The 56,513-nt window shown below is 59.1% G+C and carries 56 protein-coding genes (2 of these 56 running past the window's edge); 31 read left to right on the top strand and 25 right to left on the bottom strand.

Features of this window, described 5'->3' with window-relative positions; translation table 11 throughout:
• From BVL55_RS09615 to pobA, 5 genes are all read right to left on the bottom strand, one after another.
• Positions 1 to 250: the beginning of a branched-chain amino acid ABC transporter permease gene (locus tag BVL55_RS09615; RefSeq protein ID WP_244530477.1), read on the bottom strand. 764 nt of this gene lie to the left of the window's left edge; the window shows 250 of its 1,014 coding nt (coding positions 1-250); its start codon is at positions 248 to 250; its stop codon lies off the left edge, out of view.
• Between the two features lie 5 nt (positions 251 to 255).
• A complete protein-coding gene (locus BVL55_RS09610) occupies positions 256 to 960 on the bottom strand; it encodes an ABC transporter ATP-binding protein (RefSeq protein WP_075996706.1) in 705 nt (234 codons plus the stop codon).
• On the bottom strand, positions 957 to 1,793 hold the full coding sequence (locus BVL55_RS09605; RefSeq protein WP_075996705.1) for an ABC transporter ATP-binding protein: 837 nt from the start codon (positions 1,791 to 1,793) through the stop codon (positions 957 to 959). Before BVL55_RS09605 ends, BVL55_RS09610 begins: the two co-directional genes overlap by 4 nt.
• A gap of 109 nt (positions 1,794 to 1,902) precedes the next feature.
• Complete coding sequence (locus BVL55_RS09600) at positions 1,903 to 3,096, bottom strand: ABC transporter substrate-binding protein (RefSeq protein ID WP_075996704.1); 1,194 nt, start codon at positions 3,094 to 3,096, stop codon at positions 1,903 to 1,905.
• 180 nt (positions 3,097 to 3,276) lie between these two features.
• Positions 3,277 to 4,446, bottom strand: coding sequence for a 4-hydroxybenzoate 3-monooxygenase (gene pobA / locus BVL55_RS09595; RefSeq protein WP_075996703.1), 1,170 nt, complete (start codon positions 4,444 to 4,446; stop codon positions 3,277 to 3,279).
• A gap of 264 nt (positions 4,447 to 4,710) precedes the next feature.
• Here pobA and BVL55_RS09590 point away from each other — a divergent pair, with 264 nt between their 5' ends.
• On the top strand, positions 4,711 to 5,595 hold the full coding sequence (locus BVL55_RS09590) for an MBL fold metallo-hydrolase (protein WP_075996702.1): 885 nt from the start codon (positions 4,711 to 4,713) through the stop codon (positions 5,593 to 5,595).
• Positions 5,596 to 5,771: 176 nt separating this feature from the next.
• Positions 5,772 to 7,526 carry a SulP family inorganic anion transporter gene (locus BVL55_RS09585; RefSeq protein WP_075996701.1) on the top strand — a complete coding sequence of 585 codons (1,755 nt, stop codon included), beginning with the start codon at positions 5,772 to 5,774 and terminating at the stop codon, positions 7,524 to 7,526.
• A 1-nt stretch (position 7,527) separates the two neighbouring features.
• Here the strand turns inward: BVL55_RS09585 and ade are convergent, their stop codons facing one another.
• A complete protein-coding gene (gene ade / locus BVL55_RS09580) occupies positions 7,528 to 9,228 on the bottom strand; it encodes an adenine deaminase (protein WP_075996700.1) in 1,701 nt (566 codons plus the stop codon).
• A gap of 141 nt (positions 9,229 to 9,369) precedes the next feature.
• On the opposite strand from ade, the gene kynU reads away from it, so the two are divergent.
• From kynU to BVL55_RS09535, 9 genes are all read left to right on the top strand, one after another.
• Entirely contained in the window at positions 9,370 to 10,563 is a 1,194-nt protein-coding gene (gene kynU, locus BVL55_RS09575) for a kynureninase (protein ID WP_075998052.1), read from the top strand.
• Positions 10,560 to 11,405 (top strand): tryptophan 2,3-dioxygenase, encoded by an 846-nt coding sequence (gene kynA, locus BVL55_RS09570; protein WP_075996699.1) that lies wholly within the window; start codon positions 10,560 to 10,562, stop codon positions 11,403 to 11,405. Before kynU ends, kynA begins: the two co-directional genes overlap by 4 nt.
• 5 nt (positions 11,406 to 11,410) lie before the next feature.
• Complete coding sequence (locus tag BVL55_RS09565) at positions 11,411 to 12,124, top strand: alpha/beta fold hydrolase (protein WP_075996698.1); 714 nt, start codon at positions 11,411 to 11,413, stop codon at positions 12,122 to 12,124.
• 110 nt (positions 12,125 to 12,234) lie between these two features.
• Entirely contained in the window at positions 12,235 to 13,602 is a 1,368-nt protein-coding gene (locus BVL55_RS09560; RefSeq protein ID WP_075996697.1) for a malonyl-CoA decarboxylase, read from the top strand.
• Positions 13,603 to 13,748: 146 nt separating this feature from the next.
• Positions 13,749 to 15,323: a Re/Si-specific NAD(P)(+) transhydrogenase subunit alpha gene (locus tag BVL55_RS09555; RefSeq protein WP_075996696.1), complete on the top strand. Its 1,575-nt coding sequence runs from the start codon at positions 13,749 to 13,751 to the stop codon at positions 15,321 to 15,323.
• Between the two features lie 12 nt (positions 15,324 to 15,335).
• A complete protein-coding gene (locus BVL55_RS09550; protein ID WP_075996695.1) occupies positions 15,336 to 16,769 on the top strand; it encodes an NAD(P)(+) transhydrogenase (Re/Si-specific) subunit beta in 1,434 nt (477 codons plus the stop codon).
• 118 nt (positions 16,770 to 16,887) lie between these two features.
• Positions 16,888 to 17,952, top strand: a complete 1,065-nt coding sequence (gene dusA / locus BVL55_RS09545; RefSeq protein ID WP_244530476.1) for a tRNA dihydrouridine(20/20a) synthase DusA — start codon at positions 16,888 to 16,890, stop codon at positions 17,950 to 17,952.
• 97 nt (positions 17,953 to 18,049) lie between these two features.
• On the top strand, positions 18,050 to 18,643 hold the full coding sequence (locus BVL55_RS09540; protein ID WP_075996694.1) for a L,D-transpeptidase: 594 nt from the start codon (positions 18,050 to 18,052) through the stop codon (positions 18,641 to 18,643).
• Between the two features lie 141 nt (positions 18,644 to 18,784).
• The gene (locus tag BVL55_RS09535) at positions 18,785 to 19,603 is read left to right on the top strand and encodes a sulfite exporter TauE/SafE family protein (RefSeq protein ID WP_075998050.1); all 819 of its coding nucleotides are present in this window, start codon (positions 18,785 to 18,787) and stop codon (positions 19,601 to 19,603) included.
• 22 nt (positions 19,604 to 19,625) lie between these two features.
• On the opposite strand, the gene BVL55_RS09530 is transcribed toward BVL55_RS09535, so the two are convergent.
• Together BVL55_RS09530 and BVL55_RS09525 are read right to left on the bottom strand one after the other, a co-directional pair.
• Positions 19,626 to 20,324 (bottom strand): retropepsin-like aspartic protease family protein, encoded by a 699-nt coding sequence (locus BVL55_RS09530; protein WP_075996693.1) that lies wholly within the window; start codon positions 20,322 to 20,324, stop codon positions 19,626 to 19,628.
• Positions 20,321 to 20,590 carry a DUF1289 domain-containing protein gene (locus BVL55_RS09525; RefSeq protein WP_156892612.1) on the bottom strand — a complete coding sequence of 90 codons (270 nt, stop codon included), beginning with the start codon at positions 20,588 to 20,590 and terminating at the stop codon, positions 20,321 to 20,323. The genes BVL55_RS09530 and BVL55_RS09525 overlap by 4 nt, the downstream gene beginning before the upstream one ends.
• 177 nt (positions 20,591 to 20,767) lie before the next feature.
• Here BVL55_RS09525 and BVL55_RS09520 point away from each other — a divergent pair, with 177 nt between their 5' ends.
• Entirely contained in the window at positions 20,768 to 21,736 is a 969-nt protein-coding gene (locus BVL55_RS09520; protein WP_075996692.1) for a nicotinate-nucleotide--dimethylbenzimidazole phosphoribosyltransferase, read from the top strand.
• Between the two features lie 7 nt (positions 21,737 to 21,743).
• Here BVL55_RS09520 and BVL55_RS09515 read toward each other — a convergent pair whose 3' ends face one another.
• Positions 21,744 to 23,297, bottom strand: a complete 1,554-nt coding sequence (locus tag BVL55_RS09515) for a sensor histidine kinase (protein ID WP_075996691.1) — start codon at positions 23,295 to 23,297, stop codon at positions 21,744 to 21,746.
• Positions 23,298 to 23,703: 406 nt separating this feature from the next.
• Between BVL55_RS09515 and BVL55_RS09510 the strand changes: the two genes are divergently transcribed.
• The 4 genes from BVL55_RS09510 to BVL55_RS09495 all read left to right on the top strand — a co-directional run bounded on the left by BVL55_RS09510 (position 23,704) and on the right by BVL55_RS09495 (position 26,139).
• On the top strand, positions 23,704 to 24,252 hold the full coding sequence (locus BVL55_RS09510) for a thermonuclease family protein (RefSeq protein WP_075996690.1): 549 nt from the start codon (positions 23,704 to 23,706) through the stop codon (positions 24,250 to 24,252).
• A gap of 13 nt (positions 24,253 to 24,265) precedes the next feature.
• A complete protein-coding gene (locus tag BVL55_RS09505) occupies positions 24,266 to 24,880 on the top strand; it encodes a glutathione S-transferase family protein (protein WP_075996689.1) in 615 nt (204 codons plus the stop codon).
• Positions 24,881 to 24,891: 11 nt separating this feature from the next.
• Complete coding sequence (locus BVL55_RS09500; protein ID WP_075996688.1) at positions 24,892 to 25,524, top strand: uracil-DNA glycosylase family protein; 633 nt, start codon at positions 24,892 to 24,894, stop codon at positions 25,522 to 25,524.
• Positions 25,525 to 25,665: 141 nt separating this feature from the next.
• Positions 25,666 to 26,139, top strand: coding sequence for an Lrp/AsnC family transcriptional regulator (locus BVL55_RS09495; RefSeq protein WP_075998048.1), 474 nt, complete (start codon positions 25,666 to 25,668; stop codon positions 26,137 to 26,139).
• A 16-nt stretch (positions 26,140 to 26,155) separates the two neighbouring features.
• On the opposite strand, the gene BVL55_RS09490 is transcribed toward BVL55_RS09495, so the two are convergent.
• Positions 26,156 to 26,767, bottom strand: coding sequence for a thioredoxin family protein (locus BVL55_RS09490; RefSeq protein WP_083649658.1), 612 nt, complete (start codon positions 26,765 to 26,767; stop codon positions 26,156 to 26,158).
• 99 nt (positions 26,768 to 26,866) lie between these two features.
• Entirely contained in the window at positions 26,867 to 27,568 is a 702-nt protein-coding gene (locus tag BVL55_RS09485) for a DNA alkylation repair protein (RefSeq protein ID WP_075998046.1), read from the bottom strand.
• Between the two features lie 90 nt (positions 27,569 to 27,658).
• On the opposite strand from BVL55_RS09485, the gene BVL55_RS17205 reads away from it, so the two are divergent.
• Both BVL55_RS17205 and BVL55_RS17200 read left to right on the top strand, forming a co-directional pair.
• The gene (locus BVL55_RS17205; protein WP_162841486.1) at positions 27,659 to 28,654 is read left to right on the top strand and encodes a penicillin acylase family protein; all 996 of its coding nucleotides are present in this window, start codon (positions 27,659 to 27,661) and stop codon (positions 28,652 to 28,654) included.
• Entirely contained in the window at positions 28,615 to 30,111 is a 1,497-nt protein-coding gene (locus BVL55_RS17200; RefSeq protein WP_162841485.1) for a penicillin acylase family protein, read from the top strand. Before BVL55_RS17205 ends, BVL55_RS17200 begins: the two co-directional genes overlap by 40 nt.
• A 13-nt stretch (positions 30,112 to 30,124) precedes the next feature.
• On the opposite strand, the gene BVL55_RS09475 is transcribed toward BVL55_RS17200, so the two are convergent.
• The 12 genes from BVL55_RS09475 to BVL55_RS09420 form a co-directional block, all read right to left on the bottom strand.
• Positions 30,125 to 30,652: a cytochrome b gene (locus BVL55_RS09475; protein ID WP_075996687.1), complete on the bottom strand. Its 528-nt coding sequence runs from the start codon at positions 30,650 to 30,652 to the stop codon at positions 30,125 to 30,127.
• 89 nt (positions 30,653 to 30,741) lie between these two features.
• Positions 30,742 to 32,262, bottom strand: a complete 1,521-nt coding sequence (locus tag BVL55_RS09470; protein WP_162841484.1) for a 1-acyl-sn-glycerol-3-phosphate acyltransferase — start codon at positions 32,260 to 32,262, stop codon at positions 30,742 to 30,744.
• A 66-nt stretch (positions 32,263 to 32,328) separates the two neighbouring features.
• The gene (locus BVL55_RS09465; RefSeq protein ID WP_083649473.1) at positions 32,329 to 33,615 is read right to left on the bottom strand and encodes a molybdopterin molybdotransferase MoeA; all 1,287 of its coding nucleotides are present in this window, start codon (positions 33,613 to 33,615) and stop codon (positions 32,329 to 32,331) included.
• The gene (mobB, locus tag BVL55_RS09460) at positions 33,602 to 34,144 is read right to left on the bottom strand and encodes a molybdopterin-guanine dinucleotide biosynthesis protein B (RefSeq protein WP_075996685.1); all 543 of its coding nucleotides are present in this window, start codon (positions 34,142 to 34,144) and stop codon (positions 33,602 to 33,604) included. Before mobB ends, BVL55_RS09465 begins: the two co-directional genes overlap by 14 nt.
• The gene (gene mobA, locus BVL55_RS09455; protein WP_075996684.1) at positions 34,141 to 34,821 is read right to left on the bottom strand and encodes a molybdenum cofactor guanylyltransferase MobA; all 681 of its coding nucleotides are present in this window, start codon (positions 34,819 to 34,821) and stop codon (positions 34,141 to 34,143) included. The genes mobB and mobA overlap by 4 nt, the downstream gene beginning before the upstream one ends.
• Positions 34,814 to 35,689: a formate dehydrogenase accessory sulfurtransferase FdhD gene (gene fdhD, locus BVL55_RS09450; RefSeq protein WP_075996683.1), complete on the bottom strand. Its 876-nt coding sequence runs from the start codon at positions 35,687 to 35,689 to the stop codon at positions 34,814 to 34,816. Before fdhD ends, mobA begins: the two co-directional genes overlap by 8 nt.
• A gap of 9 nt (positions 35,690 to 35,698) precedes the next feature.
• On the bottom strand, positions 35,699 to 36,985 hold the full coding sequence (locus BVL55_RS09445) for a multidrug effflux MFS transporter (RefSeq protein WP_083649472.1): 1,287 nt from the start codon (positions 36,983 to 36,985) through the stop codon (positions 35,699 to 35,701).
• A gap of 36 nt (positions 36,986 to 37,021) precedes the next feature.
• On the bottom strand, positions 37,022 to 37,930 hold the full coding sequence (locus BVL55_RS09440; protein WP_244530475.1) for a DMT family transporter: 909 nt from the start codon (positions 37,928 to 37,930) through the stop codon (positions 37,022 to 37,024).
• Positions 37,931 to 38,054: 124 nt separating this feature from the next.
• Positions 38,055 to 39,092, bottom strand: coding sequence for a GTP 3',8-cyclase MoaA (moaA, locus tag BVL55_RS09435; RefSeq protein WP_075996681.1), 1,038 nt, complete (start codon positions 39,090 to 39,092; stop codon positions 38,055 to 38,057).
• A 10-nt stretch (positions 39,093 to 39,102) separates the two neighbouring features.
• Complete coding sequence (locus BVL55_RS09430) at positions 39,103 to 39,225, bottom strand: TFIIB-type zinc ribbon-containing protein (RefSeq protein WP_083649656.1); 123 nt, start codon at positions 39,223 to 39,225, stop codon at positions 39,103 to 39,105.
• Positions 39,226 to 39,302: 77 nt separating this feature from the next.
• Complete coding sequence (locus tag BVL55_RS09425; protein WP_075998043.1) at positions 39,303 to 40,076, bottom strand: TerC family protein; 774 nt, start codon at positions 40,074 to 40,076, stop codon at positions 39,303 to 39,305.
• A 121-nt stretch (positions 40,077 to 40,197) separates the two neighbouring features.
• Complete coding sequence (locus tag BVL55_RS09420; protein ID WP_075996680.1) at positions 40,198 to 41,619, bottom strand: sulfatase family protein; 1,422 nt, start codon at positions 41,617 to 41,619, stop codon at positions 40,198 to 40,200.
• A gap of 322 nt (positions 41,620 to 41,941) precedes the next feature.
• On the opposite strand from BVL55_RS09420, the gene BVL55_RS09415 reads away from it, so the two are divergent.
• Entirely contained in the window at positions 41,942 to 42,124 is a 183-nt protein-coding gene (locus tag BVL55_RS09415; RefSeq protein WP_075996679.1) for a hypothetical protein, read from the top strand.
• Complete coding sequence (locus BVL55_RS09410) at positions 42,117 to 42,563, top strand: YqfO family protein (protein WP_342097698.1); 447 nt, start codon at positions 42,117 to 42,119, stop codon at positions 42,561 to 42,563. The genes BVL55_RS09415 and BVL55_RS09410 overlap by 8 nt, the downstream gene beginning before the upstream one ends.
• 182 nt (positions 42,564 to 42,745) lie before the next feature.
• Here the strand turns inward: BVL55_RS09410 and BVL55_RS09405 are convergent, their stop codons facing one another.
• Complete coding sequence (locus BVL55_RS09405) at positions 42,746 to 44,401, bottom strand: fumarate hydratase (protein ID WP_075996678.1); 1,656 nt, start codon at positions 44,399 to 44,401, stop codon at positions 42,746 to 42,748.
• Positions 44,402 to 44,716: 315 nt separating this feature from the next.
• Between BVL55_RS09405 and BVL55_RS09400 the strand changes: the two genes are divergently transcribed.
• Positions 44,717 to 46,843: a putative bifunctional diguanylate cyclase/phosphodiesterase gene (locus BVL55_RS09400; protein ID WP_162841483.1), complete on the top strand. Its 2,127-nt coding sequence runs from the start codon at positions 44,717 to 44,719 to the stop codon at positions 46,841 to 46,843.
• 351 nt (positions 46,844 to 47,194) lie between these two features.
• The gene (locus tag BVL55_RS09395) at positions 47,195 to 48,076 is read left to right on the top strand and encodes a PRC-barrel domain-containing protein (protein WP_075996676.1); all 882 of its coding nucleotides are present in this window, start codon (positions 47,195 to 47,197) and stop codon (positions 48,074 to 48,076) included.
• A gap of 52 nt (positions 48,077 to 48,128) precedes the next feature.
• On the opposite strand, the gene BVL55_RS09390 is transcribed toward BVL55_RS09395, so the two are convergent.
• Positions 48,129 to 48,797: an HAD-IA family hydrolase gene (locus tag BVL55_RS09390; RefSeq protein ID WP_075996675.1), complete on the bottom strand. Its 669-nt coding sequence runs from the start codon at positions 48,795 to 48,797 to the stop codon at positions 48,129 to 48,131.
• A 190-nt stretch (positions 48,798 to 48,987) separates the two neighbouring features.
• Between BVL55_RS09390 and rpiA the strand changes: the two genes are divergently transcribed.
• The 9 genes from rpiA to murI form a co-directional block, all read left to right on the top strand.
• Positions 48,988 to 49,677, top strand: coding sequence for a ribose-5-phosphate isomerase RpiA (rpiA, locus tag BVL55_RS09385; RefSeq protein ID WP_075996674.1), 690 nt, complete (start codon positions 48,988 to 48,990; stop codon positions 49,675 to 49,677).
• Positions 49,678 to 49,768: 91 nt separating this feature from the next.
• Positions 49,769 to 50,272: a DUF2059 domain-containing protein gene (locus tag BVL55_RS09380; protein WP_075996673.1), complete on the top strand. Its 504-nt coding sequence runs from the start codon at positions 49,769 to 49,771 to the stop codon at positions 50,270 to 50,272.
• 119 nt (positions 50,273 to 50,391) lie between these two features.
• Positions 50,392 to 51,780 (top strand): glutathione-disulfide reductase, encoded by a 1,389-nt coding sequence (gene gor, locus BVL55_RS09375; RefSeq protein WP_075996672.1) that lies wholly within the window; start codon positions 50,392 to 50,394, stop codon positions 51,778 to 51,780.
• 2 nt (positions 51,781 to 51,782) lie between these two features.
• Positions 51,783 to 52,415 carry a gamma-glutamylcyclotransferase family protein gene (locus tag BVL55_RS09370; RefSeq protein WP_075996671.1) on the top strand — a complete coding sequence of 211 codons (633 nt, stop codon included), beginning with the start codon at positions 51,783 to 51,785 and terminating at the stop codon, positions 52,413 to 52,415.
• A gap of 109 nt (positions 52,416 to 52,524) precedes the next feature.
• Complete coding sequence (locus tag BVL55_RS09365) at positions 52,525 to 53,901, top strand: class II 3-deoxy-7-phosphoheptulonate synthase (protein ID WP_075996670.1); 1,377 nt, start codon at positions 52,525 to 52,527, stop codon at positions 53,899 to 53,901.
• A gap of 126 nt (positions 53,902 to 54,027) precedes the next feature.
• The gene (locus BVL55_RS09360) at positions 54,028 to 54,414 is read left to right on the top strand and encodes a GFA family protein (RefSeq protein WP_075996669.1); all 387 of its coding nucleotides are present in this window, start codon (positions 54,028 to 54,030) and stop codon (positions 54,412 to 54,414) included.
• 99 nt (positions 54,415 to 54,513) lie between these two features.
• Positions 54,514 to 54,945, top strand: coding sequence for a DUF7282 domain-containing protein (locus BVL55_RS09355; RefSeq protein ID WP_075996668.1), 432 nt, complete (start codon positions 54,514 to 54,516; stop codon positions 54,943 to 54,945).
• 146 nt (positions 54,946 to 55,091) lie between these two features.
• Complete coding sequence (locus tag BVL55_RS09350; RefSeq protein WP_075996667.1) at positions 55,092 to 55,946, top strand: phosphatase PAP2 family protein; 855 nt, start codon at positions 55,092 to 55,094, stop codon at positions 55,944 to 55,946.
• Positions 55,943 to 56,513 carry the 5' portion of a glutamate racemase gene (gene murI, locus BVL55_RS09345; RefSeq protein WP_075996666.1) on the top strand. 230 nt of this gene lie beyond the right edge of the window, so 571 of the gene's 801 nt are visible here — the first part of the coding sequence; its start codon is at positions 55,943 to 55,945; its stop codon lies beyond the right edge, outside the window. The genes BVL55_RS09350 and murI overlap by 4 nt, the downstream gene beginning before the upstream one ends.

Raw genomic sequence — 56,513 nt, 5'->3', positions numbered from 1 at the left:
CAGGCAGCGCCAGCAGCGCTGTGGGCAGCGGGCCGAGGCTGACGCCCCAGGATTGCAGTGCCCAGGTGAACAGGATGCAGGCCATGGCACCAAAGGACATGGTTTCCCCATGGCCGAAATTGGAAAAGCGCAGCACGCCGTAAATCAGGGTGACGCCCAGCGCGCCAAGGGCCAGCTGGCTGCCATAGGCCAGCGCCGGAAAGACCAGGAAGTTGAGCAACAGGACGATTGCGTTGAGAAGGCTTTCCACTTCCATCACCCTCCCAGGAACGATTTGCGGACTTGCGGATTGGCCATCAGCGCCTCGCCGGTATCGGTATATCGGTTTTCGCCCTGGACCAGCACATAGCCCTTGTCGGCAATGTTGAGTGCCTGTTTGGCGTTCTGCTCAACCATCAGGATCGCAATGCCGGTACGCGCGATCTCGATGATGCGGTCGAAAAGCTCGTCCATGACGATGGGAGAAACGCCGGCAGTGGGCTCATCGAGCATCAGCACTTTTGGCTGTGTCATGAGGGCACGGCCGACAGCAACCTGCTGGCGCTGGCCGCCGGAGAGTTCTCCTGCCGGCTGATGGCGTTTTTCCTTCAAGACGGGAAACAGGTCATAGACCTGGTGCATGGTTTTGGAGATGTCGTCCTGCCGGATGAAAGCGCCCATTTCCAGGTTTTCCTCCACCGACATGGAGGTGAAGACGTTGCTGGTCTGGGGAACGAAGCCCATGCCCTTGTAGACGCGGGCCTGCGGGGACAGGGCGGTAATTTCCTCGCCATCCATCATCACGCGGCCCTCTCGCAGGTTCAGCATGCCGAAGACGGCCTTCATGGCAGTGGACTTGCCGGCGCCATTGGGGCCGACAATGACGGCAATCTCGCCCTTTTCCACACCAATGGTGCAGTTGTGGAGAATGTCCGCCCCGCCATAGCCACCGGTCATGTTCTCGCCGATCAGGAAACTCATGCTGTCCGTTTCCTCCCGGATTTCCTTTTCGCCGGTTTCTTGCCGCCGGCTGCCTTTTTGGCGCCGGGCTTGTTCTTCAGGCCGCGGCCGAGATAAGCCTCGATCACTTCCTCGTTTTCCATGATGTGGGCGGCAGGACCTTCGGCAAGCTTGCGCCCTTCCGCCATTACGATCACCGGATCACAGAGATCGGAGATGAAATCCATGTCGTGTTCGATCATGCAGAACGTGTAGCCGCGCTCCTTGTTGAGGCGCTTGATGGCGCCGCCAATGGTCTTAAGCAGGGTGCGGTTAACGCCGGCGCCGACCTCGTCGAGGAAAACGATTTTGGCATCGACCATCATGGTGCGGCCAAGCTCGAGCAGTTTCTTCTGGCCGCCGGAAAGGTTTCCGGCCAGTTCGTCGGCGACTTGGCCAATTTCCAGAAACTCGATGACATCGTTTGCGCGGTCGCGAATTTCGGCTTCCTGCCGCTGCACCTTGCCGGGCCGGAACCAGGCATCGATCAGGCTTTCGCCGGCCTGTGCGGGCGGGACCATCATCAGATTGTCGCGCACGGTCAGGGTGGAGAATTCATGGGCAATCTGGAAGGTGCGCAACAAGCCCTTGTGAAAGAGTTCGTGGGGTTCGAGCCCGGTGATCTCTTCACCGTCAAGATAGACATGGCCGCCGGTGGGCTTGTGAACCCCCGCAATGACGTTGAACAGAGTGGTCTTGCCAGCGCCATTGGGGCCGATCAGGCCAGTGATCGAGCCGGTGGCGATCTCAAGGGATACGCCGTCCACGGCATGAATGCCGCCAAACTGCTTGAAGAGGTTTTCTACACGGATCAAGCCCGTCCTCCGTGTCTGCTTTCGGTGGGCAACACCATCACGGATTGCAAGAATGGCCCGGGCAGTGCCGGGCCATTCTGTTTTCGTGAGGTTTCAGGGGCGCAAGCGCTTAACGAAACTTGATCGTTTCGTACTTGCCTTCCTTGACCTCGTATTCGCGATAGGTGCCGGCTGCCTCGCCGGGGCCGATCAGTTCCACATTGGTGGCGCCGACATAATCGACATCGCCGCCATTCTTGAGGATTTCGAGCGCCTTGCCGAGTTCGCCGGGCAGGATTTTCTCACCCGGTGCGTTGGCAACGTCCATCACGTGAGCCTTGGCAGCTTCGCTGGTTGCCGCGCCGCCCTTCTGCATTGCGAGCAGGATCAGTGCGGCTGCATCGTAGGACTCACGGGTAAAGGAAGAATCCGGGTTCTTGCCGGCGTCTTTCATCAGCTTGACGAAGGCGTCGGCGCCTTCACCTTCCGACCACGGAACGGAACCGATGGTACCATTCATGCCCTCGCCGATATCTTCCAGCAGCTTGTCTCCATACATGCCGTCGCCCATTGCGAAGGTATCGAAGGCACCGGAGTCCAGCGCGCCGCGAATGATGCCCTTGCCGCCCTGGTCGGAATAGCCGAGCACGACGAGGAGGTCGCCGCCGGCCTGTGCCAGTGCGCCGACTTCAGCGGAATAGTCGCCTTTGCCGTCTTCATGCGGGGCGTTGATGGTGATGCTGCCGCCCATTCCCTCAAAGCTGGAAATGAAGGCATCGGAAAGGCCCTTGCCGTAGTCGTTGTTGGTGTAGGTTACAGCAACGGACTTGATGCCCTTGTCTTTCAAAATGCTTGCCAGCACTTCGCCCTGACGGGCATCCGACGGCGCGGTGCGGAAGAACAGGCCATCGTCCTCTGCGGTCGAAAGCGCCGGAGAGGTGGCAGACGGTGAAATCATCACCACGCCGTTGGCGCGGGCAACGTTGGCGAGAATTGCGCCGGTCACGCCCGAGCAGTCTGCGCCCATGATGGCGGCAATCTTGTCGGAAGTGATCAGGCGTTCTGCGGCAGCCTGTGCGGCGGCGGAGTCGATACAGGTGGAGTCGGCGCGAACCGATTCAACCTTGACGCCATCCAGCAACATGCCGCTGTCGGAAACTTCCTGCATGGCAAGCTCTGCGCCATCGGCCATGTGTGGTGTCAGCGATTCGATCGGTCCGGTAAAGCCGAGGATCACGCCGATCTTGACGGGTGAGTGGCCGGCGGCAATCGCAGAGCCGGCCAGCATGGTTGAGGCGGCGAGCGCCAATAGCAACTTTTTCATGTATACCTCCCAAGGTACTTCAATTTACTGCTTACATCGGCAGGGCATCCCGGCCCCGCCTCCTACGGTATGTCCGTGGCAGATCATTATTATCCCTTGGTTCCACGGTCAACGGTTGTTTGCCCGGTGTCACGTAATTGGTAAACCGCAAATCGCCGGCTCAATCGGGCGTATGGCCGGTCAGTAGGGCAGGCCGGCATAGTTTTCGGCGAAGACTTTGCGGGCTGATTCATTTTCTTTCAGAAAGGCAATTTCGGAACGCTGGATGCGCAAATCGAATTCCGTCTGCTCGGGAAACCGGTGCAGCAGCATCGTCATCCACCAGCTGAAGCGTTCTGCTTTCCAGATCCGTGCGAGCGCTTTGTCCGAATAGGCCTGAAGGCCTTCCGGCGACTTTTCAAGGTAGTGCTCGCACAGGGCGTTGTAGAGGTAGTGGACGTCGGAGGCAGCCGTGTTGAGGCCCTTGGCGCCGGTTGGGGGAACAATATGGGCGGCATCGCCGCATAAATACAGTCGGCCCCATTGCATCGGCTCGGTTACGAATGAGCGAAGGGGTGCTATCGATTTCTCGATCGAGGGGCCGGTTACAAGGCGCTCGGCCTGTTCGCCGGGCAGGCGGCGCTTCAACTCGTCCCAGAAGGCGGCATCGCTCCAGTCATCGGGATGATCGGACAGGGCGCACTGAATGTAATACCGGCTCAATTGCTGATTGCGCATGGAACAAAGCGCAAAGCCGCGCTGAGAACAGGAATAGATCAGTTCATCGTCCACCGGCGGCGTTTGCGAGAGAATGCCCAGCCAGCCAAAGGGATAGACTTTCTCGTATTCCCGGCGCACTTCAAGCGGTATCGTTTTGCGGCTGATGCCGTGAAAGCCGTCACAGCCGGCGATAAAGTCGCAATCGATGCGCCTGGGCTGGCCATCGCTGGTGAAGGTCAGATACGGTTTGTCGGTGTTTGCGTCATGAATTTGAGCATCCCCGATCTCGTAGAGGATTTTGCCGTCTGCGGCCTCGCGTGCCTCGTAAAGATCGCGGGTTAACTCGGTCTGGCCATAAACGACGACGGATCTGCCGGCGCTTTCCTGAAACGAGACGTGGAACATGTCCTGGTCGAGTGCGATGTGGGTGCCGTCATGGATCAGGCACTCCCGATCGAGGCGTTCTGCCACCCCCGCCTCGCGCATCAGGTCGATGAAACCGGTTTCCAAAATGCCGGCGCGAATGCGCGAGAGCACATATTCCCTGGTCTTGCGCTCCAGAACGATCGTGTCGACGCCCTTGCGGTGCAAGAGTTGCGACAAAAGCAGGCCAGAAGGGCCGCCGCCGACAATAGCAACCTGGGTGCGCATCCGATCCATCCTTCCGTTGCGGCTTGTTTAAGAGTTCATGACCTGGCCGGGGCAGATAAAACATCGCCGGATTCCAATTTGCAAACCTGGCGCAGTTTGTGGACCCATCACCCATGATGCGCCAAGATTGCGTTGCGGACCCTTGCAACTATATCAGCTTCTGTTTATATAAACATTGATGAATGCACTACGGGAAGCAGGCACCATCATCCCATAGTTGGCGGGAGGCCCTTGTCCCGCCCTGCCAGAAAGAGGTTTTATCCCATGACGCAATATCCTGTCGACATGACGGTCAAACCCGAGGTTGAGGCTTTTTTCGATCCGGCGACCAACACGATTTCCTATGTGGTGAAAGACCCTTCGAGCAATTCCTGTGCGGTGATCGATTCGGTGATGGATATCGACTATGCCGCTGGCCGGCTGACCTATGAAAATGCCGATGCGATCATTGAATATATCAAGCGGCGCGACCTCAAGCCGGAATGGATCATCGAGACCCATGTGCATGCCGACCATCTTTCGGCCGCCCCGTATATCCAGGAAAAGCTCGGCGGAAAAATCGGAATTGGCGACCAGATCCTGGTTGTCCAGGATACTTTCGGCAAAATTTTCAACGAAGGGACCGAGTTCCAGCGCGACGGTTCGCAGTTCGATGCCCTGTTCAAGGACGGTGATACCTACACCATCGGCAGCATGCCGGCCTTCGTCATCTATACGCCTGGCCACACGCCGGCCTGCATGACCCATGTCATGGGCAATGCGGCCTTTGTTGGCGACACGCTGTTCATGCCCGATGGAGGTTCGGCACGGGCCGATTTTCCGGGCGGCGATGCCGGCGTGCTCTATGACTCAATCCAGAAGCTTCTGGCGCTGCCGGACGATATGCGCCTGTTCATGTGCCACGATTACGGGCCGAACGGGCGCGATATCAAATGGGAAACCTCGGTGGGCGAGGAGAAGGCACACAACATTCACGTTGGGGGCGGCAAGAGCCGCGAGGATTTCATCCGCTTTCGCACCGAACGCGATGCGCAACTCGACATGCCCAAGCTGATCCTTCCTTCGCTGCAGGTCAACATGCGGGCGGGGAACGTGCCGACGGACCCCGACGGCAAGCCGATGCTCAAGGTGCCCATCAACCGGATCTGACAGGGTGCCAGGGTGGCGGGTGCGCAAGGGTTGCGGGGGCACCAGAGCATCCGGGCGCCGGTTTCGCCACCTGGCCGGTTTGCTGGAAATCAACCAGCGGTACTAACAATTCGTATCATCCGGCCATGTGATGGCGTGACCGCTGAATAGTGTTTTTCTGCAAGCGGATAAAACCAATGCCGGAACTTCTGCGCCGATATCTGCCCATTCTTCAATGGGGCAGGACATATGACCGCCAGCAGGCCGGAAGCGACTTGCTGGCTGCGGTTATCGTAACCATCATGCTGGTGCCCCAGTCGCTGGCCTATGCGCTGCTGGCAGGCCTGCCGGCGGAAATGGGGATATATGCTTCCATCGTGCCGATCCTGCTCTATGCGGTGTTCGGCACCAGCAAGGCGCTTGCCGTGGGGCCGGTTGCCGTCGTCTCGCTGATGACGGCGGCTGCCATCGGAAAGATTGCCGTGCCCGGCTCGGCAGAATACATCGCCGCCGCCATCACGCTCGCCTTTCTGTCCGGTCTGATGCTGATGGCGCTCGGGCTGTTGCAGCTGGGTTTTCTTGCCAACTTCCTGTCCCATCCGGTGATTGCCGGTTTCATCACCGCATCCGGGATCATCATCGCCACCAGCCAGTTGAAGCATGTGCTTGGCGTTCCGGCGGAAGGGCACAATCTGTATGAGCTTGCCGGTTCATTGTTGACCCATTCAGGCGGCCTCAATCCCCATACCTTCCTCATCGGGGCTATTTCGGCAGGGTTCCTGTTCTGGGTGCGCAAGGGATTAAAGCCCTTGTTGACCGGGTGGGGCATCCCGGCCCGGCTGGCCGATGTGATGGCCAAGGCCGGCCCTGTCGGTGCTGTGGCGCTCACCATCCTGGCAGCCTGGTGGTTTGATCTGGGTTCGAAAGGCGTTGCGCTGGTCGGCGATGTCCCGCAGGGACTGCCACCGCTTACCATGCCGGTTTTTTCCTTCGACATGTGGCTCGCCCTTGCCGGCTCCGCCATGCTGATCTCGGTGATCGGGTTCGTTGAATCGGTGTCCGTTGCCCAAACCCTTGCCGCCAGGAGGCGCCAGCGCATCGATCCCGACCAGGAGCTGATCGGCCTTGGGGCGGCCAATGTGGGCGCAGCGTTCAGTGGTGGTTATCCGGTAACCGGCGGCTTTGCCCGCTCGGTGGTCAATTTTGATGCAGGTGCGGCAACGCCTGCTGCCGGGGCCTTTACCGCGGTTGGGCTGGCATTTGCCTCGCTGACGCTGACGCCTCTGTTATACTTCCTGCCCAAGGCGACACTGGCTGCGACCATCATCGTCGCGGTGCTGTCGCTGGTTGATTTTTCCATTCTGAAAAAGACCTGGATTTACTCGAAGGCGGATTTTCTTGCCGTTGCCTCGACCATCTTGATCACGCTTGGGTTTGGCGTTGAGGCGGGGGTGACAACGGGTGTGCTGGTTTCAATCCTGATTCATCTCTACAAGTCATCGCGGCCGCACATGGCGGTCGTCGGTCAGGTGCCGGGTACCGAATATTACCGCAATGTGCTGCGCCACAAGGTCATTACCGATGAGCACATTCTGACGGTTCGGGTAGACGAGAGCCTGTATTTTGCCAATGCACGCTATCTGGAAGATGCGATCTACGATCTGGCCTCCCGCCGGCCGAAGCTGAAACACGTTATTCTCATGGCGCCAGCGATCAATGCCATCGACATGAGCGCGCTGGAATCGCTGGAAGCGATCAACGAGCGGCTCAAGGCCGGCGGGGTTACGTTCCACATGAGCGAAGTCAAGGGCCCGGTGATGGACCGGCTGAAGCGCACCGACTTTCTCGATGAATTGACCGGCAAGGTATTCCTGAGTCAGCATCAGGCGGTGAGCGAACTGGCCGGAAAACCACGCAGGGGCGGTGCAGCAAAATCAAAACCCGTTGGATGAGCTAGGCGATTACTTCGAAACGGTCGACATCGATCAGGCCGTGATCGGTAATCTTCAGATGCGGAATGACCGGCAGGGCGAGGAAGGCCAGTTGCAGGAAGGGTTCTTCCAGTGTGACGCCGAGATCGCGTGCCGCCTTGCGCAGGACAACAAGTTCATCGCGAACCTCCTCAAAGGGTTTCAGGCTCATCAGCCCGGCGACGGGCAGGGCGACTTCGGCCAGTATTGCGCCATCAAGCACGACGACGAAACCGCCCTCGATTTCACCCAGCCGGTTGGCGGCAACCGCCATGTCGGTTTCGCTTACCCCGACCACGGCAATGTTGTGATGGTCGTGACAGACGGTGGAGGCAATCGCACCGCGCTTCATCTCAAAACCGCGCACGAAACCGGTGGCGATGTTGCCGTTTTTGCCATGGCGCTCGATGACGGCAATCTTGGCAAGATCGCGGCCTGGATGGGCAAGCTTGTGGCCGCCGGATACTTCAATATCCTCGAGCAGATGCCGGGTGATGATCTTGCCGGGCTCGATGCCGATGACATGGGTTTCAGCCTTGTTGGCCGGAGCATGGAAATGGTCGGCTGAAACCTGAGGCGCGTTGACGGAGTTGCGCGCTACCGGAGGGATCGTTTTTCTTGATGCAAACAAAGCCTCATTGACGGGTCTTCCTGCTGCCAGCACCGTTTTCGCGTTGCAGTCTTCCAGAGTGTCGAGGATGACGATGTCGGCGCGCCAGCCTGGGGCGATGAGGCCGCGATCTTTCAGTCCGAAGGCACGGGCAGCGGAGATCGAGGCTGCGCGATACACGGCGAGCGGCTCGGCGCCCCGGTCAATCGCATGACGGATCATGTAGTCGAGATGGCCGTGTTCGGCGATGTCGAGAGGATTGCGGTCGTCGGTGCAAAGGGCAAGGAAGGGCGAATTGCGCTCGGTGATGATCGGCAGCAGGGCGTCAAGATCCTTGGAGACCGATCCTTCGCGCACAAGGATGTGCATGCCCTTGGAGAGTTTTTCCAGCGCCTCTTCGGCAGAGGTGGTTTCGTGGTCCGTGCGAATGCCGGCTGCGCAATAGCCGTTGATGTCATATCCGCGCACCAGGGGCGCATGGCCATCGATATGGCGGTTCTGAAATGCTTCCAGCTTGGCAAGAATGCCGGGATCGCCATTGAGCACGCCGGGATAATTCATGACCTCCGCCAGGCCGATCACCTTGGGATGGTCGATGAAGGGGAGCAGGTCGCCGATTTCAAGGGTTGCGCCTGCTGTCTCCATCGTGGTGGAGGGAACGCAGCTTGAAAGCTGCACCCGCAGATCGATCACGGTGCGAAGGGCTGCCTCAAGGAAGTACTCAATGCCGCTGATGCCCGTGACATTGGCAATCTCGTGCGGGTCGCAAATTGCTGTGGTGATGCCGCGCGGCGTGACGCAGCGGTCGAATTCGAACGGCGTGACGCAGGAAGACTCCACATGCAGGTGGGTGTCGATGAAACCGGGAACGGCAATCTTTCCGGAAATGTCGATTTCCTGTTTGCCGTCATAGTCCGCGCAGGTGCCGGTGATGCGGTCGCCGCTGATGGCAATATTGCCGTCAATCAGTCTGCCGGAAACAAGATCGAAAAAGCGGCCGCCCTTTAAAACAAGGTCTGCTGGTTCGGCGCCTTTGCCCTGTGCGATGGCGCTGGCAAGCTGTTGCCTGTTCATGATGTCTCCGGCTTGAAATGAGGGGTGGACATTCCTGTTTATCTGCGGTCACTTGCCGTTGCAATGCGCCCGCCGTGCCATGTTGGGGGATTTGCCGCGGCCGCCATTGCATGTATCTGCGCATTTTTTCACGGATGTTTCATGACTGATTTTACAAAGACCAGACAGCAATTCCACTTGCCTGAAGGGCTGATCTATCTCGACGGCAATTCGCTTGGGCCAATGCCCGTTTGTGCACAGGCCGCCGCAAAGCGCGTCATCGCCGAGGAATGGAGCAAGATGCTGATCGGCGGCTGGAACAAGGCCGGCTGGATGCATCTGCCGATGCAGCTGGGTGACAGGATCGGCCGGCTGATCGGTGCTCCGGCCGGCAGCGTTGTTACCGGCGATACGCTTTCCATCAAGGTTTATCAGGCGCTCGCTTCGGCACTGGAACTGAACCCGGACCGGAAAACCGTGCTTTCCGACAACGGAAACTTTCCCACCGATCTCTACATGGCTGACGGTTTGCTCAAATCGTTGAATGGGGGGCACCAGTTGAAGGTGGTCGATCCCGAAGCGGTGGAAAGCCATATTGATGAAACCATTGCGGTGGTGATGCTGACGGAAGTTGATTACCGCAGCGGCCGTCTGCACGACATGGCGGCAATCACCGGCAAGGCGCATTCGGCAGGGGCCGTCATGATCTGGGACCTTGCGCATTCAGCCGGTGCCTTGCCGGTAGATCTGGCGGCCTCAAATGCCGAGTTTGCCATCGGCTGCACCTACAAATACCTCAATGGCGGGCCGGGCGCGCCGGCCTTCATCTATGTGCGGCCTGATCTGGCGGACAAGGTTCGTCCCGCACTTTCGGGCTGGCTTGGCCATGAAGCACCGTTTGCCTTCGATCTTGATTACCGGCCGGGCGCCGGCGTTGAGCGCATGCGCGTGGGTACGCCGCCAGTGATCCAGATGGCGGTTCTCGATGCCGCGCTGGGCGTTTGGGATGGTGTTGACATGGCGGACATACGGACGCGCTCCATCGAATTGTCGCAGCGTTTTATCGAACTGGTGGAAGCGGGAACGGACAAGGCGCAGCTTGCCAGCCCGCGCGATCCGGCGGCGCGGGGCTCACAGGTTTCCTTCCGGTTTGCGGAAGGCTATGCCGCCATGCAGGCACTGATCGCGCAAAACGTGGTGGGCGATTTCCGCGCGCCGGACATCATGCGTTTCGGGTTCTGCCCGCTTTACAACACGCTTGAAGATGTGGCGCAGGCAGCGGGTATCCTTTGCGAAATCATCGAGACCGGCAGTTGGGACAAGCCCGAATTCAGAAAACGGCAGGCCGTGACATGAGCGACTATGAAACCAGTTACGATCCGGCTGAGGAAGGTGCGCAAATGGCCTTTGACGGGCGGATGTCCTATGGCGACTATCTCAAGCTCGATGCGATCCTGCGGGCGCAAAAGCCGCTTTCCGATGCCCATGACGAAATGCTGTTCATCGTCCAGCACCAGACTTCAGAATTATGGATGCGGCTGGCAATCCACGAACTTTCCGCAGCCCGCACGGCCATAGCCGAAGATCGCCTGCAGCCGGCCTTGAAAATGCTTGCCCGCGTATCGCGTATCTTCGAGCAGCTGAATTCGGCCTGGGATGTGCTCAGAACCATGACGCCGAGCGATTATACCCGGTTTCGCGATGCCCTTGGCCAGTCTTCGGGGTTCCAGTCCTGGCAGTACCGGCTGATCGAGTTTGTTCTCGGCAACCGCAACCATGCGATGCTGCAGCCGCATGCCCATCGCGACGACATTCACACGCTGCTTGCTGCAGAGCTTGAAACCCCCAGCCTTTACGATGAGGTGCTGCGGTTTGCAGCGCGCGCAGGCATTGATGTGCCATCGGCGGTGCTGGAACGCGATGTATCCAAAACCCACCTTGCCGATGATGGCGTGATCGCAGCCTGGCGCGAGGTCTATGAAAATCCCGAAGCCAATTGGGAGCTTTATGAACTTGCCGAAAAGCTGGTGGATTTCGAGGACTATTTCCGCCGCTGGCGGTTCAACCATGTAACGACGGTCGAGCGGGTGATCGGGTTCAAGCGCGGTACGGGCGGCACTGGCGGGATCAGCTATCTCAAACGCATGCTGGCGGTGGAACTGTTTCCCGAACTGTGGCACGTGCGCACGGAGCTGTAAGCGGCATGGCAGCGAAGGAAACCATTCTCTTCATTCCCGGGCACATGTGTGACGAACGGTTGTTTGCGCCGCAGATCGCCGCGCTGAAGGGCCGCTATAACATCGTGGTTGCCGGTCTGAAGGCGGGCGAAGCTTTTGAAACCTATATCGACAATGCGCTGGAAGCTGTGGGGGATAACCGTTTCAACCTCGTCGGGCTTTCCATGGGCGGCATGCTGGCAGCGCAGATGGCAGCGCAACATCCCCGGCGTGTCCTTCGCCTTGCCCTGCTGAGTACCACGGTGGAGCCGGAAGTGCCGGAGCGGGCGCAAACCCGGCGAAAGCGAATCGAGCGGGCAAAAAAGGCAGGGCTGGAGACGATCGCCCGGGAGGAACTTGCACCGTCCTATCTTGCCGCGGCGCACAAAACCCGCACCGATCTGATTGATACCGTTGTGGCGATGGCGGTTGATCATGGCGTCGATGTCTTTGCTGCCCAGTCGGCGGCAATGACGGCGCGGCGCGACTGCCGCAATGATCTGCCAGGTTACAAGGGGCCGGTCCTGGTTCTGTGCGGAGAAGAAGACCGGCTGTTTTCGGTCGAAAAGCACAAGGACATCGCCGAACTGTTTGAACACAGCGAGCTTGTCATCCAATCAGCGATTGGTCACCTTCCAGTGCTGGAAGCCCCGGAAGCCACCAATGCCGCGCTTGAAACATGGCTTTCCCGGCGGGTTTGAGCGGTGGTTGCATCTTCTTTTTTATAGGTCGTTTTTGCCGGGATCATGATCTTGTGCATTTTCTCAAGCAGGGTGGCGTGCGTGCTGATTGATTTGATAGGAACCAGACCATGACACGTTCCAATTTCCTCGCCGATCTGTTGTTTTCGATTTTCGAGCGCCGTCAGGGGCGTTCTGCCAGCGACGACAAACGTTCGACGGAAGAACTGTGTGCTGCGCTGATGTCAGAGCGCGGCGAAGCGTCCGGCACGCGTATCGCAGCTGCGGTGCTGGCGCGTTATGAAAACATGACGGAGGAGGAAAAGCGCGATTTCTTCTCGATGCTGGTCGAACAATACGATGTCGATACCGATGCGGTAAGCAAAGCTGCGGCAGACTATGCCCACTCCAACAGCAGCGAAGACCTTGCCCGGCTTTTGAAGGAGGCCGAGCCCAGGCGTCAACCATTGCTGCGGCGCCTCAACCAGGCACCGGACGCAACGGAAATGCTGGTGCGCATGCGGGCGGACCTGCTGGGGCTGTTGAAGGAAAACCCGTCCTTTCGCAGGGCCGATCTCGACTTCAGCCGCCTGTTCGAATCCTGGTTCAATCGCGGATTTCTCGTGCTGCGGCGCATCGACTGGAGAACCCCGGCCAACATTCTGGAAAAGATCATCGAATATGAAGCCGTCCACGCCATCGATGACTGGGATGACTTGAGGCGGCGACTGTTTCCTGCCGACCGGCGTTGCTTTGCATTCTTTCATCCTTCAATGCCGGAAGAGCCGCTGATTTTCGTCGAGGTTGCCTTAACGGACGCCATTCCGGCCTCCATTCAGAAAGTGCTGGCGGAGGACCGCCCGCTGGTAGGCGAAAACGAAGCCTTGACTGCGGTGTTCTATTCGATCTCCAACTGCCAGAAAGGGCTGGCCGGCGTCAGCTTCGGCAGCTTTCTCATCAAGCAGGTGGCGATGGAACTGGGCAGCACCCTGCCCAACATCAAGACCTTCGTCACCTTGTCGCCGGTGCCCGGTTTCAACCGCTGGCTTGAGCGCCAGATGGAGGACGGCGACATCGAACCTGGCGATGCCAAAACAATGGCTGCGATTTTGTCGGCAAAGGATGAGGCGGCACTTGCAGACAAGGCGGCAGATCTTGCCCGGCTGGCGGCAGAATATCTTTGCACTGCAAAGCGGCCGGACGGACATCCTGCCGATCCCGTTGCCCGGTTTCATCTGGGCAATGGTGCCCGGCTGGAGAAAATTCATACTGCAGCAGACCTTTCGCCAAAAGGAATTGCCGCCTCCAGCGGTGTGATGGTCAATTATCTTTATAATCTCAATGCTGTAGAGGCCAACCACGAAGCCTATGCGCAAAGCCGGGAGGTTATCGCTTCCAGGTCCGTTCGCAGCCTGTTGCGCGAGCGCGGCACATCGGGGAAAAAGACCCGGCGCAGCAGAAATGAGCAGGAAAGGCAATCAAGCCAGGAGACGGTTTAGTTGCCCTTTACCGGTCGAAGACAGTGACATATCCCGCAGAAAGAACAGGCACACAGAACTGCTGGTGGAGGATGATGAATTGCAACGCCGCCGGGTGATGTATAAACCGGCATGGCGCGATTCAAAAATTGCAGGGAAGCTGAGTTATGAAGGTAGGAACGCCCAAGGAAGCTGCAACCGGCGAGAACCGGGTTGCGATGACACCGGAGAGTGCGGGTTTTCTGCAGAAGCTGGGATATGAATGCCTGATCCAGGCCGGTGCGGGCAAGGCCGCGGGGTTTTCCGACAAGGCCTACAGGGATGCCGGGGTGAGGGTGGTCAAAACCGCAGCCGCCTTGTGGAAAGAAGCCGATATCGTTGCCAAGGTGCGCCAGCCCACCAAGACCGAGCTCAAGCACCTCAGGAAAGACCTGACGTTGATCTCCTTCTTCAATCCGGCGGCCAACAAGGAAGGCATGGAAGCGGCAAAAAAGGCTGGTACCAACGTCATCGCCATGGAGATGGTGCCGCGCATTTCGCGGGCACAGAAGATGGACGCGCTTTCCTCGATGGCCAACATTGCCGGCTATCGTGCGGTCATTGAGGCAGGCAACAATTTCGGCCGCTTTTTCACCGGTCAGGTAACGGCTGCCGGCAAGGTGCCGCCGGCCCGGGTGCTGGTTGTGGGGGCAGGCGTTGCCGGCCTTGCCGCTATCGGCACAGCAACCAGCCTGGGCGCGATTACCTATGCTTTCGATGTGCGGCCGGAAGTGGCCGAACAGGTTGAATCCATGGGGGCGGAGTTCGTCTATCTCGATTTTGAGGAAGAGCAACAGGACGGCGCGTCAACCGGCGGCTATGCCTCGGTTTCCAGTCCCGAGTTTCGCGAGGCGCAGTTGAAGAAATTCCGTGAACTGGCGCCCGACATGGACATCGTCATCACCACGGCGCTTATCCCCAACCGGGAGGCCCCGGAGCTGTGGACCAGGGACATGGTCCAGTCGATGAAGCCCGGCTCGGTGATCGTGGACCTTGCCGCCGAAAAGGGCGGCAACTGCAAGCTGACGAAGAAAGACGAGAAGATCGTCACCGACAATGGGGTGACGATCATCGGCTACACCGATTTTCCCTCGCGCATGGCCGCCCAGGCCTCGTCGCTCTACGCCAACAATGTGCGCCACATGCTTTCCGACCTGACACCGCAAAAGGACGGCAAGCTCAATCACGACATGGACGATGATGTGATCAGAGGTGCGACCGTCACCCACAAGGGCAAGATCACCTTCCCGCCGCCACCGCCCAAGGTTCAGGCCATTGCCGCAGCCAAGCCGAAGGAGAAGGCCAGGGAGCTTACGCCGGAAGAAAAACGGGCCGCCGAAATTGCCGCCTTCAAGGCGCAAACCAAACAGCAGGTAACGCTGCTTGCCACCGGTGCTGCCTTGATCCTGCTGGCCGGGCTTTATGCGCCCGCCAGCTTCATGCAGCATTTCATTGTTTTCGTGCTGTCGGTGTTTGTCGGCTTCCAGGTGATCTGGAACGTGTCGCATGCGCTGCACACGCCGCTGATGGCAGTCACCAACGCCATTTCATCGATCATCATTTTGGGCGCGCTGATGCAGATCGGCTCGGGGTCCTGGCTGGTCATCCTTCTTGCTGCCCTGTCGGTGTTCATGGCGGGGATCAACATATTCGGTGGCTTCCTGGTCACCCGGCGCATGCTTGCCATGTTCCAGAAGTCTTAAGGGGGCAGGGCAATGGAATTCGGATTTACCACTGCAGCCTATGTCGTTGCTGCTGTCTTGTTCATTCTTTCGCTGGGCGGGCTGTCCAGCCAGGAAAGCGCCAAGCGGGCCGTTTGGTACGGCATTGCCGGCATGGCGCTGGCGGTGGCTGCCACCCTGATCGGTCCCGGCTCCGGCCTGTGGCTGTTGTCGGTCATTCTCGTGGCCGCCGGCGGCGTGATCGGGTTTTACGTGGCAACGCGCGTGCAAATGACCGAGATGCCGCAACTGGTTGCCGCCATGCACTCCCTGGTGGGCCTTGCCGCCGTGTTCGTTGGCTTTAATGCCCATGTCGAACTGGTGCGCGTATTGGCCATGGACGAAACGTCCCGCCAGGCGCTGCACGGGTTCGCCGGTCTTCTGGCGCACAAGACGCCGGTTGAGCAGAGCATTTTGCGCATTGAACTTTTTCTCGGCATCTTCATCGGTGCGGTGACCTTTACCGGTTCTGTTGTTGCCTACGGAAAGCTGGCCGGAAAGGTCAGTTCTGCCGCCGAGAAGCTGCCCGGTGGTCATGCGCTCAACGCTGCTGCCGCTGCCATTTCGCTGATCTGCCTGTTCCTCTACTTCGGCACTGGCAGCGTCTGGCCATTGCTGATCATGACGGCAGCGGCCCTGTTTATCGGCTATCACCTGATCATGGGAATTGGCGGTGCCGACATGCCGGTGGTTGTGTCGATGCTGAACAGCTATTCAGGCTGGGCGGCGGCTGCCATCGGTTTTTCGCTCGGCAACGACCTTCTGATCGTCACCGGCGCGCTGGTGGGCTCTTCCGGCGCCATTCTCAGCTACATCATGTGCAAGGCGATGAACCGCAGCTTCATATCGGTCATCCTTGGCGGTTTTGGCGGCACGTCCGGACCGGCCCAGACGATCGAGGGAGAGCAGGTGGCCATCGACGCCGACGGTGTGGCGGCCGCCCTTGAGGATGCCGACAGCATCATCATCGTGCCCGGTTACGGCATGGCGGTGGCACAGGCCCAGCAATCGGTCTCCGAACTTACCAAGCGCCTGCGCGGGCGGGGCAAGGACGTGCGGTTTGCCATTCATCCGGTGGCCGGCCGTCTGCCCGGGCACATGAACGTGCTGCTGGCGGAGGCGAAAGTGCCCTATGACATCGTGCTGGAAATGGACGAGATCAATGAGGATTTTCCCGATACCGACGTGGTTATCGTGATCGGCTCCAACGACATCGTGAACCCGGCAGCCCAGGATGATCCGAACTCGCCCATTGCCGGCATGCCGGTGCTGGAAGTGTGGAAGGCAAAGCAGGTCTTTGTCTCCAAGCGCGGCCAGGGCGCCGGCTATTCGGGCATCGAGAACCCCCTGTTCTTCAAGGAAAACACCCGCATGTTCTATGGCGATGCAAAGGCATCCCTCGACCAGTTGCTTTCGATCATGAACTGACAGGGTTGAACGGACCGCGTTGTGCTGGTCGCCGGTTCGGCGTTCATGACCTGGTGTGCATATGGCCACCAATTCGGCTACAAGCTTTTGGAGCGCCGGTTGTTCCGCGGCGCCATGGATGTCACCCCAGATCATTGCGATGTATCATAAAGCACTGAAAAACAGAGAGAAACTCTTTGCCGTCGCACCGATGATCGACTGGACGGACCGTCATTGCCGGTTTTTTCACCGCCAGATGACACGCCATGCGCTGCTGTACACGGAAATGGTGGTGGCCGATGCGATCCTCCATGGCGACCGCGGCCGGCTGCTGGACGATGATACGCCCGGGCCCGTGGCGTTGCAGCTCGGCGGCAGCGACCCGGACAAGCTTGCCAAGGCGGTGGAACTTGCCGCCCCCTGGCCCTATTGCGAAATCAACCTCAATGTGGGCTGCCCGTCCGACAGGGTGCAGTCGGGCACGTTCGGTGCCTGCCTGATGCGCGACCCGGCGCTTGTGGGGCGCTGTATTGCCGCGATGAAGTCTGCCACAACCTTGCCGGTCACCGTCAAGTGCCGCCTCGGGGTTGATGATCAGGATATCGGGCCGGCGCTCGATGCCCTCGCCGAAGCGGTGTGGGAGGCGGAGGCCGATGGGGTGTGGGTTCATGCCCGAAAGGCGTGGCTTGAAGGATTGAGTCCGAAGCAAAACCGCGAAGTGCCACCGCTCGATTATGGGCGCGTCTACCGGTTGAAGCGGGAAAATCCGTCCCGTTTCATTGGCTTGAACGGTGGTCTTGAAAGCTTGAATCATGCCCTGGGTGCAATCGAAGGCGATGATGTTGTGTTGGACGCGGTGATGCTGGGCCGCGCGGCCTATCAGACACCGGGCATTCTAAGAGATGCCGACCGGCTGTTCTTTGGAGACGCGCGCACTCCCGTAAATTGGGAAGGCCTGGTTGAGGCGATGGCAGACCATGCCGCTGCTCACATTCAATCGGGTGGACGGCTGCATCACGTTACCCGTCACATGACCGGCCTGTTTCACGGGTTTGCGGGCGCCAGGGCCTGGCGGCAGATACTGAGCACCGAGGCGGTCAAACCCGGTGCCGGGCCACAGGTTCTGTTTGCCGCTTTTGAGAAGGTGAAGCCGGGTCTTGCCGCCGAACGCCACGGCGCCGTTTCCTGCGGCGAACCTGCCTGAAGCAATCTGCAATGGACGGCATATCCGCTTGAACGGATTCATAACGTTGGGTAACTTCGGTTCCGGTACCGGAAATCGAAAAGGGGCACAGGGTTCAATGAACAGGCGTGGTTTTGTATTGGGCGGCGTGGCTGCCGGGTTGGGCGGGGCGGCTACCGGTATTTTGAGTGTGGCCTTTCCTGATGGGGCGGCTGCTGCCCAATCGAAAAAGCGCGTCAAGGTCGATCCAAAATACGCGCCGCAGATCGTTGCCTATCCCAACCGCCACAAGCGCGGTACCATCGTCATCGATACGCGCAAGCGGTTCTTGTATCTTGTCCTGTCGCCGGTTGCCGCCCGCCGCTACGGCGTTGGCGTTGGCCGCGATGCGCTGGCCTGGTCGGGGACAGCGACCATTGACGCCAAGAAGGAGTGGCCGAGCTGGCGGCCGACCGACGAAATGATCGCCCGCGAACCGGGAAAATACGCCAAATACCGCAATGGCATGCCCGGCGGGCCGAACAATCCGCTGGGTGCAAGGGCGCTCTATCTGTTCGACAATGGCTATGACACCTTCTACCGCATCCATGGAACGACAGCTCCCCACACCATCGGGCGGGCCGTTTCCAACGGTTGTATCCGCATGATCAACGACCACGTCATCGACCTGTACAAACGCGTGCCATTGGGCACCAAGGTCGTTGTACTCTGATATCCGGGTTTTCTTGACGCCTGAAAGTGGGCGGCGTAAGGCTGGCAGGCTGGCGGGGTTCCCACCCGTTGGCCCAAAAAAGGCTGTCCAGGCCTCGCCGTCCCGCCCCGTATTCCATGAAAGGGAACCATTGTGGAACTTCTGCCGTCTTTGGGGGAAGTCTATCCCTTTGTCATTGCCTTGCTCATTGCCGGTGTGGTTGCCGGATTTCTTGCCGGGCTGTTTGGCATTGGCGGCGGAGCGGTCCTGGTGCCGGTGTTTTATCAGGTGCTTACAGCACTCGGTGTAGACGATGCGGTGCGCATGCATGTGGCGGTCGGCACCTCGCTGGCCGTTATTGTTCCAACATCGCTGCAGAGTTTTCGCAAGCACCATGCACGCGGTGCGGTCGATATGGCGCTGTTGCGTTCCTATGCCTTTGCCGTTCCCTTCGGCGTTATCTGTGCGGCCTTGGTGGCTGCATGGATCTCCGGGGCGGGCCTGCGGCTGATCTTTGCGTGCATTGCCCTGATAATTGCGTTCCGCCTGTTGCTGGCGCGCGATAACTGGAAGCTTGCCGGTGACATTCCCACCGGTCCGTTGCGGACGTTCATCGGCTGGCTGATCGGTTTTTTGTCAACGTTCATGGGCATTGGCGGCGGGGTGATGAACAATACGTTCATGACCGCCTATGGCAGGGCGATGCATCAGGCCGTTGCAACATCTTCCGGTGTTGGCGTGCTGATCTCCATTCCCGGCGTGATCGGTTACATTGCCGTCGGCCTTGGCGCTGACGGATTGCCGCCGTTTTCCCTCGGCTATGTCAACCTGCTGGCATTCGCGTTGATCATCCCGACCACCATCTTGATGGCGCCATTGGGCGTGAAGGCCGCGCACAGCCTGTCGAAACGCCAGCTGGAAGTGGGTTTCGGGATCTTTTTGCTGCTGGTTTCGCTGCGCTTCTTCATCAGCCTGTACTGACGGAAAGAAGGCAACGCAGCAATCAGTCCGTCAGGATCAGCCGGTCGCCGCGGATTTCGAAGCTCCACAGGGTTTGAAGGAAATTCATGCCGAGCAGACTGGTGTCGAGACTGCCGCGCCCGGCAACCAGAGCCCGTGTCCGGTTGCGGCTGATGTCTCCGATATCCAGCGCGGCGATGGTCACCGGTGCTGCTGTTGTGGCCCCATTGGCGGTCTGAATCGGCGTGGAGAACGACAAGGCTGCCACGTCGATGCCCGCCTGTTCTGCATCATCGGCTGTCAGCACGATGGTGCTGGCACCGGTATCGACCAGAAAACGGACAGGTGTGCCGTTGACGGCGGCATCAATCTCGAAATGGCCGTTGGCCGATCGTACCACCATCACCTGTCCGCGGCCATCCTGGCTTTGACCGGAAACCGGGCTTCCGGGGATAAGACCGGCTGTCAGGGCCGAACCGAAATCCTGCAATTCGTAGCGATAGATGTAGCCTGTCATCAGGGCCAGGATGATGCCAAGCCACAAAGTGGCGTTGCGGGCGTTTTGGGCGAGGGAACCACGCGACAGGACGGCCGCGCCAATGACCGTGCCCCAAACGCCATAGAACAGGATGCCGGCGAACAGGTTGCTTTCCAGCCCGAACACCGTTCCCTGGTCATGGTTTAATATGAGCAGGATAAGGCCGGCACCGATCAGGCCGAGAATGATCCACAGTGTTTTCACTGATCTGCCGCTCCATCCGCCCGGTTTTGTGACATTGCTGCCTCATCGCGTTCGCGGGCCAGTCTGCGGCGCCGGGTTTCGCGGCGTGGCTTGCGCTCCACCGTTGCTAGGCGGGCTTCAAGGCCATCCATGATCTGTGCCCGTTGCGCGTGGGTGTAGTTCATCCAGCCGGCAATCTCGTCGCGCGTGCGACCGCAGCCAAAGCAGTAGCCGGTCTTCATGTCGATCGAACAGACCAGAATGCAGGGGGAGGCGATCTCGTTCATGGGATAGTCCATATTCAATGCTTCAACAGGCAGTTAGGCATGATCTGAAGGGCTGGCAAGCTTGGTGGACCAATTTTCGTCGGCCAGGCCCGCCAACGTTGCGTTTTGCGGCGGTGGCGCTATTGATTCGCGGTATCCTTTTCGACAATGGTCTTTCAAACATGAACTGGAACAGGCATGGCCCTCAGTGGATTGCCTTTTGACGACATACGCACGCTGATTGCCGGTCTGCCGGAAGCCGACAAAGCAGCCCACAGGCTCGCTGTCGCGCGAAGCGAAGTGCTTATTGAGCACCTTGGCGCCATGCACAGGGAGGCGGAACTTGCAGCCTGGCTTGCCGCGTGGAGCGGCAAGAGCCCCAGGGCGGAGCGTCCGCTGTTGGCCCTGTTTGCCGGTACTCACGGGGCAGCAGAACATTCACTGCAGGAAGATACCATCGCAACGGTGACGCGGCTGGCTGCAGGGGGCAGCGCGGTAAACCAGATTTGCGCCGGTCAGGACATTGGTCTGAAGGTTTTCGATCTTGCGCTGCAAATTCCGGTTGGGGATGTCTGCACAACCGAAGCAATGGACGAGAAGGGGTGCGCGGGGACCATCGGGTTCGGCATGGAGGCGATTGCAGGCGGTGTGGACCTGCTCGGCCTTGCCGCTTTCGGCAGGGGCGGGGAGATTGCCGATGCCGCCCTGATCGAACTGGTGGGTGGACAGGACCGGGAGGTGGCGCTTTCCCATGCCGGGATCAATCCTGCGGGCGAGTGCGCCAAGCAGGTTGAAACAGCGCTAGCCCATCACGGTGCCGCAAGTGACCCGCTTGAACTGCTTCGCCGTCTGGGCGGGCGTGAGCATTCGGCGATTGCCGGTGCAATTCTGGCAGCGCGGGTCAACCATGTGCCGGTCGTACTCGGCGGCACCAGGGCGCTTGTGGTGGCGCTGCTGCTTGAAAACATCACCAAAGGTGCCTGCGCCCATTGTGCGGTGGCGGGAGGCGAAGCGGCGGGGCTGGCCGGGCTGGTGGCGAAAGCGTGCGGTATGCCGCACCTTCTTTCAGGTTTTGGCCTGTCCGGCGAGGGCCTGCAGGCAGCGCTTGCCATGGCGCTTGCAAGAGCCGTGGCCGCCGCCCATGAAGGGTTTTCCGAAAGCGTATGAGTGTTTTTCAGGAAGCTGCTCTGGAAGCAGCGTGCAGGCCCTGTTTTCGGGCCCGCTCATGGCCAAGGTTTTCGGTCTTTTCCATGATTTCGAGTACGCGGGTGCGCGGGAAGCTGGCGGTTACCACCGTTCCTTCGCGCAGAACCGATTTCAAGTCGAACCGGCCGTCATGCATGTGCATCAGCGCCTGAACGATGGGCAGGCCGAGGCCTGTGCCCTGCTCGGCGCTCTTGATGGCAATCGAGCCCTGACCGAATGAGGAAAGCACGACCGGAATCTCTTCTTCGGGAATGCCGGGCCCTGTGTCGCGCACCGAGAAGTACTGCCCTCCAAGGCTGGTCCAGCCGACCCTGACGGTGATCTTGCCGCCGGTGGGAGTGAACTTCAAGGCGTTGGAAAGCAGGTTGAGCGCAATCTGCCGCACGGCCTTTTCGTCCGCCCAGATCAGGGGGAGATTCTCTTCCGCCTGAAGAGAGATATCCACCCCCTTGGTGCGCGCCTTCAACGCTACCATCTGGTTTGCTTCCTCCACGATATGCGCCAGCTTGATCGCCTCTTCCTTCAATTCGTAGCGCCCGGCCTCGATGCGGGACAGGTCGAGGATCTCGTTGATCACCTTCAAAAGATGCGTTCCGGAGGCATGGATGTCGGTAATGTATCCCTTGTAGGTATCGTTGCCGAGCGGCCCCAATACCTCACCCTGCATGACCTCTGAAAACCCCAGTATCGCGTTCAGCGGTGTGCGCAGTTCGTGGCTCATGGTTGCCAGAAAGCGTGACTTGGCGAGGTTTGCCTCCTCAGCGCGCCGCCGGGCTTCTTCCGACATCGATTTGGCAGTCTCCAATTCCGCAATCAGGTTTTCGCGTTCGTGATGATGGGCCATCGAGGAAAGAATGGAGATGCGGAAGCGGTTTGCGACGAAATAGAAGAAAACCTGGGAGCCGATCAGGATACTGCCCATTACCAGCGGCGCAGGCTGGAAAGAAAGGATAAGCCGCAGTGCAAGCACAATGGTCGGGGGCGCGGATGTCATCAAGAGATGCGCACCGAAGCCGTGCGACAGCATCATGGTGACCGCCTGAAAGACCAGGATGGCGGAGAACTGGATGATCAGGAACGTGTCTTCCACGTTGCAGCTTGAGCAGTAATAGATGGCGAAGGATGACCAGGAAAAGGCGACCAGCATCTGCGCGCCCATAAAGCGGCGGCGCCACTTGGGAAGTTCCTTTTCCTCACCGTCGGTCTTCAGATAGCGGCCGGAGACGGCAAGCAGCACGCCATAGGAAAGAATCACAATTGCCGCCCAATAGGCAGCCAGCATGGCGCCAACCCACTGGCTCGATACCACGGCGATAATCATCACGAACAGCGGCAGGGCAAGCTTTGCGTTGACGTGGTTTTCCGCATAGGAGCGCAGCCGCTCCACCTCGTATTTGACCGGCCGGTGCATGCTGGACGAGGCGTATTTGCGCGCCTCGCTGATCATCTTGCCGGACGCGGAGCGGCGCTTTGTGCGATCAACAATGATCTTGTCGGTGGATTGTGACTGCCTCTGGCTCATGCCCTGTATCCGGCCTGCACGTAACAACACTGGTGCCATTGAGGTCTTTGCGCCGCGCAAAAGGCCTCAATGCAAAACAAAACAGCAGGCTGAATCCCTGTCCCGGCAAGTGTGGTTGAGGGGACGTGGCATGATCCGGCCATGATTCCAGCCATTTCGCCCATATGGCAACCCATCCGATGGCCTGGAAAAGGTTGGAGGAAGAGCTGGCTGGCTGTTAAGGAAATCTAGAAAGGAATGGTTAATATCCTCTTTAGGACCGGCGGGAGCGTGCGCCGAAAGAGGGCATTCAGAGCGGGGTATACGGGTTATTTTCAACAATCGGCAAAAGAGGGGACGGCGCAGGGCATCCCCGTGGCGGCGGCGGGCGCGGCGGGCCGCCGACTATTTTGCCGCCGCCTGTTTGATGGCACTGGTCGCGGTGGGTGCGGCATGGTTTGCCAGGCTGGGGGAACGCGATGTGCAGGGGCCGTTCAAGATTGTTGATGGCGACAGTCTGGAGGCAGCCAGCCAGCGTTACCGGTTAAAGGGAATCGATGCGCCCGAATATACCCAGACCTGCCGAAAGAACGGTGCAGATTGGCCCTGCGGGCGGGAAGCGGCGCGGCATTTGCGCCGTCTGGTAGACGCGGGCAGTACGGTGTGCAGCGGCGGTGAGGTGGACAAATTCGGCCGCCTGCTCGTGGTTTGCCATGCCGGCGATGTCCAGGTTAACCGGCAAATGGTTCTTCAGGGGTGGGCGGTTTCCTTCGGAGCCTATGAGGCAGAAGAGCGCCTTGCGCGCCGCAATGAAAGCGGGCTGTGGGCCGGGGAATTCGAACGTCCGCGTGAATGGCGCGAATTACATGGCCGGGTGGTCGAAGAGCAGGGCGCGAGCCTTCTCGACAGTCTTGTCAACCGCGGACGGTTGTGGCTGCAATCGGTTTCCGGCTGGTTAGTGCGTGAAAGGCTCTAGGAGAATAAGGCATATGTGGCTGCATGACGGCGGACGGGCGCCCAATCCCCGCAGGGTTCAGATATTTCTCAAGGAGAAAAGCATCGAAATCGAGCGGGTGCAGTACGATATCAACGCGCTGGAGCAGAAGTCGCAAGCCTTTACCCGCCTCAACCCGATGCAGACCTTGCCGGTGCTGGAACTTGATGACGGCACCGCCATTGGCGAGACCGTGGCCATATGCCGGTACTTCGAAGAAACCGTGCCTGAACCCAATTTGATGGGGCAAACGCCGCTTGAAAAGGCGCAAATCGAGATGTGGCAGCGGCGGGCGGAACTTTCCTTCCTTCTGCCGGTGGCTTTCGCCTTTCGCCATCTGCATCCTGGTGCCAGCAAGATCGAGCCCGTGCAGATCGAGGAATGGGGCAGGATCAACCAGCAGCGGGCGGTGCGTTTCATGGGCATTCTCGACAAGGAACTTGCAAGCCGGGATTATGTCGCCGGTTCCCGGTTCACCATTGCCGACATCACCACATTCGTTGCCTGTCAGTTCATGAAGCCGGCACGCATTGCCATGGATGCGGCACATCGCAATCTGGCAGGCTGGTTTGCGCGCATTGGCGAGCGGCCGTCGGCCGCGTTCGATTGAGTGGGCCCGGCATGGCAGATGACGTTCAAAAGCTCCACCGGCAGATCCGCAAATGCCGTGTGTGTATCGACCAGCCGCTGCGCACGCCCTTGCCGCACGCGCCGCGGCCTGTTGCCGTATTGTCGCCGACGGCGCGCATTGCCATTTGCGGTCAGGCGCCGGGCATACGGGTACACAAGTCCGGTGTGCCCTTCACCGATCCATCCGGCGACCGCTTGCGGGACTGGATGGGAATAACCGGCGAGGCATTCTATGATGCCGCCCGCATCGCCATTGTGCCGATGGGATTCTGTTTTCCCGGATACGACAAACACGGGGGAGACCTGCCGCCGCGCCGCGAATGCCGCCAGACCTGGCATGACAGGGTATTTGCGGCAATGCCTCAGCTTGAGCTTAAGCTGATCATCGGCGGGGCGGCCTTGTCCTATCATCTGCGGCCGGCGGCGGCGAAGTCGGTCACACGAACGGTTTCCGACTGGCGGCGCTACTTCGAGGAAGGTGGTGAGGATGAGGGGCCGGGACGCTGCCGGGTCATCCCGCTGCCGCATCCTTCCTGGCGCAACAATGCATGGTTGAAGAAAAACCCGTGGTTTGAAACCGACTTGCTGCCGGTTCTGCGGGAAACGGTTCAGACGATGCTCTGATGGCTGCCCGAAACAGCGCCGGCTTGCGGCGTTCGTGGCACGGTTTGGGTGATTTTTTCAAACAACGGCAAAATCCGGTTGACCGGGAGAAGATCATTCTATTTTGTTTGCTTTTTGCCCGTTTTGTTTGCGAGATTGCCGATGGACCGTACAGACCGGAAAATCCTTTCCATTCTTCAGGAAGATGCGACCATGCCGGTCGCCGATATTGCCCGCAAAGTCGGGCTTTCAACCACTCCGTGCTGGCGGCGGATACAGAAGCTTGAGGAAGACAAGGTTGTCGAGCGGCGCGTGGCGGTGCTCAATCCCGCCAAGGTGAATGTCGGCGTGACGGTCTTTGTCTCGATCCGCACGGACAAGCACAATGCGGAATGGCTGAAGCGGTTTTCCGAGGTAATCACGAAAACGCCGGAAGTGGTCGGGTTCTACCGCATGAGCGGGCAGATCGATTACCTGCTCAAGGTCGTGGTGCCCGACATCACGGCCTATGATGCGGTCTACAAGCGGCTGGTTTCCGATATCGAGATCGAGGATGTTTCCTCGACCTTTGCCATGGAGCGCATCAAGGACACCACGGCGCTACCGCTTGACTATATGGCGGTCGACAAGAGCTGATCGGCCAGCGGCGGCACTACCATACATCCGGTTTTTTCCCCTCCGCCTCATAGCGCTGGAACTTTTCCTGCAGATAGCGCTGAAAGCCCTCGCTGCCCTGGTATTTTTCTTCCGCCACATATTCGAACATGGAGACGAAGTGGAAGGGCTTGAAATAGCCCGGCATGCGCAGGACCTCGATTTGGGGCATCGTGCCAGCTCCGCCCTTGCGCAGAAATACAATGGTGGGAGTAAAGTTGACGTTCCATTTGCGGGCCAGGTCGCGCTCTTCCAGCGCTTCGCCGTCGAAATCGGTAACTTCGCGCGAACCCCACATGTTCAGTTGCAGGATGCCGAAATTCGATTGTACGTAATTCGAGATTTCGTCCCTGGCGAAATTGACCTCATGCATTTCGCGGCAGTAAGGGCATCCGCGCTGCTCGAAAAGTACGGCAAAATGCTTGCCTTCTGCTTCAACTTCCGCCTTGTCCTCGGCAAGGTCGAGAAAGGTTTCCATGAACCAGGGCTGGACGTGCAGCCCGTCATCATTGACTTCCGCAGCACCGGCGGAAAATCCGCTTGCTGTAAACAGCAAGGGCGCCGAGAAGATGATCTTGTTAAAGCTTCTTCGTGACACAGGGGCCGGCATGTTTTTCTCCCTTTGCTGTTTCGCCAGGGCCATCATTGTGCCGCAGACAGGGCGGCCATGTCCACGGGCCTCACGACAGCGTGAGACAACGGCCCGGCATCAGTGCGATTCCCGCTGGCGGAGTCGCTCGATCAGTTTGCTGCCTTGAAGTTCCTTTGCTGCATCACGGCCAATCCAGGATGCGGTTTTGCCGGATGAGGCCGCGAGCTTGCAGGCAAGCTCAAGAGCGGCGGCGTTTAGTGCCAGATTGCGCTTGCCGATTTGGCGCAAAGCCCAGTTTACCGCCTTCTTGACGAAATTCCGCTCGTCGGTGGACGCTGCCTCGATCAACGGCAGATAGGCAAGAAAGAGCGCGTCAGGCGCATTCTTGTTATGCACCGCTCGCCAGGCGATGGTTGAAAAAGCCGCCCTGCGGACGAATTCGCGCTCATCGTTGCACCAGTTACGGATAGCTTCTTCCGCCGGTGCCACGCGGTCGAACAGATTGCCGCAAACCTGGTCGCAGATGTCCCAGGAATCGAAATCTGCAACCCAATCGTCCATCATGGCCCGGCTTACCATTGCCGGCTCGGCAACGAGGCTTGCCAGGATGCGCGCTTCCAGGATGCCGTTCTCCCACAGGGCTATTGCAAGGGCATGATCCTTGCCCGCCTGTTTGGCGATTGCCCGTATGGCGGGTTTGGGTACGCCCAGCGCCCTGTCGGGGGGAATGCCGAAGCGCGCCATGCCGGCACGGTTCTCCTCACTTGCCGATTGCTCGAGCCGGTGGATCAGTTCGGCTGCGGATGGTGATGGCGTCATGAAGGGGATACCTGACAAATTGGCGGCAAGACAGCTTGCCATCGCACAAGCGCCCCGGCAATGTTTGCAGGAACAAGGAGGAGGGTGGTCATGAGTCGGCTCTTACGCTGGATTGGATGGGGATCGCTGGCGCTGCTGGTTTTGGCTTTGGCTATGCTTGCCGGGATGTACGGGCTGTTGCGCAACACGGTTGCGCCGGCCAGCGGTGAAGCGGATATGGCTGGGCTTTCGGCGCCTGTTGCGATCATCAAGGATGCCCATGGAGTTTCCCATATCGAGGCCGAGACCCGATTGGATGCAGTACGCGCGCTAGGCTGGGTACATGCCAGCGAACGGCTGTGGCAAATGGAAGTGCTGCGGATGGCGGCCCAGGGCAGGCTGGCGGAAATGTTCGGCGGCCAGGCCGTCTCCTCCGACCGTTTCCTGAAGACGCTGGACATAGCCACTGCGGCGAAGGCCTCGCATGAGAAGCTGACGCCGCAGACCCGGGCGCTGATCAACGCCTATGTGGAAGGTATCAATGCCTGGATGAAGCGGGAAACCGGCAAGTTTGAGCCCTCCCTGCCGGTGGAGTTCATTGTTTTGGGCCATCAACCCGAGCCGTGGACGGCCTGGCAACCGGTGGCGCTGTTGAAGGTGATGGCGCTGACGCTGGATGCGAACATGGATGAGGAGATTGGCCGGCTGGCGCTGGCCGGCCGCCGGTTCACCGCCCGGCAGATCGAGGAAATCTATCCGGCAAACGAGCGCGACAACCCGCCGGCACTGCCCGATCTCGAGGCGTTGTACGGCTTTGACAAGGCGCCGCGCATAAAGCCGGCTGGTGAGAGCGCCGACAATGCAACCGCGCCATGGACGCTGCAACTGCCGGCCTCCAACAATTGGGCAATCTCAGGGGTCAAGACGGAATCCGGCAAGCCGCTGCTGGCGAACGATCCGCATCTGGGGCTGACGGCGCCCAGCACCTTTTACCTGGCTCATCTGCGCTGGCGGCAGGAGGGGGAAATCCGAAACCTGATCGGGGCACGCTGCCTGGAACGCCGCTTGTGCTGTCGGGCCGCAATGACTGGCTCGCCTGGGGGCTGACGACAACCTATCTGGATTCCCAGGATCTGTTCCTGGAACAGGTCAATCCCGACAATGCCGGCCAATATCGCACTCCGGACGGATTTGCCGATTTCGGCCAGGAGGAAGTCACGATCAGGGTGAAAGGCGGCGAGGATGTAGCACTGTTGCGCCGCACCACGCGGCACGGTCCGGTATTGCCGGATGGCTACCGCTCTCTCGGCGAATTGTTGCCGAAAGGCCATGTGGCAGCGCTTTCCTGGACGGCGCTTGCCAGGGATGACGTTACCTTTGACGGCGTTATGGCAATGTCGGATGCCCGCGGCGTTCCGGCTTTTCTGGAGGCGGCGCGGCTTAACGTGTCGCCGATGCAGTCGGTGGCGGCGGCAGATGTGACCGGCAATATCGGACTGATCGCTTCTGGCCGTGTGCCGGTACGCTCGCCGCTTAACCGCATTGCGGGGCGTGCGCCCGTTCCGGGCTGGGTCGATTTTTATGACTGGCAGGGCTATCTTGCCCCTGCGCAACTGCCAACCCGCCTCAATCCGGCGGAAGGGGCTGTTGCGACGGCAAATTCCAACTGGCTGCCGGCCGATTACAAAAATCACATCACGTTCGACTGGGCCGAAGCCTTCCGCCAGCAGCGGGTCGAGGATCTGTTTGTCACCTCGACGCAAAAGCAGACGCTGCAAACGATGAAGGCAGGGCAGGCAGACCGTTATTCGCCGGCGCTGGTGGCGTTTCGGAACGAAGCCTTCCGGCTTATTCCCCAGGGCGTGCGATTGAATGAGGAACTGCAAAACGCATTACGTCAGTGGGACGGCATGATGGATGCGGATTCGCCGTTTCCGCTCATCCTGACCGCCTGGCATAAAAACCTGCAGGCGCGCATGTTGAAAGATGACTTGCAGGACGATTTCGGACTGGTGGAAAAAGGCAGCATGACACGCATGCTGGCCATGATGCGGTCGACGGGCGCGCGCAACTGGTGCGACGATATCATTACGCCGGCCAATGAGACGTGCGGCGACATCCTGTTCGCCGCCATTACCGAAACCCTGCAGACGCTGGAAAAAGCGCACGGAGCCGACTGGCGCAAATGGCGATGGGGCGATGCCCACAGGACCGTGCATGAGCACCGCCCGTTTTCCCGTGTCGGAGCGCTTTCTCGCTTCTTCACCATCCGCAGGGAAATGGACGGAGGCAAATACACCTTGCTGCGCAATTCCAACGATTTCAGCAAGGATGATCCGTATGCGGGGACTCACGGCTCGGCGCTAAGGGCGGTGTACGACCTGTCCGATCTTGAGAAGTCCGAATTCATCATCTCCACCGGGCAGAGCGGGAATGTGATGTCGCCCCATTATGATGATCTGGCGGATATCTGGGCGCAGCTTGACTATGTGCCGATGGTAACGAAGCCGGAAAGCTACCGCCGCGATGCCTCGGGGAAGTTTGTTCTGAAGCCCGGTTCATAGGGTTGCGGCGAATTCAGTGTCCGCTGGTTTGCGCCCGGCTCATGCGCTGCATCACGCCGTCCTTGTCAATTACGGCATGCTTTATTGCACCAAGGACATGCAGAACGACCAGTGGCAAAATGGCCTGACCGGCGATTTCATGAACCTCTTCCATGGCCTCGTGCAGATCGCGGGAACGGCCGATCGGCGAGGGAATTTCCATAATACCAAAAACGTCAATCGGCGTGCCAAGTGACCAGGGGACAAAATAGCCCGTCACTACCGCGACCAGAATTGCGGCCAGCATGGCCCATAATACGAAGGTTGAGAGCAGGTTGAGTAATGCCGGCTGGTCCGGCTTTGCCGCAAACCCATGAAATGGCCGCCGCAAAACCCGCCAGATCAGCAGTATGCCCAGCAGTGCGCCGCCCCCAACGTGAAATGCGTAGGCTGCGCTGCCGCGATCGCCTTCATGGGTGAAAAACAGCGCGATCACGGCAATGGCGGCAATCCAGTGAAGCACAATGGAAAGGCGCGAATAACCGTCCTGCGAGGTGGCCATGGGGTGGTCCTCCGATTTGCCAGAATGACAAAGGTATCGGAGAAGCCGGGGAGCAAGACAACTTAATTATCGGTAAGGATTGACGGTGCCTACGAACTGCCCATGTGTTTTGCAGTTTTTCGGCGGTTGATAGCGGCTTTTGCTTCGGTCCGTTTGCCGGGCTTTCCTGGCGGCTTTCTCAGATGGGCGATGGAATTGGCGTAATATTGCAGCAACAGGATTTCGTCAGGGTTGATACGGTAAAGCCCCTGCCTGGTATGGATGATGAGATGGCGCAGGGTGAGCATGCGGATGCCCGTTGTCAGGGTGTAGTCACGGTCATGGCGGGGAATGTGAAGATGAGCGCCATTGTCCAGAAGCTCCGTCATCAGGTCGAACACACGGGATTTCAGCTCCAGTTCCCCGAGCTGGTGGTCCTGGTTTTCCAGCATGACAGTGGCAACAAGGGCTACCGGCAGAACCGGAATGACGGTGCCGATTTCTTCCAGCAGGGTGTTGCCGAGTTTTTCCACCGCGCCGGGCGGTTGCGGCCTGCCGTTGCCGGCTTTGACGGGAGGTGGCGTAACGTTGGAAAAATCAAGGCGGTTTTCTTTAGCGAATGCCTTCAGTGACAGGGGCTTTCCGAAGCTGACACAGGCATGGCCATAGCGGTAGAGTTTTCCCTGAAGCCGCAATTTCAGCAAATGGCCGATGAAACCGAGAACGGTTGTCGGCGAGACGGAAAAATCCCTGCCGGTGCGTTCCTTCTCGGTTTTTGCCGTCAGGATGCGGTCTTCGAGCACCCGGTCGTAGTTGATGCCGACGGGAATGAAGACGATGTCGCGGTCGACAGCTGGATTGAAGCCGCCAACCATGTAGGAAAGCAGGCCCAGCTTGGCGTCGCCCAGCTTGCCATTGCGCGACAGTCCGCCTTCGGGAAACACCGCCTGTGTAACGCCCTCATCGGTTGCCTTGCGAACATAGGCGGCCAGCACCCGGCGGTAGAGCGTGTTGTTGGATTTCCTGCGGATGAAATAGGCGCCCATGGAACGGAATATGGATTGCAGCAGCCAGATGCGCGCCCATTCGCCCACGGCATAGGACAGCGAAGCACGGGTGGACGCCATGTAGGTGACCAGCACATAGTCCATGTTGGAGCGGTGGTTCATGACGAATACGACGGCGGCTTCGGGAGGAATGTTGCGCAACGCCGCATCATCGGCATAGCCGAGGCGGACCCGGTAGACGAATTCAGACAACCATCTGGCTGCGCGTGTGCCAAAGCCGAAATAGGCGAGCGGTGAAAAGGTCGGAACGATCTCGCGGGCGTAGGCCGTTACTTCCTTCATCAGTACCGATCGCGGCTTGCCGGTTTCCTCATGTTCGGCCTCTACCGCGTCGATGACGCCGTGATCGTACAAAAGCTGGTCTACCAGGCTTTCGCGATGGGCAAGCTTGAAGGGCTGGATGCGCAGATCGAGGCGGGTGTTGAGTTCGTCAATCGCGTCGTTGACCCGGCGGCGGAAATACCAGCGAACGCCGGGCGCGAAGATACGGTCGACAATGGCGATGGCTGCCAGGATCGCCAGAATGACGAATAGCCAGAAGGGAAGGGTGACAGGGCTGGTCAAACAGCGCTCCATACCGGATCGGGGAGGGCAAGGCTAACCCCGCGGGAGCGGATTGCCAATGGCGGATCAGATGCCGAATTCACTCCATGGGATGAAATCGAGCATGTCGCCCTTCGAAACACCGGTAACTTCCTCGCCAATCTCGACAAGCCCGCCGCTTTGCCAGAGGCCGGAAATCAGGCCGGAACCGTCGCGGGCGAACTTTTCAAGCCTTGGCCGGCCATCCTTGCCGGCGATGATCTTGCCGCGCCAGAATTCGCGGCGGCCGGGCTTCTTTTTATTGATTTCAAACCCTGCGGGCAGGGGAAAGCGGGCCGGTTCATGCCATGGCGCGCCGGCAAGGCGAAGCAATGCAGGGCGGATATAGAGCAGAAAACACACCATGCAGGCGACCGGATTTCCCGGCAGTCCGAAGAAGACGGTTTCGCCAATCTGGCCGAAACTCATCGGGCGGCCGGGCTTGACGGCAAGTTGCCAAAGATGGCGCTTGCCGATTTCATCCAGCGTGTTGACGATGTGGTCTTCCTCGCCGCGTGACGTGCCGCCAGAGGAGATGATGGCATGATGGTTTTCGGCAGCTCCGGTCAGCTTCCTTGCGATAACATCCGGATCGTCGGGCAGAATGCCCAAATCGCTCACTTCCACCGGCAGGCGGGCCAGCAAGGCTTTCAGCATGTGGCGGTTGGTGTCGTAAATCTGCCCTTCTTCAGCATTGCTGCCTGGTTCCACCAGTTCATCGCCGCCGGAAAGCAGCGCCACTTTCAGTCTGCCGAAGACGGGAACTTCAGCAAAACCGGCGGATGCGATGGAGGCGACAAGTTGTGGCGTCACGACCGTGGCGGCGGCGGCAATGGCATCGCCGCGTTTGAGATCCTCGCCTGCCTTGCGGCGGTTGGCGCCGGGTTTCAGGCCTGGCGGGATTTGGACAAATTTGCCGTCTTGCCTGCCTTTGCAATCTTCCTGCATGGCAACGCTATCAGTGCCATCGGGCATCGGCGCGCCGGTGAAAATGCGAGCGGCACTTTTGGGTGCAAGCGGTTTTACCGCTCCGCTGCCGGCGGCGATGCGTGCCGTTACCGGAAAATTGCCATCCAGTGCCAGATAGTCAGCATGCAAAAAGGCATAGCCATCGACGGCGCTGTTGTCTGCCGGTGGCACGTTGCGGGGCGAAAGAACGGGTTCTGCCAGAATACGGCCCGCGGCCTGATCCAAAGACACCGTTTCGCATTCTGCCACTGGCGCAAGGCGGGTTTTCAGCAGATCGATTGCCTCGTGATGGCGCATGCGTTCGCTGTCATGAAGGAAGCAGTCATCGAGCAGGCGGCCCGGGGCGCTGGCTTTATTCGGCGGCATCGCTGCGTGCCTTTTCAAGCCAGGCAAGAATGAAGTCCGCAATATCGGAGACCTGATCGGGATCGAGCCGGGGCAGGGGGCATTCATCCATCTTTGCCGCACTGCCAATCAGAACAATGCTGGGATCCTCCCGCCACAACATGGGGTCGGAAGCTGGCCGGGGCGTTTGCGTTTCCCGGATCATCTCGATCTTGGGATGATCCTCACGCTTGTAGCCTTCAATGATAACAAGATCGCAGGGGGAGAGACGTGCCAGAATATCATCGAGGGAGGGCTCTTTTTCCTTGCGCAATTCATGCATTAGCGCCCAGCGGTTGCGGGAGACAAGCGCGACCTCGCTGGCCCCTGCCTGCCGGTGCTGCCAGGAATCGCGGCCTTCCTGATCGACATCGAAGCTGTGGTGGGCGTGTTTGACCGTGGAGACCTTCAGGCCGCGTGCGGTGAACTCGCGCACCAGGTTTGCCACCATGCGGGTCTTGCCGGAGTTCTTCCAGCCGGTAACGCCGAAAATGCCGAGTCGCGCCTTCATGTTGCTGCCGTGCCGATCATCTGCTCCGCCTGCTGCATGTCCTGCGGCGTGTTGATGTTGAAAAACGGGTCGCTGCCGTCAGGGGCGAGCGGAAAATCGACCTTAACCAGATTGTGGCGCTGGGCAAAGAGCATCACCTTGCGCTCGCCTTCCTCAACCAGGAACCGCCGCAATGCCTCGCGCAGGGCAATCGGCCAAAGCCCGAAGGTCGGATGGCGGTTGCCGCCGCTATAGGCAAGACAGATGGTTTCGGACTTTCGTTCAACTGCAAGGGCGGTTTTCAACCGGGAAACATAGTCTGCCGGAAAAAAGGGGGTATCGCCGGCTGCGGTCACCACATGGGTGGCTGCTGGCCGGTGTTTGTTGCACCAGTCCATGGCGGCAAGAACGCCCGCAAGGGGGCCTGCAAAACCATCAACGGTATCGCCCTGTACGGGGAGGTCCAAAAACGCAAAGCGTCCAGGATCGCCATTGGCATTGACGATCAGCTCGCCGCACTGGGCGGCAAACCGGCTGCAAATGTGTCCAATGAGCGGCTGGCCGGCAAGATCGAGCAGGGTCTTTTCCGCACCCTCCATCCGCCGCGACAGACCGCCGGCGAGGATGACGCCAACCAGTTGCGCACTGGTTTCGTCAACATCATCTGCAGTGGCTTTGCCGGTCTTCCCGTCAGTCATCGCGGCTTGCCTTGCGATTGTGTTTTGCGTCTTCTTCTGCTTCGGCCTCCGGGTCGCTGTCAAAGACGATGCGTTCTGCGCCGGAAAGGGCGACGAAGCGTTTGCCGCGGGCACGCCCGATCAGCGTCAGGCCTGCCTGGCGGGCCAGTTCCACACCCCAGGCGGTGAAGCCTGAACGCGAAACAAGTATCGGAATGCCCATCATCACCGTCTTGATGACCATTTCGGAGGTCAGCCTGCCGGTGGTGTAGAAAATCTTGTCACCGGGATCGACGTTGTTGAGCATCATCCAGCCGGCAACCTTGTCGACGGCGTTGTGGCGTCCGACATCCTCCATATAGACCAGCGGTTTGTCTGCCTTGCACAACACGCATCCATGGATGGCGCCAGCCTTCAGATACAGGCTTGGCTGGGTGTTGATTTCGCGGGTCAGGGCATACAGCCAGGAAGTCCTGAGCTTGGCGCCGGTCCCCAGCCTGATCTTTTCGAAGGTATCGATGACATCGCCGAACACCGTACCCTGTGCGCAGCCTGACGTTCGAACCTTCTTTTTCAGTTTCTCTTCGTAATTGGTCTCCCGTTCGGTGCGCACAACGACGACATCAAGGTCTTCGTCATGCTCGATCGCGGTGATGACGTCCTCGCGGGAAAGCATGTTCTGGTTTGCCAGATAGCCAGCCGCCAGAAGACCGGGATGATCGCCGATCGTCATCATGGTGACGATCTCCTGGGCGTTGAGAAAAAGCGTAAGCGGCCGCTCGGTGATGACATCGGTGGCAACGGCTGTGCCGGTATGGTCGATGCCCTCGACTTCAGTCGAAAGAGCGGGATCTTCAGGGGTGGGCCCGATGATGAGTTTTGTTGTCATGGGGCGTTTTTACACCTGCTTGCCGCTTGAGGCCATCAGCCTGTCGATGTGGCGCGTATATAGCGTCATGAAAATGCCGAGAATGCCGGCTGCCAGCATCAGCCAGAGCAGGGGAAAAGGGCCGCTTTGGGGAGTCAGAAGGTGTCCTGCCAGTACAGAAAGCGCCGCGCCGCCGCCAATCTGCATGGCGCCGCCGAGACCGGCTGCCGATCCTGCCAGATGCGGACGCACGCTGATCATGCCCGCATTGGCCGATGGCAGCACCATGCCATTGCCCATGCCGAGGAAGAACAGCGGGCCGAAAAACCCTGCCGCATGACTGCCGCCGAGCGAAAAGTAGACGAGTGAAAGGATGATGCCGGAAGCGGCGATCAGGGCGCCGGCGATCATCATGGTGAATACGCCGGCCCGCGCCGCATAACGGCCGGACAGGAAGTTGCCGAACATGTAGCCGATGGCGATGAAGATGAAATACACGCCCAGCGCGGATGGCGACAGGCTGAGGTGATATTGTGCGACATAGGGCGCGCCGCCGATATAGGCAAAGAACATGCCCGAGGCGAACATGGCGGAAAACACGAACCCCCAGAAGCGGCGCGAGGTGAGCAGTTCGGGGTAGGAGCGGAACTGGCTGGTCATGCCGGTGGAGCGGTGCTGATTGGTTTCCCTGAGGTCGAGAATGACGATGGCAAGAACTGCCACTCCCATGGCAGCGGTCATCCAGAAGACCGATTGCCAGCCGAACATCTCCTGCAGAACCCCGCCGATGACCGGCCCGACCATGGGCGCCAGGGTCATGCCCATGGTAACATAGCCGATCATGCTGGCGGCCCTTTCCATGGGCACCATGTCGCGCACGATGGCCCGTGACAGCGCAAAGCCGCCCACCACGACGGCCTGAACCAGGCGCGCTGCCATGAAAATCTCTATGGTGGGGGCGAGTGCTGCTGCAACTGTTGCCAGCAGAAAAATGAAAATTGACCCAATCAGTATCGGCCGCCTGCCAAACCGGTCGGACAAGGGACCGACGATGATCTGCAGGACGGCCGTGGCGGCAAGGTAAGCGGAGACGGCGAGCTGCATGACCGCGTAATCGGTCTTGAACCAGTCGGCCATCGCCGGAAGCGAAGGCAGGATAACATTCATGTTCAGTGCGCCGATCCCGGCAACCAGTACCAGGGTCAGGATGTGCGGCGGGGTGGAAAGATCGAGAAAGCGGGCACGCGGCTGTTCTCCCTCTTGCGGGTAGTGCGGCGGCGCAGAAGGTTCAGGCTGTGGCGGGGTCGTGAAGTCCATGGGGCGGGGCAGCCGGGGTGCGGCCGGTTCTCCATTTCATGAGCGGTTTGGCGGCGGCGTGATGGATTGCCGGTGGACGACGCGTTCCCGGTACAGGGTGTAAACCCCCGTCGCCACGATGATCGCCGAACCTAAAAGCGTCAAGAGGTCGGGCCGTTCACCAAAGACGAAGAACCCGGCAATCATGGCAAAGATCAAAATCGTGTAGCGAAAGGGCGAAACGAAGCCGATATCGCCAACCCGCATGGCCGAGATTACGAAATAATAGCCGACAATCAAAAACAGCGAGGCGGCGGCGAGCTTGCCCCATTCGACTGCGCCGATGGGGTTCCATGCCTCGCTGAGGGCAATCGCTGCCCCCATCAACGCAACGGCGAGGGAGGTTGTAAGGGTTATCATCAGGCCGGGAATTTCCCTCGGCAGGGTGCGCGTGGTCAGGTCGCGTATGATGCAGCCCCCAACGGCAATCAATACCAGTACCGAATGGATGGTGAAGCCCTCCATGCCGGGGCGGATGATGATCATGACCCCGGCAAAACCGATCACAATGGCGGCCAGGCGCCGCCAGCCCACGGGTTCACGCAAAAACAGGGCGGCGGCAGCGGTCAGTGCCAGGGGCAGGGCCTGCAGGATCGCGGTCGCGTTGCCGATCGGCATGTTGAAAATGGCGGTGACGAAGCAGGCCGTGGCGATCATCTCGCCCAGGGTTCTAAGCAGAATGCGGGGATGCAACAGGATGCGCGGTGAACGCCAGTGACCGAACAGGCGCGCCAGGCCAAAAATCAACACGCTTGCAAACAGACCGCGAAGCATCAGCGTCTGACCGAGATTTAGCGTATTGCCTACGGATTTGACGATGGCGTCGTTGACGGCAAAGCCTGCCATGGCAACGACCATGAACAGGCTGCCCTGGAGGTTTTCCCTCATGTGGCCGGATGATTGCATCCTCAAATTCCAATAGATGGCGATTGGCGTTGAGACGGAAGGCCTGCGAAGGCAGACAAGACGAAAAGAAAGGCACAAGGCCCGCGGCAGGCAAGCAGCGGGCATCATGCAGCAGCGAAAAAGGTTAGCCGCCCGTGGTGCTCATATGGCGGGCGACGGAAGGAGTGGTATTGCGGCCGATGATGAAATCATGTCCCTTGGGTTTGCGGGTGATGGCTTCATCGATCGCGGTTGAAAGTAGTTCATTGCCTTCGGATGCACGAAGCGGCTCGCGCAGGTCAGCGGCATCCTCCTGGCCCAGGCACATATAGAGCGTCCCGGTACAGGTCAGGCGCACCCGGTTGCAGCTTTCGCAGAAATTGTGGGTCATCGGCGTGATGAAGCCGAGCCGTCCGCCGGTTTCCTCCACCTTGACATAGCGCGCCGGGCCGCCGGTTTTGTAGGGGATCGGCGTCAGGCTGTATTTTTCTTGCAACTGCTGGCGCACCTGTGACAGGGGCAGATACTGCTCGGTGCGGTCTTCCTCGATCTCGCCCAGGGGCATGGTTTCGATCAGGGTGAAGTCATAGCCTTCGCCATGGGCCCATTTCAGCATGTCCTCGATTTCATGCTCGTTGACGCCCTTCAGGGCGACGGCATTGATCTTGATGGCAAGACCGGCCTTCTTTGCCGCCTCAAGCGAGCCCATTACCTGTTCCAGCCGGCCCCAGCGGGTGATTTTGGCGAACTTGTCCGCATCGAGCGTGTCGAGGGATACGTTGACGCGCCGCACGCCGCAATCAAACAGTTCACCGGCAAAGCGATGCAGTTGAGAGCCGTTAGTGGTGAGCGTCAATTCCTCGAGCGCGCCGCTATCAAGATGGCGGCCAAGGGAGCGCACCAGTTGCATGATGCCGCGGCGCACCAGCGGTTCGCCGCCGGTAAGCCGCAATTTGCGAACGCCCTTTGCAACAAACTCGCTGCACAGGCGGTCGAGTTCCTCCAGCGTCAGAAGGTCTTTCTTGGGCAGAAAGGTCATGTCTTCCGCCATGCAATAAACACAGCGGAAGTCGCAGCGGTCGGTGACCGATACGCGAAGATAGGTGACGGCGCGGCCAAACGGGTCGATCAGGGATGGATCGCTGCCGGGCTTGCCAATGCTTGGATAATCGCTCGTGTCCATGGAACGGACACTATGCCTGCGGCAGGGGGCGGTCAACCGTGATTTCAGAGCCGCGGCAGCGCGGGCAATAGCCGATTTCAACACCCTGTCTTTCGCTCATCAACAGGGTTTCACCATCCACGGGGCACAGCATTGTCATCTCCAACAGTTGCTCCTGTTTTTGAGATGGTCACGGGTCCTGCCCGGCTCAAGGGCCGGGCGGAGTATTGCTTATTCGTGTTCGATAAGTTTTGCGCGGCGCCTTCTTGCCAGCATGTTGAGCAGTTCGACAAACATCGAAAACGCCATGGCAGCGTAAACATAGCCTTTGGGCACGTGCACGCCGAAGCCGTCGGCGATCAGCACCGTGCCGATCATCAGCAGGAAGCCGAGCGCAAGCATGACAACGCTGGGATTGCGCTTGATGAATTCGGATACCGGGCCTGCCGCCAGCAGCATCACCATGACCGCGACGATGACAGCGGCGACCATGATCGGCAGATGGTCGGTCATGCCGATGGCGGTCAGAATGCTGTCGACCGAGAACACCAGGTCAAGCAGGATGATCTGAATGATGGCGGCGGTAAAATGGGTGCCGGCGCGGTGTTTGTCGAGAAGGGCGCCCGATTGCTCGGGATCGATGGTGTGATGGATTTCGTTGGTCGCCTTCCAGACCAGGAAAAGACCGCCTGCGACCAGGATGATGTCCCGCCAGGAAAAGGCGGTTTCGAATACCGGAACCCCATGGGCATCCGGTGCGCCGGTTATGCCGAGGTCGAACACCGGTGCTGTCAGCCCGACGAGCCAGGCAATTGCAGCCAGCAGCATCAGCCGCATGCCAAGCGCCAACCCGATGCCAACGCGCCTTGCCATGGGCCTTTGGCTTTCCGGCAGCTTGTTGGTGACGATGGAAATGAAAATCAGATTGTCGATGCCAAGCACGATTTCCATGACCACGAGTGCGGCAAAGGCCGCCCAGGCGGCAGGATCGGACAGAAGGTGCATGAATTCCACGGGCGTTTCTCCGGCGGCAACGGTGGCTTAACCGGCGGACGTCAGGCCGATTCGTCCGGCGGGAGGACTTACTTAGGATAACGCAGCGTTGTTGCAAAGGCGGTGGTTGGTGTCAGGCCAGCGGTGCCGGTGTGTGGTCGAAATTTTGCGTATTCAGAATAGCGTCTCGGCCGCCGAGTTCGGCAATCCTGTCGGCCTGATCCTTAAAGGCGAGGCGGTTGACGGCTTCGGGATCGATCATTGTGTGCAGCGTTTCGGTCATGTTCGATAAAATTCCGCTGTGTTCGGCATCTCCAGAAAGCTCTCGGCGCTCTCCGGGATCGGACTCAAGGTTAAAGAGCTGGGAAGGAAAGCCCGGATAACAGACCAGTTTCCAGCACCCCTGGCGCAGCATGAACATCGCAGTCTGAGCACCGTAGTCGTGATATTCGGAAAGGACTGGTCTGTCGCCTTCCACGCCACTTTTCAGCAGTGAGCGGGCATGGTGCGGGATGGTTTGCGGTTCAGCTGGCACACCGGCAAGCTCCAGGATGGTCGGATATAGGTCGATCAGCGAAACCGGTTGCAAGACACGACCCTTTTTTACTCCAGCCCCGGCGATGATCATCGGGACCGTGACGGCTTCCTCATACATGACCATCTTGGTCCAGAAGCCCCGATCACCGAGGCACTCACCGTGATCGCTGGTGAAGATAATGGCGGTATCCTGCGCCATTCCGGAAGCTTCAAGCGCCGTCAGAACTTGTGCCACCATGTTGTCCACGAAACTGCACAGGCCGTGATAGGAAGCAATGGCCACACGGCGCATGGCATCGTCAAAGGGTGCATCATAGTTGCAGGACTTACGCATCCATTCCAGCACCGGATGACCGGCACCGGATGCAGGATCGGCTGGAATCGGCATCGGCATTTTTTCCGGATCAAACTGCTCGTAGAAGCGGGGCGGGCAAGTCAGCGGATAATGCGGCCGCAGGAAGGAAAGGAACATGCACCAGTTGTTATCTTTCCTGTTGCCGCGATTGGTAATCCACTCAACGGCATTCGCGCAGACCTTCTCGTCATAGTCCGTGTAGGGGTCATCGCCCGGGCCGATATGTTCAGCAAAACTGCTCGGGTCAAACAGATCGTCGCGTTCGCGCAGGAGGCCGTGGATCCAGCCTTGGCCGTCGCGAACATAAACCGGTTCGATCTCCTGGGAAAAGCCATTGTCGTCCTGCGCCCCGCGAAAGTGTAGCTTGCCGACGGACACGGTGTGAAAACCGGCATCGCGCAGGCGGTGGTGCCAGCTTTCCGGTTTGCCGCGATAAGGTAGGGCGTTCGACCAGCAGCGGGTTTCGTGGACATAGCGGCCGGTGGCGATGGAAGCGCGCGCCGGGACGCATATCGGCGAGGGGGTGTAGCAGGCGTCGAATACAAGGCCGTTGGCGGCGAGGGCATCGATGGTGGGTGTGCGGGCAATCGGGCTGCCATAGCAGCCCAGCGCATCGCGGCGCAGTTCATCGGTCATGATCACGATAACATTGCGCCGGGTCATGAGGCTCCTCCCTGTTGAGTCCAGACTTTAGCCTAGTAAGGAGCGGATGGGGAGGGCGGGAGATAGATTGCGTGTCTTGTTCTTGCAGTCAAAATCATCTGAAAATCCGTAGCTATATGGGGGCGGCGCATGCTGACCTGCAACACACTTACTGCTGACATCCTGTTGTCAGCAGCAATGAGATAGGAACAAAAATCGAATTATGCCGGAGATATCCCGTGCTTAGGTCTTTTCAGGCATCTTGGTGCCCGCCTTCTGCATCGAAATCCAGAACGGCCCCGTTCCAGCTTTGACGTGATACGAATTTCAGAAAGGAAATGACGTGATCAAATATTACTATCCCAATGGTGATCATTGTTACCGTGCCCTGCACACCACCCATGCGGTCTACCATTCGGAGGATGGCAAGTTGATCGCCCGGGCGATGAAGCCGGACAACAGTGAATTGTATGAATTCGAGATTGTCGGATTTGAAATCGTGGAACCGGGGGTGCGCTGTGACTGAAACGTCTATTCTTCAAACCGGTTTCGATACCCGACCGATTGAAATGCAGCCGTTGTGGCTAGTTATGTTTCAGGCTCCTGAAGAAGACGTGGACCGTATCTTCGGCGCGATAGCGGAAGTTGCGCCGCTTAGGCAGGGGAATACCGATCGAAACGGCTATCGTGCACCTGCAGGCATCGAGTATTACCGCCCCCGAGAAGGTACGCCGACAGGGGCTGAAGAAGACACCCGCCACCGTCCCGGCGTTGATGAGATGCGCTTCTTTATTCCTCGCAATAGAGAGCTTTTGAACAATGTGGTGGAAGCCATCTACGAGGTCCACAGCTATTATGAGCCGGTCATAACCGTGACAGAGGTTTTGCGTAGCCAGTGCAAGGGCCTGGATGACAACGACAATCCGCACAGATGGTGGAACACGGAAGGCGACTGGAAGAAATAGCCAGCTGATTTAAATTGCTGCAAAGGGCCTCAGCCGGTCGCTGGATCCTTTCACGCTGGATCAGAAACGAGACAACAATTTCATCTGTTGGCATGGCTTGCGCATCCAGGTTTCTCCGATTTCGTCAAATCCTGCATTGCTCTGGTGGCGATTTGCCGAAGGGCGCCTTAGCAACTCTCGCTTCAGCCCAGGTTCAATTCCTTGAAGAAGTCGTTCCCCTTGTCGTCTATGACGATGAAGGCGGGGAAGTTCTCGACCTCGATTCTCCAGATCGCCTCCATGCCGAGTTCGGGATATTCCAGCACCTCGACATGCTTGATGCAGTCCTGGGCAAGCCGTGCGGCGGGGCCGCCGATGGAGCCCAGATAAAAGCCGCCATGACGGGCGCAGGCATCGCGCACCTGGCGCGAGCGGTTGCCCTTGGCGAGCATCACCATGGAGCCGCCAAAGGACTGGAACTGGTCGACATAGGAATCCATGCGCCCGGCGGTGGTCGGTCCGAAGGAGCCGGACGGCATGCCTTCCGGCGTCTTTGCGGGGCCGGCGTAATAGACGGGATGGTTCTTGAAGTACTCCGGCATTTCGCCGCCCGTTTCCAGCGTCTCGCGGATTTTTGCATGGGCCAGATCGCGGGCAACGACAATGGTGCCCGTCAGGGAAAGGCGAGTCTTTACCGGGTGTTGGGACAGCGTCTTGAGGATTTGATTCATCGGCTGGTTGAGATCGATCTCCACAACGCTGCCGCCAAGGTGATCGTCGGTTATGTCCGGCAGGTATTTCGACGGATCAGATTCAAGCTGTTCGAGGAAAACGCCGTCGCGGGTGATCTTGCCCTTGGCCTGACGGTCGGCGGAGCAGGAGACGCCAATGCCAATGGGCAGCGAGGCACCATGGCGCGGCAGGCGGATGACCCTGACGTCATGGCAGAAATACTTGCCGCCGAACTGGGCGCCGACGCCCGTTGCCTGGGTCAGCCTGTGGATTTCTGCTTCCATCTCCAGATCGCGGAAGGCATGGGCATCCTCGCCGCCGGTCACCGGCAGGGTGTCGAGATAACGGGTGGAGGCGAGCTTTACGGTTTTAAGGTTCTGTTCTGCCGACAGGCCGCCGATGACGATGGCCAGGTGATAGGGCGGGCAGGCGGCGGTGCCGAGCGTCAGGATTTTTTCCTTCAGGAAGTCGATCATCCGGTCATGTGTCAGCAGGGAGGGTGTGCCCTGGAACAGGAAGGTCTTGTTGGCCGAACCGCCGCCCTTTGCGACAAACAGGAATTTGTAGGCATCGCTGCCCTCTGAATAAAGTTCGATCTGGGCCGGCAGGTTGGTGCGGGTGTTTTTTTCCTCGAACATGGAGAGCGGGGCGAGCTGGGAATAGCGCAGATTGCGCTTTTCATAGGCATCCAGCACGCCCTGGCCAAGCGCTGCCTCGTCTCCACCGGAAGTCCACACCCGGTTGCCTTTCTTGCCCATGATGATGGCCGTGCCGGTATCCTGGCACATCGGCAGGATGCCGCCTGCGGCGATGTTGGCGTTTTTCAACAGATCATAGGCGACGAATTTGTCGTTGTCGGTTGCTTCCGGGTCATCGAGGATTCTCGCCAGTTGCTGCAAATGGCCGGGGCGCAGCAAATGGTTGATGTCCATGAAGGCCTGTTCTGAAAGCATGCGCAGCGCCTCGGTTTCGACCGTCAGCACGTCCTCGCCCTTGAACGTGTCGACTGACACGAGATCGCCGGTCAGCTTGCGGTAGGGGGTATCGTCGCCGGTTAGCGGAAACAGGGCATTGCCGGCAGGGTCTTCAGCAGAGCCAGCAGTGGGGGGAGCAGCGCGTTCGTTCATCGGAGCAGAAACCTTTGAGCTTTGATTGGCGGGATTAGCGGTGTCTTAGCGTGCTCTGGATCAATTACAAGGAAGGGGTGTGGAATGGCAGTGGATTTACCGCATTGAGATGCTGAAGCGGCCAAGGCACAGGCAAGACGGCGATAAGATTTCGATAACCATCCTGCGCGGAATTTTATACAAATCCTATCGGGTTTACCCAATGGCATTGCGTGTGCGGTACAAAGGCAGCCGTCAGGGGACAACAACCGGCAAATGTATAATGCCGGAAGGGTGGATAAGATGAAACATCGCATGTTAGCGATGGTATCCGGTATGCATTTCAGGTTTTTGAGCCTGGTTGTGGGCGTTGCGGCTCTGCTTCTCGCTGCCCAGTTGTTTACAGATACCTCCAGCGAAATCGCTCACAAACGCCAGCAGCGCATCGACGCGGCGCTGGACGTTACCAACGTGATTGCGCGCAGCCTGGAGAAGCAATTCAATTACTTCGATCTGGACGATATCGAGTCCATTCTTGTCTCGGTGAGAAAGCGCGGCGATATCCGCCAGCTTTCCGTTGTGGACCGGGACAAGACCTTTTTCCTCGATGGCGATCTTGCCACTTCCCCCGTCATCGCCATCGATTCAAACATCCTCCATGATCAGGCCCTGGCGACGGGAAGCACAGCGCTTCGCATCGCTGACGGCCGCATCGAGGTCGCCGAGCCATTGCTTGCGGGCGGCAGCGGGTTTTCCGCTGCTGCAGGAGAGCCGCAGGCAATTGGCTCGGTGCTGATTTCCTTTGAAGTTCCCGGTCTTGGCGAGACACTGTTTGCGGTGATCAGGGCGAAACTCGCCACGATCCTTCCAATCCTGCTGATCGGCCTTGTTCTTGCTGCCAGAATGGTATCGCAGATCACCGCGCCGCTAAAGGGATTGACCGAGACGGCACAGGCAATTGCCGGTGGCGATCTGGAGCGCGAAGCGCAAGGGCGCGGTGCGCGGGAAATCCGCCAGCTTGCCCGGTCCTTCAACCAGATGGTGCGCACCATCCGCACCAACATGTCGCAAATTTACGACCTTGCCTATGTGGACAAGATTACGCGCCTGCCGAATCGGGAGTTTTTCAGGCGCGAGATCGATCGCTCGGTGGCGAAGGTGGTGCGCAATGGCACCTCAGGGGCCTTGTTGTTCCTCGATCTCGACGGTTTCAAGCGCGTCAACGACACTTCCGGTCACGATCTTGGCGACCAGTTGCTGGCTGCCTTCGCCGGACGGATCAGCGGCCTGATACGCCAGGGCGACCAGATTTCGCTGGAGGCAGCTCAGGATCTGCTCGACATTGCCGGGGAGGAAGACGCAAAACAGGACAACACCTTCGCCCGGCTCGGCGGCGATGAATTTACGCTGCTGCTGCCGGAAATCCGCGAGGAAACCGATGCTGCCACGGTGGCGCACCGTATCCTCAACGCCCTGAAAGAACCTTTTGCGGTGGACGGCAAGGAAATCATCATCGGTGCATCGATCGGAATCGCAACGTTTCCCCGCGACGGCAGCGATTACCAGACCCTGCTCAAGCATTCCGACATGGCGATGTATCAGGCCAAGGAAGAGGGCAAGAACACTTATCGTTTCTTCTGCGAAGAACTAAACCGCAAGGCCGGCCGCCGTCTGGAAATCGAATCTGATCTGCGCAAGGCGCTCAATCGCGGCGAGCTGGAACTCCACTATCAGCCCAAGGTCGATGCTCACAGCGGCAAGGTTCGCGGCGTGGAGGGGCTGGTTCGATGGCATCATCCGGAAAACGGCATGATCAGCCCCGGCGAGTTTATCCCGGTTGCCGAAGATTGCGGACTGATTCAGCCGCTGGGCGATTATGTCGTCGAAACCGCCTGCCGGCAGATCGCAGCGTTCAGCACCAAAGGAAATCCACTTGCGGTGGCTGTCAACATTTCCATGCAGCAATTTGAAAGGGCCGACTTTGCCAGCAACATCAAGTCGATCCTCAAGCGCACCAAGGCAGACCCCGGTCTGCTGGAACTGGAGGTTACCGAAAGCATGGCGATGAGCAATCCGGCGCTTGTGCTGGAGCACATCCGGACGCTGAAGGAAATCGGCGTGCGGTTTGCCATCGATGATTTCGGCACTGGCTATTCCAACCTGGCGCAGTTGTCGCGGCTGCCCTTTGACGTCTTCAAGATCGACCGCAGCTTTGTCTCGGCTCTGGACGGCAAGGACGGTCATGGTGAGACAATCGTGCGCACGATCATCGCCATGGCGCACAGCCTGGACTACACGACGGTGGCCGAGGGAGTGGAAACGGAAGACCAGGCCGGCAAGCTGATTGCTGCCGGGTGCAACGTCATGCAAGGCTTTCTGTTCGCAAAACCCATGCCGCTGGACGATCTGGAAACATGGCTGAAAGAAAATGCGATTCCGGCAAAGCGCCGTCGCGCGGCATAGGACGGCCAACCACTGCAGGCATGTCAAAGTTAAATGCGGTTTGCCGCAAAGCTCTCTAACCTGCCCTCAAGAAGGGAACCTCGGGCGACGTCCGTAACTTCTCCCATCCCCGAAGTCATGGTGCGTGTTCCCTTCTTTTTTTGCCAACGCTTCCGGCACGGGAATACGCAACCTTTTATCTGCTGCCGCGTTATCGCAACGAAGGGAAATTCCTTCTTCCTTCCCAACGGCGCCACCGGAGTTGCGCTGACGAAGGAAATAGCCGTCTTGCCTCTTCCGTCAACGCGGACTGCTGCATGCAGGCCGATGGCGGAGCTTTGGCAAAACTACAAACGATCGAGGAGTCGAACCATGAAGTCCATAGTTTCAGCCTTAGCCCTGTCGCTGGCATTGAGCACGTCTGCCCTTGCCGCCTCACACATGCAGGCATTTACCGAATACACCTATACGGAAAACGATCTGCGCGCTTCCGAACTGATCGGCATGCGCGTTTATGCAACTGAAAGCGAAGTCAACGACGATGATGCCATTGCCGAAGGTGGCGAACAGGAATGGGATGATATCGGAGAAATCGATGATGTCATCCTGAGCAGGGAAGGATCCGTCAAAGCCGTTATCCTGGGTGTTGGCGGGTTTCTCGGCATCGGTGAAAAAGACATTGCCGTTGAAATGGACCGCATCCGCTTTGTGCGGGAAGACGGTGACGGCGACGACTTCTTCCTGGTGGTCAACGCCAACAAGGAAATGCTGGAAGCAGCACCTGCCCATGTTCGCGAAGGTGACAAGGAGGCCATGAAGGCTGTCACCGGGGAAAATGAAGAGACTGCCGCCGCAACGCAAGAGGCAGAGGAAACCGGCGAACAGACCGCTTCAGCCGACTCCGATGCCAGTGAAGGCATGCACCGTGAAATGCTGATGCGGCCGGAAGTGGAACGGGAAGGCTATCAAACCGCAACCTTGGAAGAGCTGACCACCGAGCACCTGACCGGTGCACGCGTATATGGCACCAATGAAGAGGACGTTGGCGAAATCCACGAACTGATCGTCGATACCGACGGCCAGATCACCAAGGCGGTGATTGACGTGGGCGGTTTCCTTGGAATGGGGGAACACCGCATCGCCGTTACCTTCGACGAGTTGCAGGTAATCCGGGATGAAACCTGGGGCGATGTTCGTGTCTATATCGACGCAACCCAGGAAGCGCTGGAAAAACAGCCCGAACACCAGAGCTGACCTTTACCACTCTATCTCAACCGGCCCGCCGCGAAAGCTGCGGGCCGTGTTTTTATTCGGCCAGAAGTTCGCCGATTGCCTGCGGGGCCTGTGAAAAATGCGAAATGACCCGGCCGGCGCCCATTTCGCCAACAGGCCGGGACGAATAGCCGAAATCGACCAGGATCAGCGGTCTTCCGGCATTCTTTGCCGCATCCGCATCGGTGATCGTATCGCCGATCATCAGCCCGTGTGGTGTACCGCAGCGCTCAATCGTGCCGTCAAGGTGCCGCGCATCGGGCTTTCTGAACTCAAAGGTATCGCCGCCGGTTATCGCGGCAAAGCGCTCGAGCACACCGAGTTCGCCAAGAAGGCGCCTTGCCATCGCCTCGTATTTGTTGGTGCAAACAGCCAGCACAAATCCTTCCTGCGACAGATGATCGAGCAACTTGGCCGCGCCGTCGAACAGGCGCGAATGCACGGCGATGTTTGCTTCGTAGTGAACAAGGAATTCCTGGTGCAGTTCGCTCAGCAGTTCTTCAGGCAGATGGGTATCGTGCAATTCGAAGGCGCGGCGGATCATGGCGATGGAACCGTGGCCCACCAGATGTCCGATTTCGGCAAGGGTGAATTCGCCAAAACCATGATCGCGGACGCTGTGGTTGAGCGATGCCAAAAGATCGGGGGCTGTATCGGCCAGCGTGCCGTCAAGATCGAAAACAATTGCGAAATCCTGGCTCATCCGTGCTCCAAACCCTATTTGTCAACAGGACCTAACTTTGACCATGGCCTGTTGCAAGAGGTGAAAAAGGGCAGGACAAGCGACAACTAACATGGAATTTCCTGTTGGCGCCGCATTCTTTTTCTTGGCGCGTGGCAGCCCAGGTGGTAGGCGCACGACCAATTCAAAGGTGCAATTGGCAGGGTGTTGCATGTCCCGGGAATTGAAAATCAAGGCAGCACAGGCGGCTTTCGAGTTCGTCAAGGACGGCATGAAGCTGGGAATCGGCACCGGCTCCACAGCAGACGAGTTTATCCGGATTTTGGGCAAACAGGTGGGCAAGGGCCTTACGGTGACTGGCGTTCCCACCTCCGAGCGCTCGGCAGCCCTTTGCCGCGAAGTGGGCGTGCCGCTGACCACGCTGGATGAAACGCCGGAACTGGATCTTACCGTTGATGGCGCCGACGAGGCGGACCGGGACCTGACGCTGATCAAGGGAGGCGGCGGCGCGCTGTTGCGTGAAAAGATCGTTGCCGCAGCCTCGGCAGACATGGTGGTGATCGCCGACGACAGCAAGCTGGTGGATGTGCTCGGCGCCTTTCCGCTGCCAGTCGAGGTTACGCCGTTCGGTCTTGGCGCAACGCACCGGGCAATCGAAAAGGCTGCTGAAAGCCTTGGGCTTTCCGGGCCGGTTGAACTGCGCAAAGGCGATGGAAAACCCTATCTTACCGATGGCGGGCATTTTATTGTGGATGCATCTTTTGGCCGCATTCCCGACGCAAAAGCACTGTCTTCCGCCCTGCTGGAAATACCCGGCGTCGTGCAGCACGGCCTGTTCATCGGCCTTGCTAGCACACTGGTGCTTGCAGGAGAGGGCGGTATCACTCTATTAAGGCGCTGATTTGCGCCGGTTGAGCGGCCCGGATAAGCGGCCCCGTTAAGCGGCATTGGAACACGTTCCGGCAGGACTGCCGGGAGCAATGGAGACAGGAATGAACATCACCAGATCGGCCCTCAGCCTGATCGTCACCCTATTCGTCTGGGCGAGCCTCGGCACCGCCGCCGTTCATGCCCAGGATGCATCTGCAAGCCATCTGGCCGCGGCCAAGCGGGCGATCGTTGCAACCCGTTCCACCAATCGTCTGGATGCCATCCTTCCCCAGATGGCCCAGCAGGCAAAAGCCGAACTGATCCGAAACCGGCCCGACAAGGAAGCGGAAATCACCGCGCTTGTCGACGAGGCCGCCATTTCGCTGGCCGGCCGCCGGGGCGATCTGGAAGGTGAAATCGTGCAGATTTTTTCCCGCATCTTCAGCGAGGATGAGTTGAACGCCATCGCCGATTTCTACGAGACCGATGCCGGCAAGAAATTTCTGTCGGAAACACCGGTCATGTTGCGTGAAATCGACCGCGCCTCGCGTGTGTGGACCAATGGCGTGCAGCGCGATCTTGCAACGGCTGTTCGCGAAAAGATGACCGCCGCCGGTCTTCAATAGGCTTGCGCTGTCATATGCATTGGATAAAATGCAGTAGCTAAAAACCCGGCCACAGATGCCGGGTTTTTGTTTGGCGGCGTCCGCTTGTTCATTTTGACAATTGATTGCAGAGGCAGATCATGGCGCAGTTTGATTACGATCTATTCGTCATTGGTGGAGGTTCCGGCGGCGTCAGAGCAGGGCGGGTTGCTGCCTCGCTTGGCAAACGGGTTGGCGTTGCAGAGGAAAGCCGCTTTGGCGGCACCTGCGTCATTCGCGGCTGTGTGCCCAAGAAGCTGATGGTTTATGCTTCCCAGTATTCCAAACTGATCGAGGATGCGCCCGGCTATGGCTGGCAGGTCGGTGAAAGCAGTTTTGACTGGGCAACGCTGATTGCCAACAAGGACAAGGAAATCGCCCGGCTTGAGGGCCTCTACCGCAAGGGGCTGGACACCAATGGTGCGGACATGATCGACAGCCGGGCCGTGGTCACCGGCCCCAATACGGTGCGCATCGAGGCCGGCGGCAAGGAGGTGTCCGCAGAAACCATCCTGGTTGCTGTTGGTGGCCGCCCCAACCCGATGAAGGAACTTGCAGGCCATGAGCACTGCATTGTTTCCGACGATATCTTCGACCTTGAGGCGTTGCCGGCTTCAATTGTCATTCTGGGCGCAGGCTATATCGCGCTGGAATTTGCCTGCATCCTCTCGCAGCTTGGCAGCAAGGTGACGGTGGTGCTGCGCGGCGATGAAATCCTGCGCGGCTTTGACATGGATGTGCGCCTTCATTTGCGCGGGGAGATGGAAAAGAAAGGGGTGACGTTCATTACCGGCGCCCAGTTCGAGAAAGTTGAACCTGCCGGTCGCGGGCGCGAGGTCACGCTGACCAATGGCGAGGTGCTCAAGGCCGATCAGGTGCTGCTTGCTGCCGGCCGGCTGCCCAACACCGATGCGCTGGGACTGGAAGCCGCGGGCGTTGCGCTGGAATGGGGCGGCAAGGTGGTGGTCGATGAGTATTCGCGCTCCTCGGTGCCGTCGATCTGTGCGGTGGGGGATGTGACAGACCGGGTGCAGCTGACGCCGGTGGCGATCCATGAGGCGATGTGCCTGATCGAGACGCTCTACAAGGACAATCCCACCATGCCCGACCACGAACTGGTGGCAACCGCTGTCTTTACCCAGCCGGAAGTGGGCACCATTGGCATGTCCGAGGAAGAGGCGGCGGAAAAGTGCCGTGATCTGGATGTCTACAAATCCGTTTTCCGGCCCATGAAATACATTCTGCCCGGGCGCGATGAAAAAATGCTGATGAAGATCATTGCTGAATCGGCGACCGGAAAGGTGGTTGGCGTCCATCTGGTGGGGCCGGATTCCGGGGAAATGGCGCAATTGCTGGGGATCAGCCTCAAGATGGGCGCGAGGAAAGAGGATTTCGACCGCACCATGGCCGTTCACCCCACGGCGGCTGAAGAACTCGTCACCCTGTATTCGCCGAGTTATCATGTGCGCGACGGAAAACGCGTGGACTGAGTATGAACAAGGGTTCCGACCGCCTGATTGCCTATTTTGGCTACGGTTCGCTGGTCAATCTGGCAACCCTTGCAACCCCTTACCGGCACGCTGTGCCGGCCCGCCTCAAGGGTTGGCGGCGGCATTGGCAATCGCGCCCCGGAGACGGCTGGCCGGAACGCGCACTGCTCAGCGTTCATCGGGACAATGCTTGCGAAATCCACGGCATGCTGGTGTTTGATGGTGCTTCCAGCCTGCCTTCCCTGGATGAGCGTGAGCGCCATTACGACCGGGTGCCGCTGACGCCGCAGGATATTTCCCTTGCGTGCAACAAGGCACCTGAAATGCTGCAGAGCCTGGGGCATGCTGACTTCTTCGTCTATGTCGGCAGGGCCCAGCAGGCGGGCAAGCCGCCCTTGCTGCAATCCTATCTGCATACGGTGATGGACGGTTTTCTTGCCAGCCACGGCGAAGAAGGTCTTTCAGCCTTCATGCGCACGACGGCCGGGTTTGACCGGGAAATCCTGGAAGACCTGCACGCACCCCATTATCCGCGCATGACACCGATGGCAGAGGCGCGCCGCCGCCGCTTCGACCGGATGCTGCGCGAAGCTGGTGTGCGGTTTGCCGGCGACCCTGCCGCGGATGCTGAATAGGCTGGCAATCGGCGGCAAGCTTGCCTATAAGGCGCGCGAACCGTAAACTTTCGGCCTTTACCCCGGTATATCCGGCAAGTAACCCGTTCAGCGTACAAGGTTGTTGCCCATGACTGAGAAATGGTCCCCCGATTCCTGGCGTTCCAAACCGTTCGTGCAGATTCCCGATTATCCCGACAAGGAAGCCCTGAAAACGGTCGAGGCGCGTCTTGCAAGCTATCCGCCACTGGTGTTTGCCGGTGAGGCGAGGGCGCTGAAGAGCCAGTTGGCCGAGGTTGCGGCTGGAGAGGCCTTCCTGCTGCAGGGTGGCGACTGCGCCGAGAGCTTTGCCGAACATGGTGCTGACAACATTCGCGATTTCTTCCGCGTCTTTCTGCAGATGTCCGTTGTGTTGACCTTTGCTGCCGCCAAGCCGGTGGTGAAGGTGGGCCGTATCGCTGGCCAGTTTGCCAAACCGCGCTCGTCCGACATCGAGAAGAAGGGCGATGAGGCGTTGCCGAGCTATCGCGGCGATATCATCAACGCGACCGAGTTCAATTCTCAGTCCCGCATTCCCGATCCCGAGCGCCAGATCATGGCCTACCGCCAGTCGGCTGCGACGCTCAATCTGCTGCGTGCCTTTGCCCAGGGCGGCTATGCCAATCTGGAGCATGTCAATGAGTGGATGCTGGGTTTTGTGCGCAATTCGCCCCAGTCGGAGCGCTACAAGCAGCTTGCCGAGCGGATTTCGGAGACCATGCGCTTCATGAAAGCGGTGGGGATCTCGCCTGAAAACAATCCGCGCCTGCGCGAGACGGAATTCTATACCTCCCATGAGGCGCTGCTGCTTGGCTATGAAGAAGCACTGACGCGCGTCGATTCCACCTCGGGCGATCATTATGCAACGTCGGGACATCTGGTCTGGATTGGTGACCGTACCCGCCAGCCCGATCATGCCCATGTGGAATTCTGCCGCGGCATCAAGAACCCCATCGGACTCAAGTGCGGTCCGTCCACCGAACCCGATGGCCTGATCGAGCTGATCGACATTCTCAACCCCGAAAACGAGCCGGGCCGTCTGACGCTGATCGCCCGTTTTGGCTCCGACAAGGTGGGCGAGCATCTGCCGCAGCTGATCCGCGCGGTGGAGAAAGAAGGCAAGGCGGTCGTGTGGTCATGCGATCCGATGCACGGCAACACGATCACCTCGAACTCCGGCTACAAGACACGGCCTTTCGAGCGGGTTTTGAAGGAAGTCCAGCAGTTCTTTGCCATCCACCAGGCCGAAGGCACCTATCCAGGTGGTGTGCATTTCGAAATGACCGGCAAGGACGTTACCGAGTGCACCGGCGGTGCGCGTGCCGTCAGCGACGAGGATCTTGCCGACCGCTATCACACCCATTGCGACCCGCGGCTCAATGCTTCCCAGTCGCTGGAGCTGGCATTCCTGATTGCCGAGCTTCTTGAAGAGGGCAAGCACGAAAAAGACCAGCAGGTGGCTGTATAGCGTTTTGCAAATTGCAGGAATTGTCAGGAGGCAGCCCTGGTTCGGACCACGGGCTGCCTTTTGCGTTTTGAGCCGGCTTAAAAACCGCTAAGCTGATGCCGGGCAAGATTGTTTTTGGAGGCAGCAATGAGCGATGAAATTCATACCGGATCGTGTCTGTGCGGTGGCATCAAGATGAAGATATCCGGGCAGCTGCGGCCGGTCGTTGCATGCCATTGCACCCAGTGCCGCAAGCAGAGCGGCCATTATTATGCGGCGACCAATGCACCCGATGAAGCGATCGAAATCGAGGGCGCTGAAAAACTCAAATGGTACATGTCGAGCGATGACGCAAAGCGCGGCTTTTGTTCAGAGTGCGGTTCTGCGCTGTTTTGGAAACACGACAAGGACGATTTCACCTCCATTCTGGCCGGTTGCCTCGACATGCCCACCGGACTGAAACTGGAAAAGCACATCTTCGTTGCCGACAAGGGCGACTATTACGACCTGACCGATGGATTGCCGCAAACTTGAAGCAGGAAATTCCCACAGGGTGAAACTTTTCAAAGCGCCGGCTCGTTAACCGTTCGATGCGGGAGGCATGAGGCCGCCCGGCAGACAATGGAGAGTTTTATGAAATTTGCCCACAACGGCACGATAGCCGGCGTTACCCTTTCAGCCATTCTTCTTGCAGGCACGGCAGCATTTGCCGCCAGCCATGCGACCTTGATGGTCGAAGGCTCCGATCAGGATGTTTCCGGCGGCAGCGTAACTGCTTCCAAGGTTGTTGCGGCCGATGATGGCTGGCTCGTGGTTCACCGCACCGGCGACGACATGAAGCCGGGTCCTGTGGTCGGACATGCGCCAGTCAAGGCCGGCGAGAACATGGATGTCACCGCACCGCTGGATGAAAGCGTTGCTTCCGGCGACAAGCTCATGCTGATGCTGCATGGCGAAGAGGGCGGCATGAAAGCCGGTGAATTCGAATATACGCTCGGCGCCAAGGAAGACGGCCCCGTCAAGGTCGACGGCAAACTGGTGATGACGGTGATCTCCGCCAAGTAACCGGCAATCCGGTTCATTGCGTAACCGGTGTATCAGGGGCAGTCTGCAAGGCGCAGACTGCCCCTGTTTGATGTTTTCCGATTGTTGCCTGTTTTTGGCGTGTAGGGCATAAGCAGCGCCGAACACAACAAGCAGCTGCCAGCTCCGTGACCAAGCGCCAACATCCCGATATTGCCCGCAGGGTGCAGCCTGCACCACAGAACTGGCTGCAACGCATTGCAAGCTGGTTTGTGTTTATCAGCCGGCGGCGGCTGGACCGCCGGTTTTCCGTCCTCATGCTGCCCCAGTCCGTGATGTGTGTGGCCCTTGCAGCGGTAGCGGTGGCGATCCTGGTGTGGTTTGCCGACAAGCCCTATCTGCAGGCTGTGCGCGGCGGCGCCACCCGCGACCAGGTGTTTTTCGAACTGATTACCTATCTTGGTCTTTCTGACTGGATATTGTGGGCCAGCGGGCTGGTCATGCTGGTCTTTACCGTGAGCACGGCAGACCGGTTTGCCGGTCCGTTGCACCGTCTGTGGCACCGGTTGATGCTGACGGCCTATTTCCTCTTTACTGCCGTGGCACTTTCGGGGCTGATCACCAACGGGCTGAAGATCGTCTTTGGCCGCGCCCGCCCGCCGCAGGTTGCAGGCGAAGGGCCGTGGGAGGCGATGCCGTTTACCGCCGATTATGATTTTGCCAGTTTTCCTTCCGGCCACGCCACCACGTCCGGCGCGCTCACGCTGTGTCTGGTGTTGCTGTTTCCCAGGTTCCGCTGGCTGTTCATTGCGCTCGGCCTTGCGGTGGCGGTGAGCCGCAATTTCATCGGGGTTCACTTTCCTTCCGATGTCCTTGCGGGTCTGGTGGTTGGTACGGGCTTTACGTTTCTATGGGCAAGGAGCTTTGCCCGCAAAAGGCTGCTTTTCCGCTTTACCGACAACGGAGGGATCGAACTTCGCGGCGAGGGGCAGGGGCATCTGCACCGCTGGCCGGAACTTCTGGGAAGGGCAGGCAAACGATGAGCGTGATGGTGTTCGATTCAGGCATTGGCGGCCTGACGGTGCTGCGGGAGGCGCGGGTGCTGATGCCCGACCGGCGTTTCATCTATGTGGCCGACGATGCCGCCTTTCCCTATGGCGACTGGGAGGAAGCAGAGCTTCGGGAGCGCATGACCGGCCTGTTTGGCGATCTCATCGCCGAGTGGAAGCCGGAAATTATCGTCATTGCCTGCAATACCGCCTCCACCCTGGCGATTGCGCATTTGCGGGAAGTCTATCCCGGCCAGACCTTTGTCGGCACGGTGCCGGCGATCAAACCTGCTGCCGAGCGGACGCGGTCAGGCCTCGTCTCGGTGCTGGCCACACCCGGTACCGTGCGGCGGCAATATACCCGCGACCTGATTGAGGAATGGGCCTCGAAATGCCATGTGCGGCTGGTCGGCAGCACCGGGCTGGCAGCGCTTGCCGAAAGCTACATGCGGGGCAACATGGTGGACGAAGCTGCGGTTGAAAAGGAAATTATGCCCTGCTTCATCGAACAGGACGGCAAGCGAACCGACATCGTGGTGCTGGCGTGTACCCACTATCCGT

It is taken from the genome of Salaquimonas pukyongi (assembly GCF_001953055.1).
Lineage (GTDB): Bacteria > Pseudomonadota > Alphaproteobacteria > Rhizobiales > Rhizobiaceae > Salaquimonas > Salaquimonas pukyongi.
Note: the sequence above shows the minus strand (reverse complement) of the source record. Positions and strands in the feature narration are given on the sequence as shown.

Bases quoted from the DNA above. Each gene is read 5' to 3' on its own strand.
- BVL55_RS09610 (WP_075996706.1), bottom strand. From the start codon at position 960: ATGAGTTTCCTGATCGGCGAGAACATGACCGGTGGCTATGGCGGGGCG.
- BVL55_RS09600 (WP_075996704.1), bottom strand. From the start codon at position 3,096: ATGAAAAAGTTGCTATTGGCGCTCGCCGCCTCAACCATGCTGGCCGGC.
- pobA (WP_075996703.1), bottom strand. From the start codon at position 4,446: ATGCGCACCCAGGTTGCTATTGTCGGCGGCGGCCCTTCTGGCCTGCTT.
- BVL55_RS09590 (WP_075996702.1), top strand. From the start codon at position 4,711: ATGACGCAATATCCTGTCGACATGACGGTCAAACCCGAGGTTGAGGCT.
- BVL55_RS09585 (WP_075996701.1), top strand. From the start codon at position 5,772: ATGCCGGAACTTCTGCGCCGATATCTGCCCATTCTTCAATGGGGCAGG.
- ade (WP_075996700.1), bottom strand. From the start codon at position 9,228: ATGAACAGGCAACAGCTTGCCAGCGCCATCGCACAGGGCAAAGGCGCC.
- kynU (WP_075998052.1), top strand. From the start codon at position 9,370: ATGACTGATTTTACAAAGACCAGACAGCAATTCCACTTGCCTGAAGGG.
- kynA (WP_075996699.1), top strand. From the start codon at position 10,560: ATGAGCGACTATGAAACCAGTTACGATCCGGCTGAGGAAGGTGCGCAA.
- BVL55_RS09565 (WP_075996698.1), top strand. From the start codon at position 11,411: ATGGCAGCGAAGGAAACCATTCTCTTCATTCCCGGGCACATGTGTGAC.
- BVL55_RS09560 (WP_075996697.1), top strand. From the start codon at position 12,235: ATGACACGTTCCAATTTCCTCGCCGATCTGTTGTTTTCGATTTTCGAG.
- BVL55_RS09555 (WP_075996696.1), top strand. From the start codon at position 13,749: ATGAAGGTAGGAACGCCCAAGGAAGCTGCAACCGGCGAGAACCGGGTT.
- BVL55_RS09550 (WP_075996695.1), top strand. From the start codon at position 15,336: ATGGAATTCGGATTTACCACTGCAGCCTATGTCGTTGCTGCTGTCTTG.
- dusA (WP_244530476.1), top strand. From the start codon at position 16,888: ATGTCACCCCAGATCATTGCGATGTATCATAAAGCACTGAAAAACAGA.
- BVL55_RS09540 (WP_075996694.1), top strand. From the start codon at position 18,050: ATGAACAGGCGTGGTTTTGTATTGGGCGGCGTGGCTGCCGGGTTGGGC.
- BVL55_RS09525 (WP_156892612.1), bottom strand. From the start codon at position 20,590: ATGAACGAGATCGCCTCCCCCTGCATTCTGGTCTGTTCGATCGACATG.
- BVL55_RS09520 (WP_075996692.1), top strand. From the start codon at position 20,768: ATGGCCCTCAGTGGATTGCCTTTTGACGACATACGCACGCTGATTGCC.
- BVL55_RS09515 (WP_075996691.1), bottom strand. From the start codon at position 23,297: ATGAGCCAGAGGCAGTCACAATCCACCGACAAGATCATTGTTGATCGC.
- BVL55_RS09510 (WP_075996690.1), top strand. From the start codon at position 23,704: ATGGCACTGGTCGCGGTGGGTGCGGCATGGTTTGCCAGGCTGGGGGAA.
- BVL55_RS09505 (WP_075996689.1), top strand. From the start codon at position 24,266: ATGTGGCTGCATGACGGCGGACGGGCGCCCAATCCCCGCAGGGTTCAG.
- BVL55_RS09500 (WP_075996688.1), top strand. From the start codon at position 24,892: ATGGCAGATGACGTTCAAAAGCTCCACCGGCAGATCCGCAAATGCCGT.
- BVL55_RS09495 (WP_075998048.1), top strand. From the start codon at position 25,666: ATGGACCGTACAGACCGGAAAATCCTTTCCATTCTTCAGGAAGATGCG.
- BVL55_RS09490 (WP_083649658.1), bottom strand. From the start codon at position 26,767: ATGCCGGCCCCTGTGTCACGAAGAAGCTTTAACAAGATCATCTTCTCG.
- BVL55_RS09485 (WP_075998046.1), bottom strand. From the start codon at position 27,568: ATGACGCCATCACCATCCGCAGCCGAACTGATCCACCGGCTCGAGCAA.
- BVL55_RS17205 (WP_162841486.1), top strand. From the start codon at position 27,659: ATGAGTCGGCTCTTACGCTGGATTGGATGGGGATCGCTGGCGCTGCTG.
- BVL55_RS09475 (WP_075996687.1), bottom strand. From the start codon at position 30,652: ATGGCCACCTCGCAGGACGGTTATTCGCGCCTTTCCATTGTGCTTCAC.
- BVL55_RS09465 (WP_083649473.1), bottom strand. From the start codon at position 33,615: ATGCCGCCGAATAAAGCCAGCGCCCCGGGCCGCCTGCTCGATGACTGC.
- mobB (WP_075996685.1), bottom strand. From the start codon at position 34,144: ATGAAGGCGCGACTCGGCATTTTCGGCGTTACCGGCTGGAAGAACTCC.
- mobA (WP_075996684.1), bottom strand. From the start codon at position 34,821: ATGACTGACGGGAAGACCGGCAAAGCCACTGCAGATGATGTTGACGAA.
- fdhD (WP_075996683.1), bottom strand. From the start codon at position 35,689: ATGACAACAAAACTCATCATCGGGCCCACCCCTGAAGATCCCGCTCTT.
- BVL55_RS09445 (WP_083649472.1), bottom strand. From the start codon at position 36,985: ATGGACTTCACGACCCCGCCACAGCCTGAACCTTCTGCGCCGCCGCAC.
- BVL55_RS09440 (WP_244530475.1), bottom strand. From the start codon at position 37,930: ATGCAATCATCCGGCCACATGAGGGAAAACCTCCAGGGCAGCCTGTTC.
- moaA (WP_075996681.1), bottom strand. From the start codon at position 39,092: ATGGACACGAGCGATTATCCAAGCATTGGCAAGCCCGGCAGCGATCCA.
- BVL55_RS09430 (WP_083649656.1), bottom strand. From the start codon at position 39,225: ATGCTGTGCCCCGTGGATGGTGAAACCCTGTTGATGAGCGAAAGACAG.
- BVL55_RS09425 (WP_075998043.1), bottom strand. From the start codon at position 40,076: ATGCACCTTCTGTCCGATCCTGCCGCCTGGGCGGCCTTTGCCGCACTC.
- BVL55_RS09420 (WP_075996680.1), bottom strand. From the start codon at position 41,619: ATGACCCGGCGCAATGTTATCGTGATCATGACCGATGAACTGCGCCGC.
- BVL55_RS09405 (WP_075996678.1), bottom strand. From the start codon at position 44,401: ATGAACGAACGCGCTGCTCCCCCCACTGCTGGCTCTGCTGAAGACCCT.
- BVL55_RS09400 (WP_162841483.1), top strand. From the start codon at position 44,717: ATGCATTTCAGGTTTTTGAGCCTGGTTGTGGGCGTTGCGGCTCTGCTT.
- BVL55_RS09395 (WP_075996676.1), top strand. From the start codon at position 47,195: ATGAAGTCCATAGTTTCAGCCTTAGCCCTGTCGCTGGCATTGAGCACG.
- BVL55_RS09390 (WP_075996675.1), bottom strand. From the start codon at position 48,797: ATGAGCCAGGATTTCGCAATTGTTTTCGATCTTGACGGCACGCTGGCC.
- rpiA (WP_075996674.1), top strand. From the start codon at position 48,988: ATGTCCCGGGAATTGAAAATCAAGGCAGCACAGGCGGCTTTCGAGTTC.
- BVL55_RS09380 (WP_075996673.1), top strand. From the start codon at position 49,769: ATGAACATCACCAGATCGGCCCTCAGCCTGATCGTCACCCTATTCGTC.
- gor (WP_075996672.1), top strand. From the start codon at position 50,392: ATGGCGCAGTTTGATTACGATCTATTCGTCATTGGTGGAGGTTCCGGC.
- BVL55_RS09370 (WP_075996671.1), top strand. From the start codon at position 51,783: ATGAACAAGGGTTCCGACCGCCTGATTGCCTATTTTGGCTACGGTTCG.
- BVL55_RS09365 (WP_075996670.1), top strand. From the start codon at position 52,525: ATGACTGAGAAATGGTCCCCCGATTCCTGGCGTTCCAAACCGTTCGTG.
- BVL55_RS09360 (WP_075996669.1), top strand. From the start codon at position 54,028: ATGAGCGATGAAATTCATACCGGATCGTGTCTGTGCGGTGGCATCAAG.
- BVL55_RS09355 (WP_075996668.1), top strand. From the start codon at position 54,514: ATGAAATTTGCCCACAACGGCACGATAGCCGGCGTTACCCTTTCAGCC.